At 64.7% G+C, this 57,671-nt stretch carries 47 protein-coding genes and 2 tRNA genes (1 of these 49 running past the window's edge); 35 read left to right on the forward strand and 14 right to left on the reverse strand.

Annotated elements, in window-relative coordinates; translation table 11 throughout:
- Nucleotides 1-199: 199 nt before the first annotated feature.
- A complete protein-coding gene (locus tag IFT60_RS16325; RefSeq protein WP_192053412.1) occupies nt 200-1,669 on the reverse strand; it encodes a DEAD/DEAH box helicase in 1,470 nt (489 codons plus the stop codon).
- Nucleotides 1,670-2,102: 433 nt separating this feature from the next.
- Nucleotides 2,103-3,440: a transglycosylase SLT domain-containing protein gene (locus IFT60_RS16330; RefSeq protein WP_192053414.1), complete on the reverse strand. Its 1,338-nt coding sequence runs from the start codon at nt 3,438-3,440 to the stop codon at nt 2,103-2,105.
- A gap of 494 nt (nt 3,441-3,934) precedes the next feature.
- On the opposite strand from IFT60_RS16330, the gene IFT60_RS16335 reads away from it, so the two are divergent.
- The 3 genes from IFT60_RS16335 (at nt 3,935) to IFT60_RS16345 (ending at nt 8,063) form a co-directional block, all read left to right on the forward strand.
- Nucleotides 3,935-4,504 carry a DUF1415 domain-containing protein gene (locus IFT60_RS16335; protein ID WP_192053416.1) on the forward strand — a complete coding sequence of 190 codons (570 nt, stop codon included), beginning with the start codon at nt 3,935-3,937 and terminating at the stop codon, nt 4,502-4,504.
- A 52-nt stretch (nt 4,505-4,556) separates the two neighbouring features.
- Nucleotides 4,557-4,766, forward strand: coding sequence for a DUF1289 domain-containing protein (locus IFT60_RS16340; RefSeq protein WP_192053418.1), 210 nt, complete (start codon nt 4,557-4,559; stop codon nt 4,764-4,766).
- A 114-nt stretch (nt 4,767-4,880) separates the two neighbouring features.
- Nucleotides 4,881-8,063: an EAL domain-containing protein gene (locus tag IFT60_RS16345; RefSeq protein ID WP_192053420.1), complete on the forward strand. Its 3,183-nt coding sequence runs from the start codon at nt 4,881-4,883 to the stop codon at nt 8,061-8,063.
- 43 nt (nt 8,064-8,106) lie between these two features.
- On the opposite strand, the gene IFT60_RS16350 is transcribed toward IFT60_RS16345, so the two are convergent.
- The gene (locus tag IFT60_RS16350) at nt 8,107-9,249 is read right to left on the reverse strand and encodes a putative sulfate/molybdate transporter (protein ID WP_192053422.1); all 1,143 of its coding nucleotides are present in this window, start codon (nt 9,247-9,249) and stop codon (nt 8,107-8,109) included.
- The gene (locus IFT60_RS16355) at nt 9,246-10,340 is read right to left on the reverse strand and encodes a substrate-binding domain-containing protein (RefSeq protein WP_192053424.1); all 1,095 of its coding nucleotides are present in this window, start codon (nt 10,338-10,340) and stop codon (nt 9,246-9,248) included. Before IFT60_RS16355 ends, IFT60_RS16350 begins: the two co-directional genes overlap by 4 nt.
- Before the next feature lie 152 nt (nt 10,341-10,492).
- Here IFT60_RS16355 and modA point away from each other — a divergent pair, with 152 nt between their 5' ends.
- A complete protein-coding gene (modA, locus tag IFT60_RS16360) occupies nt 10,493-11,245 on the forward strand; it encodes a molybdate ABC transporter substrate-binding protein (RefSeq protein WP_374001060.1) in 753 nt (250 codons plus the stop codon).
- A gap of 15 nt (nt 11,246-11,260) precedes the next feature.
- Nucleotides 11,261-12,076, forward strand: a complete 816-nt coding sequence (locus IFT60_RS16365; protein WP_192053427.1) for an ABC transporter substrate-binding protein — start codon at nt 11,261-11,263, stop codon at nt 12,074-12,076.
- Nucleotides 12,077-12,194: 118 nt separating this feature from the next.
- Here IFT60_RS16365 and IFT60_RS16370 read toward each other — a convergent pair whose 3' ends face one another.
- Nucleotides 12,195-15,509 (reverse strand): PAS domain-containing protein, encoded by a 3,315-nt coding sequence (locus IFT60_RS16370; RefSeq protein ID WP_192053429.1) that lies wholly within the window; start codon nt 15,507-15,509, stop codon nt 12,195-12,197.
- 113 nt (nt 15,510-15,622) lie between these two features.
- Entirely contained in the window at nt 15,623-16,048 is a 426-nt protein-coding gene (locus IFT60_RS16375; RefSeq protein WP_192053431.1) for a thioredoxin family protein, read from the reverse strand.
- A gap of 90 nt (nt 16,049-16,138) precedes the next feature.
- Between IFT60_RS16375 and tsaB the strand changes: the two genes are divergently transcribed.
- The 4 genes from tsaB to IFT60_RS16395 are packed head-to-tail and all read left to right on the forward strand — an operon-like array spanning nt 16,139 to nt 19,176.
- On the forward strand, nt 16,139-16,882 hold the full coding sequence (gene tsaB / locus IFT60_RS16380; protein WP_192053433.1) for a tRNA (adenosine(37)-N6)-threonylcarbamoyltransferase complex dimerization subunit type 1 TsaB: 744 nt from the start codon (nt 16,139-16,141) through the stop codon (nt 16,880-16,882).
- Nucleotides 16,879-17,349 (forward strand): ribosomal protein S18-alanine N-acetyltransferase, encoded by a 471-nt coding sequence (rimI, locus tag IFT60_RS16385; protein WP_229510921.1) that lies wholly within the window; start codon nt 16,879-16,881, stop codon nt 17,347-17,349. The genes tsaB and rimI overlap by 4 nt, the downstream gene beginning before the upstream one ends.
- Complete coding sequence (locus IFT60_RS16390) at nt 17,346-18,227, forward strand: uracil-DNA glycosylase (RefSeq protein ID WP_192053435.1); 882 nt, start codon at nt 17,346-17,348, stop codon at nt 18,225-18,227. Before rimI ends, IFT60_RS16390 begins: the two co-directional genes overlap by 4 nt.
- Nucleotides 18,208-19,176 carry a DUF1853 family protein gene (locus IFT60_RS16395; RefSeq protein ID WP_192053437.1) on the forward strand — a complete coding sequence of 323 codons (969 nt, stop codon included), beginning with the start codon at nt 18,208-18,210 and terminating at the stop codon, nt 19,174-19,176. The genes IFT60_RS16390 and IFT60_RS16395 overlap by 20 nt, the downstream gene beginning before the upstream one ends.
- A 41-nt stretch (nt 19,177-19,217) precedes the next feature.
- Here the strand turns inward: IFT60_RS16395 and lplT are convergent, their stop codons facing one another.
- Entirely contained in the window at nt 19,218-20,480 is a 1,263-nt protein-coding gene (gene lplT / locus IFT60_RS16400) for a lysophospholipid transporter LplT (RefSeq protein WP_192053439.1), read from the reverse strand.
- A 161-nt stretch (nt 20,481-20,641) separates the two neighbouring features.
- Between lplT and alr the strand changes: the two genes are divergently transcribed.
- The 16 genes from alr to IFT60_RS16480 all read left to right on the forward strand — a co-directional run bounded on the left by alr (nt 20,642) and on the right by IFT60_RS16480 (nt 38,263).
- Nucleotides 20,642-21,751 carry an alanine racemase gene (gene alr, locus IFT60_RS16405; protein WP_192053441.1) on the forward strand — a complete coding sequence of 370 codons (1,110 nt, stop codon included), beginning with the start codon at nt 20,642-20,644 and terminating at the stop codon, nt 21,749-21,751.
- Nucleotides 21,744-23,123, forward strand: a complete 1,380-nt coding sequence (gene radA / locus IFT60_RS16410) for a DNA repair protein RadA (RefSeq protein WP_192053443.1) — start codon at nt 21,744-21,746, stop codon at nt 23,121-23,123. The genes alr and radA overlap by 8 nt, the downstream gene beginning before the upstream one ends.
- A 63-nt stretch (nt 23,124-23,186) precedes the next feature.
- Nucleotides 23,187-23,507, forward strand: a complete 321-nt coding sequence (locus IFT60_RS16415) for a PilZ domain-containing protein (RefSeq protein WP_192053445.1) — start codon at nt 23,187-23,189, stop codon at nt 23,505-23,507.
- An 822-nt stretch (nt 23,508-24,329) separates the two neighbouring features.
- Complete coding sequence (gene pstS, locus IFT60_RS16420; protein ID WP_192053447.1) at nt 24,330-25,370, forward strand: phosphate ABC transporter substrate-binding protein PstS; 1,041 nt, start codon at nt 24,330-24,332, stop codon at nt 25,368-25,370.
- Nucleotides 25,371-25,537: 167 nt separating this feature from the next.
- Nucleotides 25,538-26,470, forward strand: coding sequence for a phosphate ABC transporter permease subunit PstC (gene pstC / locus IFT60_RS16425; RefSeq protein ID WP_374001076.1), 933 nt, complete (start codon nt 25,538-25,540; stop codon nt 26,468-26,470).
- Nucleotides 26,467-27,321 (forward strand): phosphate ABC transporter permease PstA, encoded by an 855-nt coding sequence (pstA, locus tag IFT60_RS16430; RefSeq protein ID WP_192053451.1) that lies wholly within the window; start codon nt 26,467-26,469, stop codon nt 27,319-27,321. Before pstC ends, pstA begins: the two co-directional genes overlap by 4 nt.
- Nucleotides 27,322-27,361: 40 nt before the next feature.
- The gene (gene pstB, locus IFT60_RS16435) at nt 27,362-28,150 is read left to right on the forward strand and encodes a phosphate ABC transporter ATP-binding protein PstB (RefSeq protein WP_229510923.1); all 789 of its coding nucleotides are present in this window, start codon (nt 27,362-27,364) and stop codon (nt 28,148-28,150) included.
- 28 nt (nt 28,151-28,178) lie between these two features.
- Nucleotides 28,179-28,874, forward strand: coding sequence for a phosphate signaling complex protein PhoU (gene phoU, locus IFT60_RS16440; RefSeq protein ID WP_192053453.1), 696 nt, complete (start codon nt 28,179-28,181; stop codon nt 28,872-28,874).
- A gap of 3 nt (nt 28,875-28,877) precedes the next feature.
- A complete protein-coding gene (locus IFT60_RS16445; RefSeq protein WP_192053455.1) occupies nt 28,878-29,561 on the forward strand; it encodes a response regulator in 684 nt (227 codons plus the stop codon).
- Between the two features lie 26 nt (nt 29,562-29,587).
- On the forward strand, nt 29,588-30,880 hold the full coding sequence (gene phoR / locus IFT60_RS16450; protein ID WP_192053457.1) for a phosphate regulon sensor histidine kinase PhoR: 1,293 nt from the start codon (nt 29,588-29,590) through the stop codon (nt 30,878-30,880).
- Between the two features lie 211 nt (nt 30,881-31,091).
- A complete protein-coding gene (locus IFT60_RS16455; protein ID WP_192053459.1) occupies nt 31,092-32,003 on the forward strand; it encodes a patatin-like phospholipase family protein in 912 nt (303 codons plus the stop codon).
- Between the two features lie 19 nt (nt 32,004-32,022).
- On the forward strand, nt 32,023-32,430 hold the full coding sequence (locus tag IFT60_RS16460) for a GlcG/HbpS family heme-binding protein (protein WP_192053461.1): 408 nt from the start codon (nt 32,023-32,025) through the stop codon (nt 32,428-32,430).
- A 400-nt stretch (nt 32,431-32,830) separates the two neighbouring features.
- The gene (gene carA, locus IFT60_RS16465; protein WP_192053463.1) at nt 32,831-33,994 is read left to right on the forward strand and encodes a glutamine-hydrolyzing carbamoyl-phosphate synthase small subunit; all 1,164 of its coding nucleotides are present in this window, start codon (nt 32,831-32,833) and stop codon (nt 33,992-33,994) included.
- A complete protein-coding gene (carB, locus tag IFT60_RS16470; protein ID WP_192053465.1) occupies nt 33,995-37,225 on the forward strand; it encodes a carbamoyl-phosphate synthase large subunit in 3,231 nt (1,076 codons plus the stop codon).
- Nucleotides 37,226-37,325: 100 nt separating this feature from the next.
- Nucleotides 37,326-37,805 (forward strand): transcription elongation factor GreA, encoded by a 480-nt coding sequence (gene greA, locus IFT60_RS16475; protein ID WP_192053467.1) that lies wholly within the window; start codon nt 37,326-37,328, stop codon nt 37,803-37,805.
- Nucleotides 37,805-38,263 (forward strand): DUF4149 domain-containing protein, encoded by a 459-nt coding sequence (locus IFT60_RS16480; RefSeq protein WP_192053469.1) that lies wholly within the window; start codon nt 37,805-37,807, stop codon nt 38,261-38,263. Before greA ends, IFT60_RS16480 begins: the two co-directional genes overlap by 1 nt.
- 104 nt (nt 38,264-38,367) lie before the next feature.
- Here IFT60_RS16480 and yhbY read toward each other — a convergent pair whose 3' ends face one another.
- Nucleotides 38,368-38,838, reverse strand: a complete 471-nt coding sequence (yhbY, locus tag IFT60_RS16485; protein ID WP_192053471.1) for a ribosome assembly RNA-binding protein YhbY — start codon at nt 38,836-38,838, stop codon at nt 38,368-38,370.
- Nucleotides 38,839-38,880: 42 nt separating this feature from the next.
- On the opposite strand from yhbY, the gene IFT60_RS16490 reads away from it, so the two are divergent.
- The 6 genes from IFT60_RS16490 (at nt 38,881) to IFT60_RS16515 (ending at nt 44,361) form a co-directional block, all read left to right on the forward strand.
- A complete protein-coding gene (locus IFT60_RS16490) occupies nt 38,881-39,567 on the forward strand; it encodes an RlmE family RNA methyltransferase (protein WP_192053473.1) in 687 nt (228 codons plus the stop codon).
- A 213-nt stretch (nt 39,568-39,780) separates the two neighbouring features.
- Complete coding sequence (ftsH, locus tag IFT60_RS16495) at nt 39,781-41,667, forward strand: ATP-dependent zinc metalloprotease FtsH (protein ID WP_192053475.1); 1,887 nt, start codon at nt 39,781-39,783, stop codon at nt 41,665-41,667.
- Nucleotides 41,668-41,812: 145 nt separating this feature from the next.
- Complete coding sequence (gene folP / locus IFT60_RS16500) at nt 41,813-42,649, forward strand: dihydropteroate synthase (RefSeq protein ID WP_192053477.1); 837 nt, start codon at nt 41,813-41,815, stop codon at nt 42,647-42,649.
- Between the two features lie 69 nt (nt 42,650-42,718).
- Nucleotides 42,719-44,056 carry a phosphoglucosamine mutase gene (gene glmM / locus IFT60_RS16505; RefSeq protein WP_192053479.1) on the forward strand — a complete coding sequence of 446 codons (1,338 nt, stop codon included), beginning with the start codon at nt 42,719-42,721 and terminating at the stop codon, nt 44,054-44,056.
- Nucleotides 44,057-44,135: 79 nt separating this feature from the next.
- Nucleotides 44,136-44,212 (forward strand) — tRNA-Pro (locus tag IFT60_RS16510).
- A gap of 72 nt (nt 44,213-44,284) precedes the next feature.
- Nucleotides 44,285-44,361: transfer RNA gene (locus IFT60_RS16515), tRNA-Arg, on the forward strand.
- A gap of 32 nt (nt 44,362-44,393) precedes the next feature.
- Here the strand turns inward: IFT60_RS16515 and IFT60_RS16520 are convergent.
- Together IFT60_RS16520 and IFT60_RS16525 are read right to left on the reverse strand one after the other, a co-directional pair.
- A complete protein-coding gene (locus IFT60_RS16520; RefSeq protein ID WP_192053481.1) occupies nt 44,394-44,879 on the reverse strand; it encodes an Rv1443c family protein in 486 nt (161 codons plus the stop codon).
- A gap of 129 nt (nt 44,880-45,008) precedes the next feature.
- A complete protein-coding gene (locus tag IFT60_RS16525) occupies nt 45,009-46,094 on the reverse strand; it encodes a M28 family peptidase (RefSeq protein WP_192053483.1) in 1,086 nt (361 codons plus the stop codon).
- 221 nt (nt 46,095-46,315) lie between these two features.
- Between IFT60_RS16525 and IFT60_RS16530 the strand changes: the two genes are divergently transcribed.
- Nucleotides 46,316-47,278 carry an MBL fold metallo-hydrolase gene (locus IFT60_RS16530; protein ID WP_229510925.1) on the forward strand — a complete coding sequence of 321 codons (963 nt, stop codon included), beginning with the start codon at nt 46,316-46,318 and terminating at the stop codon, nt 47,276-47,278.
- Here the strand turns inward: IFT60_RS16530 and IFT60_RS16535 are convergent.
- Nucleotides 47,275-48,555, reverse strand: coding sequence for a family 1 glycosylhydrolase (locus IFT60_RS16535; protein WP_192053485.1), 1,281 nt, complete (start codon nt 48,553-48,555; stop codon nt 47,275-47,277). The two genes, IFT60_RS16530 and IFT60_RS16535, sit on opposite strands and share 4 nt — an antisense overlap.
- 126 nt (nt 48,556-48,681) lie before the next feature.
- Here IFT60_RS16535 and IFT60_RS16540 point away from each other — a divergent pair, with 126 nt between their 5' ends.
- The 3 genes from IFT60_RS16540 to IFT60_RS16550 all read left to right on the forward strand — a co-directional run bounded on the left by IFT60_RS16540 (nt 48,682) and on the right by IFT60_RS16550 (nt 54,228).
- Entirely contained in the window at nt 48,682-50,607 is a 1,926-nt protein-coding gene (locus IFT60_RS16540) for a TonB family protein (RefSeq protein WP_192053487.1), read from the forward strand.
- A 263-nt stretch (nt 50,608-50,870) separates the two neighbouring features.
- A complete protein-coding gene (locus tag IFT60_RS16545; protein ID WP_229510927.1) occupies nt 50,871-51,920 on the forward strand; it encodes a polysaccharide biosynthesis/export family protein in 1,050 nt (349 codons plus the stop codon).
- 25 nt (nt 51,921-51,945) lie between these two features.
- Nucleotides 51,946-54,228, forward strand: coding sequence for a succinoglycan biosynthesis protein ExoP (locus tag IFT60_RS16550; RefSeq protein ID WP_192053489.1), 2,283 nt, complete (start codon nt 51,946-51,948; stop codon nt 54,226-54,228).
- Between the two features lie 1,036 nt (nt 54,229-55,264).
- Here IFT60_RS16550 and IFT60_RS16555 read toward each other — a convergent pair.
- The 3 genes in view from IFT60_RS16555 to IFT60_RS16565 are tightly spaced (at most 40 nt apart) and all read right to left on the reverse strand, a layout consistent with a single transcriptional unit that may run on beyond the window.
- Nucleotides 55,265-56,452 carry an acyltransferase family protein gene (locus IFT60_RS16555; protein WP_192053491.1) on the reverse strand — a complete coding sequence of 396 codons (1,188 nt, stop codon included), beginning with the start codon at nt 56,450-56,452 and terminating at the stop codon, nt 55,265-55,267.
- A gap of 40 nt (nt 56,453-56,492) precedes the next feature.
- Nucleotides 56,493-57,089, reverse strand: a complete 597-nt coding sequence (locus IFT60_RS16560) for a phosphatase PAP2 family protein (RefSeq protein ID WP_192053493.1) — start codon at nt 57,087-57,089, stop codon at nt 56,493-56,495.
- 25 nt (nt 57,090-57,114) lie between these two features.
- Nucleotides 57,115-57,671, reverse strand: the 3' portion of a protein-coding gene (locus tag IFT60_RS16565; protein WP_192053495.1) for a sugar transferase. Its footprint extends 58 nt past the window's final position; only the last 557 of its 615 coding nucleotides appear in the window; the start codon falls outside the window, past its right edge — the gene reads right to left on this strand; its stop codon occupies nt 57,115-57,117.

Below are 57,671 nucleotides of genomic sequence, written 5' to 3' on the forward strand. Positions count from 1 at the left end.
TGCTCGAACCCGAGTGATTCCTCGGGTTAAAGTGAGCAATAAGCTCAGAAAGCATAATACAAGGGTGGGCGACCCGAGCCCACGCGGATCGGGACGCAAATACATCGTTGTCGTTGACCGCGCATCGGGTCGCGGTCCCGTACGGCAGACGAAAAAAAACGGCTGCCGAGGCAGCCGTTCTTTATTCATGCACGGACGATCAGTTGTCGCCGAAGCTGCGGCGGGCGCCGTCGGCCGAGCGCGGGTTACTGCCGCGGTAGCCGCCGCTGCTGCCTTCGCGGCGGGGGGCGCCGCTGCTTGGGCCGCGAGGTGCTGAGTTGTGGCCACCTTCGCGGTTGTAGCCGCCTTCGCGTGGTGCGCCCGGCTTGCTGAAGCTGCGCTGGCCTGGCTTGGCGGCGCTGCGGCCGTCGCCTGGTTTCCAGCCGCCTGGACGGGCGCCGGTACGTGCCGGTGGCGCCGAGCGCTTCGGCTCGAAACCTTCGACCACGGTTGCCGGGATCAGCTGCTTGGTGAAGCGCTCGATCCGCTTGATGTTCATGTTTTCGGCATGGTTCACCAGCGAGATCGCCAGGCCATTGCGACCGGCACGGCCGGTACGGCCGATACGGTGCACGTAGTCCTCGGGGAACTTCGGCAGGTCGTAGTTCACCACGTGGGTGATGGTCGGCACGTCGATGCCGCGCGCGGCGACGTCGGTTGCCACCAGCACGCGCACCTGGCCGCGGCGCAGGCTGTCCAGGGTGCGGTTACGGGCGCCCTGGTGCATGTCGCCGTGCAGCGCGGCGGCGGCAAAGCCGGCGATGTTCAGGCGGTCGGCGATGGTGTCGGCGTCACGCTTGGTGGCGGTGAAGACGACGGCCTGGTCCATCGACTCGTCGCGCAGCAGGTGGTCCAGCAGGCGGTTCTTGTGCGACAGGTCGTCGACGAAGTGCACGCGCTGCGAGATGTTCTCGTGACGGTTCGAGGCGCTGGCGATCTGGATCACCAGCGGGTCCCTGGTGATGCGGCGCGCCATGTTGCCGACGACGCCGTCGAGCGTGGCCGAGAACAGCATGGTCTGGCGGGTGGCAGGGGTCGCTTCGACGATCTTTTCGATGTCGTCGATGAAGCCCATGTCCAGCATGCGGTCGGCTTCGTCCAGCACCAGGATCTGCAGTTCCGAGAAGTCGATCTTGCCCGACTCCATGTGGTCGATCAGGCGGCCCGGGGTGGCGACCAGGATTTCAGGATTCTTCGACAGCAGTTGCATCTGCTTCGGGTAAGGCATGCCGCCCAGGATCGACACGGCGCGGATGCGGCGCATGTAGCTGCCGTATTTTTCGGTCGCGGTCGTGACCTGCAGGGCCAGTTCGCGGGTCGGGGTCAGCACCAGCATCTTTGGCTTGGCTGCGGTGAAACGAACGCGCTCGCCGCGCGAACGGGCCGACTGCGCTTCTTGCGCAGGGGTGCGTGCAGGTGCCGGCGCGACTTCGGCGCTGACCAGCTTGTGCAGGGCCGGCAGCATGAAGGCCGCGGTCTTGCCGGAGCCGGTTTGCGACGACACCAGCAGGTCGCGCCCGCCGATGGCTGCCGGGACGGCTTGCGCCTGGACCGGGGTCGGGACGGTGTAACCTGCTTCGGTCACTGCTTTGACGATCGTGGCGTGGAGGCCTAGTGCTTCAAAACTCATTGTTTGCTTTTCTTTCGGTAGTGATCAGCGCTCATCATGTGTGAGTGCGAGCGCAAAATAGCAACGCGAACCAACAGAACGAAATGACTCAGAAATGAAAGAAATTTCGGCACAAAAGCTTTGCGCCGGGACGGTGTCAAAAGTTCGACACGCAGGGCGGGAGGGCTTTATGGGAGGCTGTCGTGAGTGACAGGCCTGGCTGCGATGCTGCTTGTTTTATTTTCGTACGCGGTACATGCCGTCGACAGGGTGTCGAGGGGTTATTTTGCAGCGCACAAACGACATCATACCCTAGTTTGGGAATGCTTGCACAGGGTGCTTGTTTTGAGGTGGCGCAAAGCTTGGGCGGGGAGCCGGTGATTTAGCGCATGCAGAGGCGGGTCGCGAACGACAGATGCGACCTGCCGCGCGGGCGGCAGGTCGCGGGCAAGGCTTAACGGTGTTTGCGGCGGCTATTGGTGTTGCGCGAAACGCGCGAACTCGACGCGGCAGTGGCCTTGGCCTTGGCCTTGAAACGCTGGGTGCGGGCGCCGCTGCGGTTGTCGCCGCGGTCGGCTTCGAGTGCCATGACGGCGCTTTCGACGATGTTTTCGGCGATGTCCGAGTGCATCGAAGCCGAGGTTTTCGGTACCAGGATGGTCGAGCCGGCTTTCAGGCGGGTTTGCGCCGGAATATTGTTGGCCTGGCGGATGACTTCCGGGGTGGTGCCGAACTTCGATGCCAGCGAGGCGATGCTTTCGCGCGCGCCGGTGATGCGGTGCGTGGTCCAGGTCGAGAGTGCCTGGCCCCACTGCGCCAGGTTCAGGTGGAATTTCTCGGCGTTCTTTTGCGGCAGCAGGATCTTGGTGCGGTCGTCGCCGGTGATGACCGGGCGCTTGAACTGCGGGTTCAGGGCCTTGAACTCGTCGACCGACATTTCGGCCAGCTGGGCGGCAATCGCGAGGTCGATGTCGCTGGTCTTGTCGACCGCGGTGAAATACGGCTGGTTGTCGATTACCGGCAGGATGACGTTGTACTGGCCCGGGTTGCCGACGATGTTCTTCACCGCCTGCAGCTTCGGCACGTAGTTGCGCGTTTCCGCCGGCATCAGGTCGGCCAGGCTTTCGAAGTCGGTCGGCTTGCCGAGCGCCTGGTTTTTCTTGATCGCCTTTTGCACGTTGCCTTCGCCCCAGTTATAGGCGGCCAGGGCCAGCTGCCAGTCGCCGAACATCGTGTACAGGCGCTGCAGGTAAGTCAGGGCAGCATCGGTCGAGGCCAGCACGCCGCGGCGCTCGTCCTTGAACATGTTCTGCTTGAGGTCGTAGTCCTTGCCGGTGCCCGGCACGAACTGCCACAGGCCGGCCGCGCTGGCGGTCGACAGGGCTTGCGGGTTGAAGGCCGATTCGATGATCGGCAGCAGGGCCAGTTCGGTCGGCATGCCGCGCTTTTCCAGTTCCTGCACCACATGGAACATGTACAGCGAAGCGCGCCCGGAAATGCGGGCCATGTATTCCGGCTTGAGGCTGTAGGACTTGACGTGGCGCTCGACCAGGTTGTTGTCGATGTCGGGAATGGCGTAGCCGCTGCGGATACGGCCCCAGACATCGGTTTCCTTGTATTCGTCGATTTTCAACGAAGCGGCGCCGGCCGACGCGGATACCGTGGCAGGGCGCATGACGGCAGCGCCTTGCAGCGCGTTGACCGGGGCAGTGTCGATGGCGTGGGCGAGAGGAGCCGAGAGCAAAAGCGCCAGCGCGGCAGCAATAGAGGTAGTGCGGGTCATGTCGTACATAGCTTTCCAGTATGTTGCGTCCAGGAACTGCGGGACTGACGATAAGGGGGCAGTGTAAGGAGGCCCTGATGAGGCAGTCAAGCAGTAATCCCGAGCGGTTACAAAATATCTTGTCTACTCTTTTTGCTAATTTGAAATGTTTTTGATAACATTTTGCAGGGGTATGCGCCCTCAATCAGCAATTTTCATAGGCAAGCGCTGTCACCGTATGCGCATACTGGCCGGGTGTATGCGAAATCGCCCATTTGCAAATCATTCTTCAAGGAAACAACTCAGCCATTGCGGTTTATTACTGAGTTGGCAATGAAATAGACAATGCGTGCCGGGAGGTCGGCCTTGCCCGGCATGTTTCCAACGTAGGTTCAACGCAGTTTCAACGCAGTTTTAAGTTACCCGCCTCGAATGCTTGACCTATGAGCACACGCAAACTGTGCGTACAATCCGGGATGCACGTCCGCGATGTGCAAGCCCGTTTTTCTATCGAGAACTTTCTTATGAGTATTGCCAACCCCAATGCCGACGACGACGCCATCGTCGGCGCCACCCGCCGCTGGCTGGAAAAGGCCGTCATCGGCCTGAACCTGTGCCCGTTCGCCAAAGCCGTCTACGTCAAGGAGCAGGTGCGCTACGTCGTCTCGCCGGCGCGCACGCCCGAGGCGCTGCTGGAGCAATTGATGGACGAGCTGCAACTGCTGTCCGACACCCCGGCGGAGCAGGTCGACACGACGCTGCTGATCCACCCCTTCGTGCTCGACGATTTCCTCGACTACAACGAGTTCCTCGACGTCGCCGACGCCGCGGTCGAGGACATGCACCTCGACGGCGAACTGCAGGTGGCCAGCTTCCACCCTGAATACCAGTTCGCCGATACCGACAAGAACGACATCGAAAACTTCACCAACCGCGCGCCGTATCCGATCCTGCAATTGCTGCGCGAGGAGAGCATCGAGCGCGCCGTCGACGCCTTTCCCGATGCCGCCGAGATCTTCGAGAAGAATATCGAGACCATGGAACAACTCGGCCACGAAGGCTGGGATAAGCTCGATGTCGGACCAGCACGATAAGGCGATGGCGCTCCCGCAGCGCCCTGACGGGGAACTTAAGCATGGCCCTGTCGTGGCGCTCCCGCAGCGCCCTGTCGGGACGCTCCCGCAGCGTCCCGACACCCCCTGCGTTGCCGTCTGCTCCACCACCTTCGACGACGTCTGCCGCGGCTGCGGGCGCACCGTGGCGGAAGTGGCGCATTGGGTCTCGATGCCGGCCGAACAGAAAGAGCTGGTCTGGCAGCGCATCCTGGCCGAGGGCTACCCGCGCCGTAACACCTGAGCACGGTTGCAAGCGCCACCGCCGTGCACAGGCGCGGCTGTGCGATGATAGGCGGCGTCAATATTTCCTCGACCCAGGCCGGCGACCCCGGCGCCAACCACTGCCGCCACCACCATGCCACGGATCGATTTGCGCCGATTGATGTCGAAAGAGGGCAGGCTGTACTTCAGGTCGGCGTACGGCGCCATGCTGATGGTCGTCGTCGGCGGCCTCGTGATCCCGGCGCTGCTGGCCACTTACTTCCTGCTGGCGGTGCAGGAACGCAGCAGGACCGTTGCCGAACTGGACGATACCTTGCAGCGCAACGCCGGCATCCTCGCGCTGGGCATGCAGGAGCCGCTGCGCGACATGAACGGGATGGCCGCGCGCGCCCTGGTCGATGCGGTCATGCGCGACCCGTCCGTGCTCCGGATCCAGGTCCGCGGCCGGCGCGCTGGCGGCGTCGTCGACGTCATCGACGCGCGTGCGCCCGCGCGCCCACGGGGACGGGTGCTGCGCGCCGAGCGCCAGGTCGTCATGGGGAACCGGCCCATCGGCAGCGTGGCGATCGAGATGGACGACCTGCGCAGCGAACAGGCGCTGCGCCGCAAGCAGCGCGACTACGCGCTGGTGCTGGCGGTGCAGGTCCTGGCCTCGCTGCTGCTGATCCTGACCTTTCTGCGACGGCTCCTGCATGCGCCCCTGCGCACGCTCGCCGGATTTTCCGACCGCCTCTCCGGCGGCGACTTCGATACCCCGCTGCAGCTCGACGTACCGGGCGAACTTGGGCGCCTGGGCACCCAGATGGAACGCATGCGTGTGGCCATCCGCAGCCTGTTCGTCGACATCGCGCGGCGCGAAGAGCAATTCCGGACGATCGTCAGCCAGGTGCCGGGCGCGGTATTCCGGGCCAGGGCCCTGGGCGCGGTCGAATTCGTCAGCGAGGCGATCGAGGGCATTGCGGGCATCCCGGCGGCCACGCTCATGCGCGGCGATACCGCCGCCTGGTCGGACCTGATCTGTCCCCAGGACCGCGAACTGCGGCGCATGGCCGTGCGCGACGCCTTGGCATCCGGGCGCAGCTACGAAGTCGAGTATCGGATTTTCGATGCCGCCGGCCGGGAGCGCTGGGTGCTCGAAAGCGGCCAGCCGCAGCGCCTGCCCGGCGAGGAGGGTTTCTGGGTCGACGGCATCATCCAGGACATCAGCGAACGCAAGCACAACGAAATGCGGATTGGGGCCCTGCTCGCGGAGCAGGGCGCCATCCTGGACAACGTCATGTTCGGCGTGGTGTTTACACGGGAGCGGCGGATCGTCTCGGTCAACCGCCGCGCCGGGCAGCTGTTCGGCTATGCCGAAGGCAGCCTGGCCGGGCGCCCGGCCTCGGTGCTGTTCGTCTCCGATGGTGATCACGCCCGCGCCGAAGACGAATTCTTCCCGCGTCTGGCGCGCGGCGAAGACACCAGCCACGAACGCCAGTTCCGGCGCCGCGACGGCAGCCTGTTGTGGTGCCTGGTGAGCGGCAGCCCGATCGACCCCGGCCACCCCGAGGCCGGCAACGTCTGGGTATTCGCCGACATCTCCGAGCGCAAGCAGAACGAGGAAAAGCTGCGTTTGTCGAGCACCGTCATCGAACACATCGCCGACGGCGTGATGGTGGTCGACATGTACGGCATGATCGTCACCGTCAACCCCGCGTTTACCCATATCACCGGCTACGAGGCCGCCGACGTCATCGGCAAGCCGTGGAGCGTGACGCGCGCGGAGCGCCACGACCAGGAGCTGTTCTGGAGCATGTGGCGCCAGCTCGGCGAGACCGGCTTCTGGCGCGGCGAGCTGTGGAGCACGCGCAAGGACGGCGCGAGCTTCCTCGAATGGCTGACCGTGTCCACGGTGCGCAACGACGAAGGCCGCGTGACCCACTACGTCGGCGTCTTCAGCGACATCACGCGCCTGAAGCAATCGCAGGACGAGCTGGATTACCTGGCGCATCACGATCCGCTCACCAGCCTGCCGAACCGCCTGCTGTTCCAGGACCGGCTGCTGCATGCGATCGGCCGCGCGACGCGCGAACACCAGCAGCTGGCCGTCATGTTCATCGACCTCGACCGCTTCAAGAACGTCAACGACACGCTCGGGCACCACGTCGGCGACGAGTTGCTCAAGCAGGTGGCGGGCGCGCTGCACGCGCGCCTGCGCGAAGGCGACACGCTGGCGCGCCTGGGCGGCGACGAATTCATCGTGCTGCTCGAGAACGTCGACGGCAGCTACGGCGCCGGCCAGGTGGCGGCCAAGATGATGGCCCTGTTCGAGCAGCCCTTCACCGTCGCCGGCCACGAACTGTTCAGCACCGGCTCGATCGGCATTAGCGTGTTCCCCGGCGATGGCCAGGATCCCAACGTACTGGTGCGAAACGCCGACGTGGCCATGTACCAGGCCAAGTCGGGCGGCAGGAATGGCTACCGGTTCTATGCGCCCGAGATGGATGGCGAGGGCGTCGAACGCCTGCGCATGGAAGCGCTGCTGCGGCGCGCGCTCGAGCGCCGCGAGATGGTTGTCCATTACCAGCCGCAGGTGGACATCGCCAGCAGGCGCCTGATCGGGGTGGAGGCGCTGGTACGCTGGCATCATCCCGAGCTGGGCCCGGTGAGTCCGGTGCGCTTCATCCCGATGGCGGAGGACACCGGCTTCATCCACCAGCTGGGCGAATGGGTGCTGTTCGAGGCTTGCCGCCAGATGGCGCGCTGGGACGAGGCTGGCCTGGTGGTGCCGAAGGTGGCGGTCAACCTGTCGGTACGCCAGGTCGAGCGCGGGGCGATGACGCCGCGGGTTGCGCGGGCGCTGGCCGAGACCGGCCTCGCGCCGCGCCGGCTGCAACTGGAAGTCACCGAGTCGCTGATCATGAATACGGGCGACGCAGCCGCCTTCGTGCACGAACTGCACGCACTCGGCGTGGGGCTGGCGATCGACGATTTCGGTACCGGCTATTCGTCGCTGGCCTACCTGAAAAAGTTGCCGGTCGACGTGCTCAAGATCGACCGCAGCTTCATCAAGGACATCGCGCTCGACGCGAACGACGAAGCGATTGCCATCGCCATCATCCAGCTGGGTAAGAGCATGCACCTCTCGGTGATCGCCGAGGGCGTCGAAAACGAAGAACAGGCAGCCTTCCTGCTGCGCCACGGCTGCACGCGCGCGCAGGGTTACCTGTATGGCCGGCCGGTGGCGCCGGGCGAGCTGCTGCAAGCGTGGGGACCCGGGAAGGGAGAGGCACTCGCGTACGACGACCGGCATGGCGAAGACGGCACCGGCGCTTGAGGATGAGGGCCATGTGCTACTGCCGCTGCTGCGGCTGGCGTGATCAGACCCGGCGCAGCGCCCAGTGCAGCGCCATGCCCACCACGAAGCCGAAGCCGACGTTCCACAGCGCGGCCAGCGCCGTCAGCACGACCGTCAGCAGCGTGCGCCAGCCTGCGCCGCGCGGCAAGTTACCCATCACGAGCCGTCCGCCCGCCAGCAGCAGGATCGTGCCCAGCACCGCGGCCGGTACCGCTTGCAGCAGGAAGCCGATCGAATCGGAAAAGCACAGCGCAAGGACCGTCAGCGTGATGCCGAAGATAATTGGCGCGCCGCCGCTGCGCGCGCCAAAGGCGGTATACGCCGCCATGCCGCCGGCGCCGTGGCACATCGGGATGCCGCCGGCCAGGCCGCCGGCCAGGTTGATGGCGCCGGTGGACAAGGCCAGCTGCCTGACGCTGGTGGGCCGATCCGGGAACAGGCGGTTGTTTTCTTCGCTCGTGGCGATCACCGCGTTGCCCATGGTGAGTGGCAGCTGGGGCAGGGCCAGCAGCAGCGTGCCGGTGACGAAATCGTGCCAACGCAGGTCGCCCACGGCCAGGCTGGGCAAGCGCGGCGCGAAGCCGAAGCTGGCCGCTTCCCACATGGCCGGCGCCCTGAGCACGCCATAGGCGAAGCCCGCGCCGAGCAGGACCAGCATGGCCGGGAAACGCCGGCTGCGCCGCAGGGACACGGCGATCGCAAAGGCGACAGCGGCTGCCAGCCAGTCGCCTGCCATCATGCGTCCGCCCTGCAGCATGAACGACAGGCCGAGTCCAGCCACGATGCCGCACACGACTTCCTTCGGGATCAGGCGCGCCAGGCGCGCGGCCGCGCCGCTGGCGCCCAGCAGCAGCCAGAACAGCCCGGTGACCAGGCTCGCCGCCGCCACGGTCGCCGCGGTGATGCCGCCCCCGAGCACGCCGGCCTGCGCCACCGCCAGCGCGCCGATCGCCTTCATCGGCTGCACCGGCACCGGCGTGCGGTACAGCAGGCCGCAGCCGACCAGCGCCACGCCAAAGGCGAGCAGGATGCCGACCGGGTCCATCTTCAACACGGTGACGTAGGCGACGACGAAGGGAATGAAGCTGCCCAGGTCGGCAAACGCGGCCGCCCATTCGGCGCGGTCGAAGCGCAGGCCGCCCGCATCCTCCACGCCGGCGTTCATTTTGGCTTTCTGAACGAATACCAGGGCAGCGCCTGGCTCAGGCGGAGCACGTCGCCGGCGCCCTCGATGTCATAGCCGGGCAGGTCCGCCGTCAGGCCCTGCCACTCGCTGCGGCGCAGCAGTTCGCGCAGCTTGGCGATCGGCGCCTGGTCGATCGCTTCCTTGAGGCAGACAAAATAATACTGCTCGCGCAGCAGCGGAAGAAAATCGAGTCCGAACGCGGCGGCCGCCGCCTGGATGCCGAAGCCGACGTCGGCCTGCGCCGAGGCGACGGCAGCGGCCACGGCCAGGTGGGTCGGTTCGGCGCGCTCGAAGCCATTCACGCTCGACGCCGCAATGCCGGCGCCGGCCAGCAGTTGCTCGATCTCGAGCCGGGTGCCGGAACCCGGCTGGCGGTTGACGAAGCGCACCTCGGCGCGCTTGAGGTCCTGCACGCCCGCGATCCGCTTCGGGTTGCCGGGGGCGAGCATCAAGCCTTGCTGGCGGCCGACGAAATTGATCAGCTTGTGGCGGCCGGGTTTCAACAATGCCTTGAAGGCTTTTTGCGCCATGCTGCCCTGGCCGCGGTCTTCGCTGACGTGGAAGCCGGCCAGCAGGCAGTCGCCGCGCGAGAGCGCCTCGATGCATTCGAGGCTGCCGCGAAACTGCAGGTCGAGGTGCAGCCCGGCGTCGCGCGCCAGGAATTCCTTCAGGCGCGAGAGGGCGATGTCGTGGCTGGCGAACATGGGAATCACGTGCACTTCCGGATCGAAGGCGAGGGCGAACTCGCGCTCCATCTCGGCCACCAGGTTCTCGACTTGCGGATGGACGCGCATCTTGGCGCGCTGCTCGGCGAACAGCAGCTTTTCCCCGAACGGCGACAGGCGCGCACGCTTGCCGCGCTCCCAGACGATCAGCCCGGCGTCGAGGGTGGCTTCCCATTTCTTGAGCTCGCCCCAGACGTGGCGGTAGGACAGCTGCAGCCGCGTTGCTGCCTGGCCAACCGAACCGGCCGCGTGGATCGCCGAGAGGATGTCGAACAGGGGATTTTCGAGCTGCATGCGCATGCCGCCATTGCGGGCGAAGGTATAGGCTAGCTTAACGTGCAACATCTTCAGGAGACAACATATGCAAACATGTTCATATTGAAAGTTTTCGAGGGCGGCTTACCATAGCACACTGATAACGATCATAGAAAGCGGCGATGGGGAAGCGTGGAATGCGGCGGGTGCTTGGTGGAACGGTTCTCGCTGCGCTCGTGCCCGTGAGCGCGCTCGCGCAGGCGCCAGGCGTGGACGGCAGCGGTGCGCCCGTGCTGCTGGCTGCAGGCAGCCTGCGCGCGCCGATGACCGAGATCCTGGCCGCATGGCGCGCGGCCGGCGGGGCTGAATTCAAAGCCGAATATGGACCTTCCGGCAAGCTGCGCCAGGAGATCGAAGCCGGGCGTACGTTTGACGTCTTCGCCTCCGCCTCGAGCGACCACACCGATGCCCTCGCACGCCAGGGCTTGCTGGAAACGCCGCAGATATTCGCCCACAACGACCTGTGCGTCGTCAGCACACCCGCCGTGGGACTGCGCGTCGACAACTTGCTCGACGTGCTTGCGCGTCCGGCGCTGCGCCTGGCCACCTCGACCCCGGTCAGCGATCCGATGGGCGACTACACCTGGCAATTCTTCCGCAATGCCGACAAGCGCCAGCCCGGCCTGTACGCGCTGTTCGACGCCAAGGCGCTGAAACTGTCCGGCGCGGCTACGCCGGCCCTGGGCGCCACGACCCCTTATATCGCCGCCTTCGAACAGAAAAAGGCCGACGCCTACGTCATGTACTGCACGAATGCGGTACAGACCAAAGCCGCGTTGCCCGAGCTGAACGTCCTGCGCATCCCGGACGAGCTGAACGTGCGCAGCGCCTACGCCATCGGCGCGCGCGCGGGCTCGGCCGCGGGCGCCGCCCTGGTGCGCTTCGTGCTGGGCGAGCAGGGCCGCACCATCTTGCTTCACCATGGATTTCACTAAAAAAGGAAACACGTCATGTCCAACTTGAAGAAACACCTCGCCCTGCTAGGCCTCCTGCTGGCTACCTCGATGCCGGCGCTGGCCCAGCAGGCGATCCGCCTGTCGACCACCACCAGCACCGAGAATTCGGGCCTGCTGCAATACCTGCTGCCGAAATTCGAAGCCAGGGCGAATGCCAAGGTCAAGGTGATTTCGGTCGGCACCGGCAAGGCGCTGGAACTGGCGAAGAATGGCGACGTCGACGTCACCCTGGTGCACGCGCGCGCTTCCGAAGACAAGTTCGTGGCCGAAGGCCATGGCGTCAACCGGCGCGACGTGATGTACAACGACTTCATCATCGCCGGTCCGGAAAGCGACCCGGCCGGCATCAAGGGCGGCAAGGACGTGCTGGCCGCGATGAAGAAGATCACCGCCAGCGGCGCCAAATTCATCTCGCGCGGCGACAATTCCGGCACCGACCAGATGGAAAAGGCCTACTGGAAGCAGGCCGGCAGCCAGCCGCAGGGCAGCGCCTACGTGTCGGCCGGCCTGGGCATGGGCGAAGTGCTGAACATGGCCGCCGAACTGCGCGCCTACACGCTGACCGACCGCGCAACCTACCTCGCTTATCAAGCCAAGACCGGCCTGCAGATCGTGGTCGAAGGCGACCCGAAGATGTTCAACCCCTACGGCATCATCGCCGTCAACCCGGCGAAATCGAAAGACCTGAACTACAAGGGCGCGATGCAGCTGGTCGAGTGGATCACCTCGCCTGAAGGCCAGCAGCTGATCGCGGCGTTCAAGGTCGATGGGCGCCAGGTGTTCTTCCCGTCGGCGACGGCCGGTAAATAATCGAGTCCGGTTCTCGTAGGGTGGGCGGCTAAACTGGCCTGTCGGCGCCTACGCGGCGCAGGTGCCGCGTGAATGCGGATGAACGGGTGTAGCCGCCCACCCTACAAACCACGCACGCTTACAACTGCGCCACCGGCGCACGCTTCGCAAAAATCGCCAGCAGTTTATCCAGCGGCGCCGGCTTGACGAAGTGGTGGTCGAAGCCGGCCCGCAGTGCCGCCTCGCGGTCTTGCGGACTGCCGTAGCCGGTGATGGCGACCAGCAGCGCGTGCTCGGCCTGCGGCAGGCGGCGCAGGCGCTGCGCCAGTTCGATGCCGTCCATGCCGGGCAGGCCGATATCGAGCAAAAACACGTCGAAATCCTCCTGCGCCGCCACCGTCAGCGCGCGCGCCGGGTCGTGTTCGGCCGCGACCCGGTAACCGGCGCCCTCCAAAAACATCGCCAGCAGTTGGGCGGCGTCGACATTGTCGTCCACCACCAGGATGCGCAGCGGCGCCGCGGCCGCCTGGCCGGCCGGCTGCACCGACTGGCCGGGCTCGAGCGCCGCCGGCCGGCGCAGGCGCGGCAGCACCACCGAGAACTTGCTGCCGCGCCCCAGCCCCTCGCTGTGGACGGCGACCCGTCCGCCATGCAGTTCGACCAGGCTGCGCACCAGCGCCAGGCCGATGCCGAGGCCGCCCTGCGAGCGGTCCGGGGTGCGCTCGGCCTGGGTGAACAGGTCGAACACGCCGGCCTGCACCTCGGGCGTCATGCCGATGCCGTCGTCGATCACGCACAGCACGACCTCGTCGTCGTTCATTTCCATCTGCATCACGATGCGCCCGTGCGGCGGCGTGTACTTGGCGGCGTTGTTGAGCAGGTTCGACAGCACCTGCACCAGGCGCTTGCGGTCGCCCTGCACGATCGTGTGCTCGGCCGCCAGGTGTACTTCCAGCCGGTGGCCGCGCGCCTCGACCAGCGGGCGCACCTGCTCGACCGCGTCGGCCACCGCATCCTTGACGTCGACCGGCGCATTCTCCAGGCGCACCAGGCCGCCGGAGACGCGCGACACGTCCAGCAAGTCGTTGATCAGGCTGGTGATGTGGGCGACCTGGCGCGTGATGATGGCGCTGGTCTTTTTCACCTTGGCGGCGTCCGGCTCGCCCAGCGAGAGGATCTGGGCGGCCGCGCCGATCGGCGCCAGCGGATTACGCAGTTCGTGGGCCAGCATGGCGAGGAACTCGTCCTTGCGCCGTCCCTCGATGCGCAGCTTTTCCTCGGCCGCCTTGCGTTCGCTGATGTCGTAGACGATGCCGGCGATGCGCCCCGGACCGTCGGCGCCGGCGTGCATGGCGCCGAAGATCGCGATCCAGTGCAGGCTGCCGTCGGGCCAGATGATGCGGCATTCGGCCTGCCACACTTCGTTGCGGGCGATCGCGCGATGGAAATCGGCCGCGACCGCCGCGCGGTCGTCCGGATGCACGTGCTGGAGAAAAATCTCGACGCTCCACTCGGCCACCGGCGCGCCATAGCCGAAGCACTGGTCGTGCAGCAGCGAACGGCGCGAGACGCCGGTCGCCAGGTCCATTTCCCAGGCGCCCAGCTCAGCCGATTCGAGGATGAAGTGCAGGCGCTCGGCGGTGTCGCGCAGGCGCTGCTGGGCATCGCGGCGCAGCGTGACGTCGCGCAGGAAGAGGGCGACGCCGTCCTCCAGCGCCGGAAAAGCGCGTACTTCCAGCCAGCGCACGCCGCCATCGGCCAGCGGGTACGGATACTCGGCGATGTCGGCCACGCGGCTCGCTTTCACGTGGCGGCACAGGCTGTCGATGCTGGTGCCGCGCATGTTGGCGAAGGCGTCGCGGAAATCGAGGCCCAGCACTTCGCCGCCGCGCCCGAGCAGCTTGAGGCCGGCGGCGTTCATTTTGACCAGGCGCCAGTCGCGGTCGAGCAGGCCGAAGCCTTCGATCATGCTGTCGAAGATGGTTTGCGACTCGTCGCGCTCGGCGCGCAGGGTGCGCTGGGCATTCGCCGCTTCGACCGCGGCCCAGGTGCGCTCGGCCATGTCCTGCGCCATGCGCAGTTCCTCGCCGCTCCAGTGGTGCGCCAGCGGGCGGTGCAGGCTCAGCACCGCCCGCAGCGTGCCGGCTTCGATCACCGGCACGGTCAGGTGCGAGCGCGCGCCGAAACTGGCGTCGACGGTGCACCAGGGGCCGGCGGCGGCGAGATCGGCGGCATCGTCCACCATCAGCGGGCGCCCGGCGAGCAGGTCGCCATCGATGCGAAAGCCTAACTGGCCCACCTGCAGGTCCTGCCCGGTCAGGCTGTCCATCTCGGGGTGGCTCCAGTCGCCGCGCACCCCCAGCAGCCTGGTTACCGGGTCGAGGTGGGCGAACAGCACGCGCGCCACCCCCAGGCGCCGGCCGAGCACCGCCGTGGCGGTGGCGGCGATGTCGGCGCTCGACGACAGCGGGCGCAGGCTGTCGGCCAGTTCCAGCTGGAAGGCCAGCTGGCGCTCGGCGCTCTCCAGGCGGCGCACTTTTTCCTCGACCTCGGCCAGCGCCTGCACCTGCTCGGTGACGTCCGTGCCTTCCAGGAACACGCCCTGGACCTGGCCGTCCGGCCCGACAATCGGCTGGTAGATGAAATCGAGGTAGCGCAGTTCCAGCTGGCCCGGTTGGCCACCCTGGCGCCGCCGCAGGCGCGCCGGCATGGCGCGCCCGACAAAGGCTTCGCCGCTGTCGTGGACGCCGTCGAGCAGCTCGAAGAAACCCTGGCCGGCCAGTTCCGGCACCGCCGCGCGCACGGTCTTGCCGAGATAGTCGCGTTCGCCCATCAGTTCGAGCAGCGCATCGTTGACCAGTTCGAACACGTGTTCGGGACCGCGCAGCACCGCCATGAAACTCGGCGCCTGCTGGAACAGGGCGTTGAGGCGCTCGACGTCGGCCTGCAGTGTCAGGTTTTGCTGGTAGACGTGCTGGGCGCGGCTGAGCAAACCGCTGCGCGCCGCCAGGAGTTCAGTTTCGTCGCCTTCGTCGCTGGCACGGGCCGCGCTGCGCATGCGCTCGATCTCGGTCACGTCGATCGGGTGCTGCATCACGAATTCGACCGTGCCGGCGTCGTCGAACACGGGCGTGTGGGTGATGGTCCAGAAGCGCGTCTCGAAGCCGCCGCCCTCAGCCTCGGCACGCGGGATGTCGTAGCGCAGCAGCGCCATGGTGTCGCTGCGCCCGGTGCGGATCGCGCGCTCGAGCGAGGCGGTCATTTGCGCCATGGTGTCCGGATCGCTGGGAAACGCATCGCGGAACGAGCGCCCGGCCATGTCGGCCAGGGCGCGGCCGGTGGAGGCGAGATACGCGCGATTGGCGGTGACGATGTCGAGCTTGAGGTCGAGGACCAGGTAGGGGTTGGGCGACGCGTCGAACAGCGCGTGGAAGGATTGTTTGGTGAGCGGCATGGGCTGGTGCGGCGAATGAAAGGCAAAAACGATCCGTGCTGAAGCGTTCTTGCCTTTATTCTGGCATATCTGGCAAGCTTGGCTTTTTCGATTCGATCCGCCGCCTCACGCGCTCAGCCAGCCTGCTCCAGCAGGACCTGCAGGTTGCAGTCGCGCTGCCAGCCGCGCCGTTCCTCGGTCGACCGGGCCAGGCGCGCCAACTCCTCCGGGGCCAGCTCGGCCTGGGCCAGCACCAGGCGCTCGGCTAATTGGGCGTCGGGCAGCATGGGGCCGAAAAAGGCCACCGTGTCGCCCTGCTGCAGCAGCAGGGTTGGGAAATTGTCGACGTCGAGGTCGCCGACGACGTCGGCCTGGTCTTCGATGTCGATCCAGACGAAGGTCATGTCCGGATGGCGCGCGGCCAGGGCATCGAAGGCGGCGCGGTAGCCGCCGCAGGTGCCGCACCAGGCGGCGCACAGGCAGGCGACGATCCACTGGCCGCCGTCGAAGGCGCCGGCCAGCTGGTCGCGGTTGCTGGAATCGAGTGTCAGGCTATGCATGAGCGGATTCTACCTTGCGGCGGGCGCTTGTGGGTCATATGCGCCGCGCCGGCGATGGCGGCGGCTTCGCGCGTCGGGTTAAAATAGCGCATGCCTATCATCCTTGCCATCGAAACTTCGTCCGAACTCGCCTCGTGCGCGCTGCTGGCCAACGACACCGTGATCGCGCGCGAATCCGGCGGCGTGCGCACCCATTCGCAATCCGTGCTGCCGATGGTGCAGGAACTGCTGGCCGAAGCCTGCGTCAAGCTGGCCGAGGTCGACGCGATCGCCTTTGGCGCCGGACCGGGATCGTTCACCGGCGTGCGCACCGCCTGCGGCGTGGCCCAGGGGCTCGCCTTTGGCGCCGACCTGCCGGTGCTGCCGCTGAACACGCTCGAGGCGATGGCCGAGGCTTGCCGCGCGCGCAGCGGTGCGGCCGAGGTGCTGGCCGTGCTCGACGCACGCATGAACGAAGTCTATTGGGCGCAATACCGCTTCGGCGACGGCGCCTGGCACACCGTCATCGAACCAGCCCTGTCCAGCCCCGAGCTGGTGGCGCCGCAGCCGGTTGCGGGCCTGGCCGCCTGCGGCAACGGCTTTGCCGTCTATCCGGATGCGTTCGCCGGCAAGGACTTCGCCGCCGATGCCGACAGCGGTATCGTGCCGCACGCGCGCGACCTGGCGCGCATCGGCGCGGCCGCGCTGGCGGCCGGGCAGGGCGTGCCGGCGGCGCAGGCGCAGCCGCTCTACCTGCGCAACAAGGTCGCCTATACCAGCGCCGAGCGCCAGGCCCTCAATGCTGCCAATGCTGCCGCCAAGGCCGAAGGTGCAGTCGAGGGTAAACGCGCATGATGGAAGCAAGCGCAGCGGCCGGCCTGGCGCTGGTTCCGATGACCCTGGACGACGTCGACGAGGTGCACGCGCTCGAATGCAGCGTGTTTCCCCACCCGTGGAGCCGGGCCAACTTCAGCGACTCGGTCAAGGCCGGCTACGACGCCTGGCTGCTGCGCGACGCCGAAGGGCAATTGGCCGGCTATTTCCTGCTGATGTATGCGCTCGACGAGGCGCACCTGCTCGACGTCGCCGTGGCCGGCACGCGCCACGGCACCGGCCTCGGGCGCTATCTGCTCGACACCCTGTGTGCGCGGGCCAGGGAAATGGGCGCCGAATCGGTGCTGCTGGAAGTGCGGCCGTCGAACGCGCGCGCGCTGGCCGTGTATAAACGCTTCGGCTTTGCCGAAATCGGCCGCCGCAAGGGCTATTATCCCGCCCATGATGGCAAGCGCGAAGACGCGATCGTGATGAGGCATGCGGTATGAACGTGAACGAACGCGACGAAGTATTCCTGGCCGAGATGGGCATCACGCCGCTGTGGCGCCTGCGCCGTCAGCCGGCGGCTGAAGAGCAGGTGGAGGAACAGGTAGCTGCGCCGGCGGCTGTCGAGGCCGGGCCGGTGGCCGAGGCGCCGAGCATCCATGCGCCCGGCGTCATTCCACCGCCGCCGCGCGATCCGGCCTGGGGCGAGATTCCGCGCACCTCGGCGCCCGCGCCGGCGCCATGGACGCCGCCGGCAGCGCCAGCCGTCGAGGAAGAACAGGGCGACAGCCTCGACGCCATCGCCGCCATGGGCTGGGACGAATTGCGCGACGCGATCGCGCGCTGCACGCGCTGCGGCGACTGCGCCGGCCGCAAACCGGTCTACGGCGCCGGCCCCCGACAGGCGCGCTGGTTCGTCGCGGCCGGCGCCAGCAGCGTCGCCGACGAGGCTGCCGGCGCGCCGCTGGCCGGCGAAGCGGGCAAACTGCTCGACAACATGCTGGCCGCCGTCGACCTGGCGCGCGAGCGCGACGTCTACGTGACCAACCTGGTCAAATGCCGTCCAACTTCCACCAACGGTGGCGACCGCGCGCCCACTGCCGAGGAGGCGGCGGCTTGCCGTCCCTTCGTCGAGCGCGAGCTGGTCTTGACCGGCGCCGGCGTGGTGCTGACCCTGGGCCAGATCGCCGCCAACGGCCTGCTCGGCAAGCCCTTGCAGGAACCGCTGGCCGGCACCCGCGGCAAGACCCATGCGCTGGGCGCGGTGCCGCTGGTGGCGACCCTGCATCCGGGCGAACTGCTGCGCCGCGGCGGCGACAAGGCGCTGGCCTGGGCCGACCTGTGCCGGGCGAGAGCTGTGGATGCAGGACGCTCCCGCTAGTTACCAGCACGACTTCCACCGCCGCTGGGGCCACCTGCGGCGTGCGCGCGTGCGCGCGCTGGCCTGGCTGCTCGATTCGCCCGACCTGCTCGACGCCGCCGCGCCGCACTGGCAGGGCCGCATCGCCTCGACCGGGTCGGTGACGCCGGAAGTGGCGCGCTGGCTGGCCGGCCTCGACCACGACCCGGCGCCGCTCGACGCGGCACTCGGCGCGCGCGTCTACACGCGCCTTGGCCTGTACGCCGAAAAGCTGATGGCCTTTTATTTCCAGCAGCAGGGACGGCTGGTGGCGCACGGCCTGCAGATCCGCGCCAACCGCAACGACACGGTCGGCGAGTTCGACTTCCTGTTGGACGCCGGTCCCGACGCCCTCGAACACATCGAGTTCGCCACCAAGTTCTACCTGCTGCAGGGCGAGGCGGGGCAGGAATTCGATGCCCTGGTCGGCCCCAACCTGGCCGACAGCCTGGGCGCCAAGATGCGCAAGATTTTCGGCCGCCAGCTCGAACTGGGCGCGCATCCGGCCGCCCAGCCGCTGCTGCCGCGCCCGGTGACGGCGGCGCGCGCGCTGGTCAAAGGCTGGCTGTTCTATCCGAGCGGCAGCTGGCCGGCGATGAGCGGCATCACCGCCGGCCACTGCCGAGGTTTCTGGTGCGCGCTGGGCGAACTCGGCACCCTTGGCGCCGACGCCTTCATGGTGCTGCCCAAGCTGCAATGGCTGGCGCCGTTCCGGTCAGTACAGGACGTCGCCGTCATGAACGCCGCCCAGCTGCATGCCGCGCTGGAAGCGCAGTTCGAGACCAACGCCGCGCCGGTGCTGGTGGCGGTGGTGCGCGCGGCGCCGGGCCTGGTGGAAGAAGTCGAGCGCGGTTTCATCGTCCCGAACGACTGGCGCGCTCGTGCCGAGGCGAGAAGCGCCAAGGAAAACATGCGAAATATTGTTTGGTAATATTGCAATTTATGCAAATATAATTTGCATTCCAAACAAGCTCAATGCTTGTGCTCGCCAATCAAGGCCAGCGAATCATGCTGCGCCTGGTTGTACTGGTGCCGCCGCATGATCAGGAAGGTAATCCCCGCGATCGACAGGCCGAACAGGACGATGATGATGGTCAGGTCCACGTTCAGTGTGATCATGATCGCGTACAGCGCCAGCATGGTCAGGATCGACAGGTTTTCGTTGAAGTTCTGGACCGCGATCGAGTGGCCGGCGCTCATCAGCACGTGGCCGCGGTGCTGCAGCAGCGCGTTCATCGGCACCAGGAAGAAGCCCGACAGGAAGCCGATCAGCGCCAGCAGCGGGTAGGCGATGATCACCTCGTGGACGAACACCATGATCGTCACCACCAGGCCCATCACGATGCCCACCGGGATCACGGTCAGCGATTTGCGCAGCGGGACCACGTGCGCGGCCATGGCCGCGCCGACCGCGACGCCGATCGCGACCACGCCGATCAGGCTGGTGGCTTTGTCGAGCGGCATGTGCAGCGAACGCTCGGCCCACTTCAGCACGATGAATTGCAAGGTCGCGCCGGCGCCCCAGAACAGGGTGGTAACGGCCAGCGAAATCTGTCCCAGCTTGTCCTTCCAGAGCGTGGCCGAGCAGTTGGCGAAGTCGGCGATCAGTTTCATCGGATTGTGCTGCTGGTGCTCGTAGCGCGCGCCGGTATCGGGAATGCGCAGGTTGAACAGGGCCGCCAGCAGGTAGATCACCACGACGACGGCCATCGCCGCTTCGCTGACCGTGTCGATGCCGGTGTCGATGAAGGGAAGGTCCAGGCCGAGGATCAGGGCGGAGCCCTTGTCGCTGACCAGCGCGCCGCCGAGGACGGTGCCGAAGATGATCGACATCACGGTAAGACCTTCGATCCAGCCGTTGGCGGGGACGAGTTTTTCCGGCGGCAGCAGTTCGGTCAGAATGCCGTATTTGGCGGGCGAATACACGGCCGCGCCGAAGCCGACGACGGCGTAGGCCAGCAGCGGGTGCACGGTCATGAACATCAGGGCGCAGCCGAACACCTTGATCAGGTTGGCGATGAACATGACGCGCCCTTTCGGGAGCGAATCGGCAAAGGCGCCGACAAAGGCGGCCAGCAGCACGTAGAACAGGACGAATGAAAGCTTGAGCAGCGGCGTCAGCGACGCCGGCGCGTTCATCGTCACCAGCACGTCAATGGCTACAAACAGCAGCGCATTGTCTGCCAGCGACGAGAAAAACTGCGCCGCCATGATGGTATAGAAACCACGATTCATTCGAGTGAGTCTGAAAACTAGTGTGGGTTGCTTTATACCATGAATGAACGGCATGCCAAAGAAATGGACGGGCAAGGGGGTGGCACGAGGGGCGGCAAAAGAGGGCTGGCTCCGGTAAAATAGCGCCCTTCAATTGAACGCTTTTTTAGCCTGCCGATCCCATGCCACGCCCGCTTTGCGCCACCATCCATCTCGATTCGATGCAGCATAACCTTGCCCGTGCGCGCGCCTGCGCACCCGAGGCCCGCGTCTGGGCCGTCGTCAAGGCGAACGCCTATGGCCACGGGCTCGAACGCGGCATGAAGGGCTTCGCCCTGGCCGACGGACTGGCGCTGATCGAAACCGAGAACGCGCTGCGCCTGCGCGAACTCGGCTGGATCAAGCCGATCCTGCTGTTAGAGGGGATCTTCGACGTGTCCGACGTGTCGCTGCTGGCCGAGCACAACATCAACAGCACGGTGCACTGCATCGAGCAGATCAAGATGCTCGAATACACCCAGCTGTACCGCCCGATCGACGTCCACCTGAAAATGAACACCGGCATGAACCGGCTCGGCTTCAAGCCCGACGACTATGCGGCCGCCTATAAACGCCTGCGCGCGATCAAGGGCATCCGCAACATTACCCTGATGACGCATTTCGCGAATGCGGACGAGCTCGAACATCCGCGCCTGGGCGTTGCCGAACAGGTCGAGCGCTTCGTCGGCGGCGCCCAGGGCCTCGAGGGTGAGCGCAGCCTGTCCAATTCCGGCGGCGTGCTGCACCAGGCGGTGCTGCAGGCCGAGCTGCACAACGACTGGGTCCGCCCCGGCATCATGCTGTATGGCGGCACCCCCGGCGGCGGGCGCACCGCGCACGACTTCGGCCTGCGCCCGACCATGACGCTGACCTCGGAAATCATCGGCATCCAGGACCTGGTGGCGGGCGACACGGTCGGCTACGGCAGCCGCTTCGAAGCCACCGGCCCGATGCAGGTCGGCGTGGTCGCCTGCGGTTACGCCGACGGCTACCCGCGCCACGCGCCGCACGGCACCCCGGTGATCGTCGACGGCGTGCGCACCAGCGTGGTGGGCCGGGTGTCGATGGACATGATGACGGTCGACCTGACCCCGATCCCGAACGCGCGCGTGGGCAGCAAGGTCACCTTGTGGGGCGACGGCTTGCCAATCGACGAAGTCGCCACCATGTCCGGTACCATCGGGTACGAATTGATGTGCGCACTCGCGCCGCGCGTACGCGTTACGGAAGGAAGGTTGGGAACCCATGGCTAAGGCTAAAACCCAGTTCGTCTGCAGCGAATGCGGCAGCGTCACCACGCGCTGGACCGGCCAGTGCGCCGACTGCAAGGCCTGGAACACGATGGTTGAGCAGACGGTGGAAACGGCGGGCGTGAACCGCATGTCGCAAACGGTCAACCACAAGGCGCTGGCGCAGACGGCGCCGGTGCTGTCACTCTCCGACATCGAAGCGACCGACGTGCCGCGCTTCGGCACCGGCATCGAGGAATTCGACCGCGTGCTCGGCGGCGGCCTGGTCGCGGGCGGCGTGGTGCTGATCGGCGGCGACCCCGGCATCGGCAAGTCAACGCTGCTGCTGCAGGCGCTGGCCAATCTCGCCACCACGCGCAGTACCTTATATGTCAGTGGCGAGGAATCCGGCGCTCAGATCGCGCTGCGCGCACGCCGCCTGCAGGTCGAAGCGAAAGACTTGAAGCTCCAGGCCGAGATCCAGCTCGAGAAGATTTTGGGCACGCTGGCCGACCTGAAACCCGAAGTGGCGGTGATCGACTCGATCCAGACCCTGTATTCGGACGCATTGACCGCGGCGCCGGGCTCGGTGTCGCAGGTGCGCGAATGCGCGGCGCAACTCACGCGCGTGGCCAAGCAGACCGGCGTGACCATCATCCTGGTCGGCCACGTGACGAAAGAGGGCGCGCTGGCCGGACCGCGCGTGCTCGAACACATCGTCGACACCGTGCTGTATTTCGAGGGCGACACCCAGTCCAGCTTCCGCCTGGTACGGGCCATCAAGAACCGTTTCGGCGCGGTGAACGAGCTGGGCGTGTTCGCGATGACGGAAAAGGGCCTCAAGGGGGTGTCGAACCCGTCGGCGCTGTTCCTGTCGCAGCACGACAACCAGGTGCCGGGTTCCTGCGTGATGGTGACGCAGGAAGGCACGCGGCCGCTGCTGGTGGAAATCCAGGCGCTGGTCGACGCCAGCCACTTGCCCAACGCGCGCCGCCTGTCTGTTGGGTTGGAGCAAAATCGCCTGGCCATGCTGCTGGCGGTGCTGCACCGCCACGCCGGCATTGCCGCGTTCGACCAGGACGTGTTCATCAACGCAGTCGGCGGCGTCAAGATCGCCGAGCCGGCGGCCGACCTTGCAGTGCTATTGGCGATCAACTCGTCGATGCGCAACAAGGCGCTGCCGCGCGGACTCGTCGTCTTCGGCGAAGTCGGCCTGGCCGGCGAAATCCGCCCGGCGCCGCGTGGCCAGGAACGCCTGAAGGAGGCGGCCAAGCTCGGCTTCTCGGTCGCGCTGATCCCGAAGGGGAACATGCCGAAGCAGAAGATCGAGGGGATGAATATCATCGGGGTGGAACGCATCGACCAGGCGTTCACCAAGCTGCGCGAACTGGACTGAGGGCTGCCGGGTTCAGTCATCTTGCATATAATTGCGCCCTGAATTTACAAACCATGGCATACCGTGCAAGCAGACCAAAGGCAGTCCCCCCGCAAGATCCTGAAAACGCGCGTCATGCTGGCGCTCGAGGGCAGCGCTCCGCAGCTCGGCCGCACCACCGACCTCAGCGCCAATGGCGTGAGCATCAGCCTGCCGCAGCCGGTCGCGGCCGGGCAGGAGGCGCAACTGCGCTTCGACCTGCTGGTCGAGGGCACGGTGGTGCCGGTCCAGGGCAGGGCGCGCACCCTGTACTGCATCCTCAGCAATGGCGAATTCAAGGTCGGCCTGCAGTTCCTGCACCTCGATATGGGCGCGATGACGGCCGTGTCGCGTTACCTGCGCTAACTGCGTACCGTGGTCGGCTCCACCCCGACGCCGGCGCCACGTTAACGTGTGCGCCGCCCACGCGTGACGCTTGCTGACACGCAGCAGCACATCCGCAACGCGTGGACGGGTAGGGTGGTCGGCTCCACCATGGTGCAGGCGCCACGTTAACGCATGCGCCGCCCACGCGTGACGCTTGCAGACACATAGCCGCATTTAAGCAACGCGTGGACGGCAGAGCCGTCCACCCTACATCGCCCTGTGCCTTATGCGCGCACAAAAAGCAAAACGGCGAGCGCCTGACAGGCCTCGCCGCTTTTCACTGGTCCCGCAAGCGGGTTGGGCACTATTCGTGATAGTGGTCATGCAGGGCTTCCGAGCTGCCACCGATCTCCTGGAAAATCTCATAGGCGATCAGGCCAACCATGCCCGACAAAATAGCAAACGCAAACATATTAAACATAGCTCCAAACGCTCTTCAGCATCCCTCCATGCAGTGACGACACTTTGAGCATAGCAGCCGCCAGTGTATTTACAAGAGCGGCAAGCGGCTATATTTGCGGTCCGGTTCGCCCGGCATGGTCGGACAAGGTCAATCGCGTGACGGCTATTCGCGCATCTTGGCACTATGGCGCCACACTGTCGCCTGAACCCTGCAACGGCGGCCGCGTCATATGGCGGACATGGTCCTGTCACAATCGTATGACATGCTTTTGCAGCCGTGTCATCGATTCGATGACACGGATAATCAGGATGTCATGAACTTGTCATATTCGACCGCTAGACTGCGCAGCATTACCAGGGCGCAACCTGCGCCCGCATTCTTCCTCAAAGGAAACTGACATGCGTATGAAGCCTTTGCTCCTCTCGATCGCCCTGGCCGCCACCACCCTGGCAGCCACCGCCGCCCAGGCCGTGAACATCACCGGCGCCGGCGCGACCTTCCCCTATCCGATCTACGCCAAGTGGGCCGAGATGTACAAGGCCGCCAGCGGCAATGGCCTGAACTACCAGTCGGTCGGTTCGGGCGCCGGCATCAAGCAGATCAAGGCGAAAACGGTCGACTTCGGCGCATCGGACATGCCGCTGCCTGCCAATGAATTGACCGCGGCCGGCCTGTTCCAGTTCCCGGCGGTGATGGGCGGCGTGGTCCCGGTCATCAACCTGCCGGGCGTGACGCCTGGCCAGGTGAAGCTGACCGGCGCCGTGCTGGCCGATATCTTCCTGGGCAAGATCACCAAGTGGAATGCACAGCCGATCGCCGCGCTGAACCCTGGCGTGAAGCTGCCGGCGGAAGACATCACCGTGGTGCACCGCGCCGACAGCTCGGGCACGACCTTCCTGTTCACCGATTACCTGGCCAAGACCAACCCGGACTGGAAACTGAAGGTCGGCGCCGGTACGGCAGTGAAATGGGCGACCGGCGTGGGCGGCAAGGGCAACGAAGGCGTCGCTGCCAACGTGCAGCGCATCAAGGGCGGCATCGGCTACGTCGAGTGGGCCTACGCCAAGAAGAACCGCATGGCGCACACCCAGCTGCAAAACCGCGACGGCGCCTGGCTGCAGCCGGACGACGAACACTTCAAGGCCGCCGCCGCCAGCGCCGACTGGGCCAAGGCGCCGGGCTTCGCCGTGGTGCTGACCGACCAGCCGGGCAAGGCCAGCTGGCCGATCACGGGCGCCAGCTACATCCTGCTGCACAAGTCGCAGGCCGACGGTGTGAAGGGCAAGGAAGTGCTGAAGTTCTTCGATTGGGCCTATAAAAACGGCGACGCTGCCGCAGCCGAACTCGATTACGTGCCGATGCCCGACGCCGTCACCAAGCTGGTACAGGATGCCTGGCGCGCCAACGTCAAGGACGCCGGCGGCAAGGCAATCTGGTAAGGACCTCTGGACACCGCCACGCTTCGCAGCGTGGCGGTTTTCCAGCTCTCCCTGCAGCAAACACATAAGAACACCACATGAGCGCACATCCTTCCGTCGCCATCGACAAGCCGGCCTCCCACGACGCCGCCATAATCGACCTGCAATACGCCGCCCTCGGCAAGACGATGCGCAACCAGCGCATCCAGGACTTCCTCTTCCACAAAGTCACCCTGCTGTTCGCGGCCACGGTGCTGCTGGCCCTGGTCGGCATCATCGTCTCGCTGGCGATCGGCGCGGCGCCGGCCTTCCGGGAATTCGGCGCAAGCTTCATTACCACCGTCGAATGGGATCCGGTCGACGACAAGTTCGGCGCCCTGATCGCGATCTGGGGCACGCTGGCCACCTCGCTGATCGCGCTGCTGGTCGCTTTCCCGATCAGCTTCGGCATCGCCCTGTTCCTGACCGAAATCTGCCCGGCCTGGCTGAAGCGCCCGATGGGCACCGCGGTCGAGCTGCTCGCCGGCGTGCCCTCGATCATTTACGGCATGTGGGGTCTTTTCGTGTTCGCGCCGCTGTTCGCCGACCACGTCCAGCCCTTCCTCAAGGAGACCGTCGGTCAGCTGCCGGTGATCGGCCAGCTGTTCCAGGGCCCGACGATGGGCATCGGCATCCTGACCGCCGGTTTGATCCTGGCCGTGATGATCATCCCCTTCATCTCTTCGGTGATGCGCGACGTGTTCGAGATCGTGCCGGCGGTGCTGAAGGAATCGGCGTATGGCCTCGGTTGCACCAAGTGGGAAGTGGTGCGCAAGGTGGTGCTGCCTTATACCCGCACCGGCGTGGTCGGCGGCGTGATGCTGGGCCTGGGTCGCGCGCTCGGCGAAACCATGGCGGTGACCTTCGTCATCGGTAACGCCCACAAGCTGTCGCCTTCGCTGTTCATGCCCGGTAACTCGATTTCCTCGACCCTGGCCAACGAATTCGCGGAAGCGGCGACGCCGCTGCACGTGTCCTCGCTGTTCGCGCTGGCACTGATCCTGTTCGGTATTACCTTCGTCGTGCTGTCGGCGGCGAAACTGATGTTGGCGGGGATGTCCCGCAAGGAAGGTACGAAATGAACACGGCAAATCCTGTCTACCGCCGCCGCCTGCTGTCGCACCGCATCGGTATCGCCCTCTCGGTCATCGCGATGGGCATCGGCCTGGCTTTCCTGGCCTGGATCCTGTGGACCCTGCTGGTCAACGGCTTCAGCGCGCTGGCGCCGTCGCTGTTCACCGGCGACACGCCGGCGCCGGGCGGCGAGGGCGGCGGCCTGCGCAACGCCATCGTCGGCAGCTTGATGATGGTCGGTTTGTCGACCCTGGTCAGCACCCCGATCGGCATCCTGGCCGGTATCTACCTGGCCGAATACGGCGACCGCAACCGCTTCGGCCAGATCACCCGCTTCGTCACCGACATCATGCTGTCGGCGCCGTCGATCGTGATCGGCCTGTTCGTCTACGCGCTGTACGTGGCCAAGGTCCAGCACTTCTCGGGTTATGCCGGCACGATCGCGCTGACCCTGATCGCGGTGCCGGTGGTGGTGCGCACCACCGACAACATGCTGCGCCTCGTTCCGAACAGCCTGCTGGAAGCGGCATTCGCCCTCGGCGCGCCGCGCTGGAAGGTGGCGATGCTGGTGCGCCTGCGCGCCGTGAAAGCCGGCGTGATCACCGGCGTGCTGCTGGCGCTGGCCCGCATCTCGGGCGAAACCGCGCCGCTGCTGTTCACCGCGCTGAACAACCAGTTCTTCAGCGCCGACATGAACGCGCCGCTGGCCAACCTGCCGGTCGTGATCTACACCTATGCGATGAGCCCCTACGACGACTGGCGCTCGCTGGCCTGGGGTGGCGCGCTGCTGGTGACCTTCACCGTGCTGTTCCTGAACATCCTGTCGCGTACCGTCTTCACCCAGAAGACGCCGCGCTAATCCATCCATGACAAACATGAACCACGCAATGGCTACCCCAATGGCAAACCCGAGCTCCGCGGCGACCGCACCGAAGAACAAGACCATCGAGATCTCCGGCCTCGATTTCTTCTACGGCAAAACGCAAAGTCTCAAAAATGTCTCGCTCGACATCCACGAGAAGCAGGTGACGGCCTTTATCGGTCCGTCCGGCTGCGGCAAGTCGACGCTGCTGCGTACCCTGAACCGCATGTACGATTTGTACCCGGGCCAGCGCGCCGAAGGGTCGATCATGTACCGCGGCCGCAATATCCTGGAACCGGGCGTCGACGTGAACATGCTGCGCGCGAAAATCGGCATGGTGTTCCAGAAGCCGACCCCGTTCCCGATGTCGATCTACGACAATATCGCCTTTGGCGTGCGCCTCTACGAAAACCTGTCGAAGGGCGAGATGGACGAGCGCGTCGAGTGGGCCTTGAAAAAGGCGGCGCTGTGGGAAGAGGCCAAGGACAAGTTGAACAAGAGCGGCCTGTCGCTGTCGGGCGGCCAGCAGCAGCGCCTGTGCATCGCGCGCGGCGTAGCGGTGAAGCCGGACGTGCTGCTGCTGGACGAGCCGACGTCGGCGCTCGACCCGATCTCGACGGCCAAGATCGAGGAACTGATCAGCGAACTGAAACAGGACTACACGATCACCATCGTGACCCACAACATGCAGCAGGCCGCGCGCTGCTCAGATTACACTGCCTACATGTACCTGGGCGAGCTGGTGGAATTCGGCGAGACGGACCAGTTGTTTATGAATCCGTCACGTAAAGAGACCCAGGATTACATCACCGGCCGTTTCGGTTAACAGATAAAACAAGATTAGGGAGAGCAGTATGATCGGCGAACACTCATCGAAACAGTACGATCAGGAACTCGAGGGCATTCGCTCCAAGGTCCTGCTGATGGGCGGCATGGTGGAAACCCAGTTCGAAGAAGCGCTGAACTGCTTCCGCGTCGGCGATTCGGCCAAGGCCGACAAGGTGATGGCGGACGACCACGCGGTGAACCAGCTCGAAGTGTCGCTCGACGACGCCTGCAGCCACCTGATCGTCAAGCGCCAGCCGGCGGCCAACGACTTGCGCACGGTGATGGCGACGATCAAGGTGATCACCGACCTCGAGCGCATCGGCGACGAAGCGAGCAAGATCGCGCGCACGGCGAAAAGCCTGCACGAGCGCGGCGTGACCGGCTTCGGCCATTACGACATCATCCGCACCATCGGCAAGGGCACGGCCGACCTGCTGCACGATGCGCTCGACGCCTTTGCCCGCCTCGACGGCAAGCAGGCGCTGGCCATCATCGCGGCCGACGAAGTCATCGACCACGAATTCCGCACCATCCTGCGCAACCTGATCACCTTCATGATGGAAGACCCGCGCACGATTTCGTCGGCCATCGACACGCTGTGGGTGGCGAAAGCCATCGAGCGCATCGGCGACCATGCCAAGAACATCGCCGAATACGTGATCTACGTGGTCGAGGGACGCGACATCCGCCACACCGCCAAACCCGTGGCGCAGGAGCTCTGAGGCATGCACAACACGAGCGTACTGGTGGTCGAAGACGAACCGGCCATCGTCGAACTGGTGAGCTACTCGCTGCGCGAAGCCGGCTGGGCGATCGAAGCGGTCGGCACCACCAGCGCGGCCTGGGACAGCATCCGCCACGGCAAGCCCGACCTGGTGCTGCTCGACTGGATGCTGCCCGACCAGAGCGGCCTGCGCCTGCTGGCGCGGCTGCGCGCGGACCGCGATTTCCAGGACATCCCGGTGATCATGCTGACCGCGAAAAGCATGGAAGAAGACAAGCTCGCCGGCCTGAATACGGGCGCCGACGATTACGTCACCAAGCCGTTCTCGCCGCGCGAACTGCTGGCGCGTTCGCGCGCGCTGCTGCGCCGCAAGAGCCCGCACCTGGCAGAAGCGCCGTTGCGCGCCGGCGCCGTCGTGCTCGATCCGGCCAGCTGCACGGTGACGATCGAAGGGCAGGGCATCGATATCGGCAATGCCGAATACAAGCTGCTCAAATTCCTGCTGGCGCACCGCGAGCGCGTGTTTTCGCGCGCCCAGCTGCTCGATAAAGTCTGGGGCGACCACGCCGTCATCGAAGAACGCACGGTCGACGTCCACGTGCTGCGCCTGAGGAAAGCCCTGAAGGGCGCCGAAGGCCTGATCCGCACGGTGCGCAGCGTCGGCTACATGCTGTCCGAAAAATAAACGCAGTGTTAAACACCTGAGTCCAGATGAATCCCAAACTGCTGTTCTGGGTGCCGGCGCTGCTGCGCCTGGCCTCCGTATTCATTGCCGGCGGCGTCGTGTGGTGGATGGCCGGCCCGGTTGCCGGCCTGGCGCTGGCCCTGACCGGCGCCATCATTGCGCTGTTCGTCCAGCTGTCCTACCTGCACCAGCTGGGCGAGTGGCTGAACGACCCGCAAAGCGGACGCCTGCCCGACGGCTGGGGCGCCTGGACCGACGTCTTCGCGCGCCTGTACCGCATGCGGCGCGAGGACGAGCGCAACCAGCAGGAACTGGCCGAGTGGCTGGCGCGCTTTCGCCAGGCGATGCACCTGCTGCCCGAAGGCGTGGCGATCATGGACGACGTGCTGTTCCTCGAGTGGTGCAACCCGGCCGCCGAACGCCACCTGGGCCTGACCATGGAGCGCGACAAGGGCTTGCGCGTGACGAACCTGGTGCGCCATCCCGAATTCATCGACTACATCATCCTGGGCCGCTACGAGCAGCCACTGACGCTGGCTTTCCGCGGCCGCAAGATCGAGTGCCGCATCATCCCCTTCGAGAACCGGCGCCAGATCCTGGTCACGCACGACGCCACCGATACCGAGCGGGTGGAAGCGATGCGGCGCGACTTCATCGCCAACGCTTCGCACGAGTTGCGCACGCCGCTGACGGTGATCGTCGGCTTCCTCGAAATCGCCATGTCCGATCCCCGCATGGATACGGCAACGCGCACCGCGCACCTGAAACTGATGACCGAGCAGGGCGAGCGCATGCAGCGCCTGATCGGCGACATGCTGACGCTGTCGCGCCTGGAGTCGGACGAATTCCCGCTGCGGCGCGAACGCGTCGACCTGACGGCGCTGGTCGAATCGGTGGCGGAAGAAGCGCGTGCGCTGTCCGGCGGGCGGCACGAGATCGCGGTCGAGATCGACGGCCCGGACGTGATGGGCAGCGTGGAAGAATTGCGCAGCGCCTTTGCCAACCTGGCCTCCAACGCGGTGCGCTATTCGCCGCAGGGCGGCACCATCAGGCTGTCGTGGAAGCGCGGCGCCGACGACCTGCAGTTTGCGGTGACCGACTGCGGCATCGGCATCGACCCCCAGCACATCTCGCGCCTGACCGAACGCTTCTACCGCGTCGACAAGAGCCGCTCGCGTGAGACGCAGGGCACGGGCCTGGGTCTGGCGATCGTCAAGCACGTGCTGCTGCGCCATGGCGGGCGCCTGAAGATCTGTTCGACGCCGGGGGAGGGCAGTACGTTCACCGCTTCCTTGCCGAATACCTCGCTGCCGGGGTAACCGTTGCGGCCCGGCCGTTGCATGCGTGCCGACGTCGTCCTGGCGCCGCACACGTCGCGCGTCCGAATGATGGGCGTGGCAAATCGCGCGTTGTAGGCGGGCATGCCCGCCCTACGTTGCGCGGCCGCCGCGTGTGCCCTCATAAGCCCCGCCTCATCCACACCCTGACATTGCGCGGTACAATCGAATATTGTCCTTTTCGACCCCGCCCATGCTCGCTCGACGTACCTCCCTCATCGCCCTCGGCGCCTTGCTGTTGACCGCCTGCGGCAGCACCCCGCCACCGCCGCCGGCCCCGGTCGTGGTCCAGGCCCCGCCGGCACCACCGAAAAAAATCAAGATTGGCCTCGCCCTCGGCGGCGGCGCCGCGCGCGGCTTCGCCCACATCGGCGTGATCAAGGCGCTCGAAGCGCAAGGCATCCATGCCGACATCGTGGTCGGCACCAGCGCCGGCTCGGTGGTCGGCGCCCTGTATGCCTCGGGCTATACCGGCTTCGCGCTGCAAAAAATCGCGATGGACATGGACGAAGCCACGATCTCGGACTGGGCCATGCCCTTGTTCAGTAGCGCGCCCGGCCTGCTGAAAGGCGAGGCGCTGCAGAACTACGTCAATAAGGCGGTCGGCAACCGGCCGATGGAAAAGCTGCCGAAGCGCTTCGGCGCGGTGGTTACCGACCTGAAGACCGGCGAAGCGGTCATGTTCGACAAGGGCAATACCGGCATGGCAGTGCGCGCCTCGTCGGCAGTGCCGTCGGTTTTCCAGCCGGTCAAGATCGGCAACAAGACCTATGTCGACGGTGGCCTCGTCGCCCCGGTGCCGGTAAAGTTCACGCGCGACAAGATGGGCGCCGACTTCGTCATCGCGGTCAACATCTCGACCCAGGCCGACACCCAGGCCACGGTCAGCTCACTCGACGTGCTGATGCAGACCTTCAGCATCATGGGCCAGCGCCTGAACCATTTCGAGCTGAAGGAAGCGGACGTCGTCATCACACCGGCGCTGGGCAAGATGGGCAGCGCCGATTTCGCGGGCCGCAACCTGGCGATCCTCGCCGGCGAGCAGGCCGCCGCGGCCGTGATGCCGCAGATTAAAGCCAAACTCGCCGCCAGGCAGCGGCCATAACCATCCAACGGGAGAACCCATGAAAACCAAACCGATGCTGACCCTGGAAGACGTCAAGAAGATCGCCGCCGGCGCCGAAGCCGAAGCGCTGGCCAACAACTGGGCCGTGACCTTCGCCATCGTCGACGACGGCGGCCACCTGCTGTGGCTGCAGCGCCTGGACGGTGCGCCGCCGGTGTCGAGCCATATCGCCCCGGCCAAGGCGCATACCGCCGCCATCGGCCGGCGCGAATCGAAATCGTATGAGGACGTGATCAATGGCGGCCGTGTTTCCTTCCTGTCGGCGCCCGAGTTGAAAGGCATGCTCGAGGGCGGCGTGCCGGTCATCGTCGACGGCCATGTGATCGGCGCGGTCGGCGTGTCGGGCGTGAAGTCGAACGAGGATGCGCAGATTGCCAAGGCGGGGATTGCGGCACTGGGCGTGTAAAGTAGGGTGGACGGCTCTGCCGTCCACGCGTTCAACAAGCGCATGATGCATCGCGCCATCTCAACCGTGCGTTGGACGCGTGGGCGGCGTCCCTGCTGCGTGATTTCGTGTTGCCGGGTATAGCCGACCACCCTACCGTATCAATTGAAGCGCAGAAATTTCGCTGCTCATCTGTCAGTAAAATTCACCCTTCAGCCCCGCAACCCGCGAATGGTGCATTGCCGCGAAGTCGAACCCGCGCTATAATTTGGGGGTTTAGCCATTCACTTACTTGCCGTAGCGCCTACCCTCCATTCCTCATTCAAAAACGACTTCCACCCTTCGGCACGCCTGACGCGTCCGCAGGTTTTGGATGCCGGTCTGACGTGGCGCAGCTACGGTAACTTTATTGGGAGTTACCTTGCCGCCATTTTTTTCTGGCCCTGCCGTTCCGGCCATCCTGGCCCTCGCAGACGGGACTATTTTTCGGGGTTATTCGATTGGTGCCGCCGGCCACACGACCGGTGAAGTGGTGTTCAATACCGCCATTACCGGCTACCAGGAAATCCTTACCGACCCCAGCTACTCGCGTCAGATCGTCACGCTGACGTATCCGCACATCGGCAACTACGGCGTCAACGGCGCCGACGTCGAAGCGGCCAATGTCCATGCGGCCGGCCTGATCATCCGCGACCTGCCGCTACTGGCATCGAACTTCCGCGCCACCCAGTCGCTGGGCGACTACCTGAAGGCCGAGAACGTCGTCGCGATCGCCGGCATCGATACCCGTAAACTCACCCGCCTGCTGCGCGAGAAGGGTGCGCAAAGCGGCGCCATCCTTACCGGCACCCAGGGCAACCAGCCATCGGAAGCGCAAGCGCTGGAACTGGCGCGTTCGTTCCCGGGCCTGGCCGGCATGGACCTGGCAAAGGTCGTGTCGGTAAAAGAGCCGTACGAATTCACCGAGACCGAATGGAAGCTGGGCCAGGGCTTCGGCAAACAGGAAAATCCCAAATACCACGTGGTCGCCTTCGACTACGGCGTCAAGCGCAACATCCTGCGCATGCTGGCCGAACGCGGCTGCAAGGTCACCGTACTGCCGGCCGAGTCCACCGCCGCCGACGCGCTGGCGCTGCAACCGGACGGCATCTTCCTGGCCAACGGTCCGGGCGACCCGGAGCCATGCGACTACGCGATCAAGGCCACCGCCGAACTGATCGAGCAGGGCATCCCGACCTTCGGTATCTGCCTCGGTCACCAGATCATGGCGCTCGCTTCGGGCGCGAAGACGATGAAGATGAAGTTCGGCCACCACGGCGCGAATCACCCGGTGCAGGACCTCGATTCGAAGAAGGTCTTGATCACGTCGCAGAACCATGGCTTCGCGGTCGACCCGGGCACGCTGCCGGAAAACTGCCGCGTCACCCACGTGTCGCTGTTCGACGGTTCGCTGCAGGGCTTTGCCCGTACCGACAAACCGGCCTTCTGCTTCCAGGGCCACCCGGAAGCCTCGCCTGGCCCAACCGACGTCGCCTACCTGTTTGACCGCTTCATCGGCCTGATGCAAGCCCAGGAGAAAAAATAAATGCCTAAGCGTAGTGATATCAAAAGCATCCTGATCATCGGCGCAGGCCCGATCATCATCGGCCAGGCGGCCGAATTCGATTACTCGGGTGCGCAAGCCTGTAAAGCCCTGCGCGACGAAGGCTACAAGGTCATCCTCGTCAACAGCAACCCGGCGACGATCATGACCGACCCCGAGATGGCCGACGTCACCTACATCGAGCCGATCACCTGGAAGGTCGTGGAAAGCATCATCGCCAAGGAGCGTCCCGACGCGATCCTGCCGACCATGGGCGGCCAGACCGCGCTGAACTGCGCGCTCGACCTGCACCACCACGGCATCCTGGAAAAGTACAAGGTCGAACTGATCGGCGCTTCGCCGGAAGCGATCGACAAGGCCGAAGACCGCTCCAAGTTCAAGGAAGCGATGACCAGGATCGGTCTCGGTTCGGCGCGTTCGGGCGTGGCCCACACGCTCGACGAAGCCCGCACCGTGCAGCGCGAACTCGGTTTCCCGACCATCATCCGTCCGTCGTTCACGATGGGCGGTTCGGGTGGCGGCATCGCCTATAACGAGGAAGAATTCGAGACCATCTGCAAGCGCGGCCTGGAAGCCTCGCCGACCTCGGAACTGCTGATCGAAGAGTCGCTGCTGGGCTGGAAAGAGTACGAGATGGAAGTCGTGCGCGACAAGGCCGACAACTGCATCATCATCTGCTCGATCGAAAACCTCGACCCGATGGGCGTGCATACCGGCGACTCGATCACGGTCGCGCCGGCGCAGACGTTGACCGACAAGGAATACCAGATCATGCGCAACGCGTCGATCGCGGTGCTGCGCGAAATCGGCGTCGACACCGGCGGCTCGAACGTGCAGTTCGCGATCAACCCGCAAGATGGCCGCATGATCGTCATCGAGATGAACCCGCGCGTGTCGCGTTCGTCGGCGCTGGCGTCGAAAGCGACCGGCTTCCCGATCGCCAAGGTCGCAGCGAAGCTGGCTGTTGGTTTTACCCTTGACGAGCTGCGCAACGAAATCACCGGCGGCGCGACCCCGGCCTCGTTCGAGCCGTCGATCGACTACGTCGTCACCAAGATCCCGCGCTTCGCCTTCGAGAAATTCCCGGCGGCCGACAAGCACCTGACCACGCAGATGAAGTCGGTCGGCGAAGTCATGGCCATGGGCCGCACCTTCCAGGAATCGTTCCAGAAAGCGCTGCGCGGCCTGGAAGTGGGCGTGGATGGCTTGAACGAGATGACGCGCGACCGCGAAGTCATCGAGGAAGAACTGGGCGAGCCGGGTCCGGAACGCATCTGGTACGTGGGCGACGCATTCGCCCAGGGCTTCACGCTGGAAGAAGTCCATCAGCTGACCAAGATCGATCCGTGGTTCCTCATCCAGATCAAGGAAATCGTCGACATCGAACTCTGGCTGGATCACCAGAAGCTGGAATCGCTCGACAAGCCGACGCTGTACAAACTCAAGCAAAAAGGCTTCTCGGACCGCCGACTCGCCTTCCTGATGCACACCACGCAAGCGACGGTGCGCGAGCGCCGTCATGCGCTGGGTATCCGCCCGGTGTACAAGCGCGTCGATACCTGCGCCGCCGAATTCTCGACCGACACCGCCTACATGTACTCGACCTATGACGAGGAATGCGAGGCGGCGCCGACCGACAAGAAGAAGATCATGGTACTTGGCGGCGGTCCGAACCGCATCGGCCAGGGCATCGAGTTCGACTACTGCTGCGTCCATGCGGCCCTCGCCATGCGCGAAGACGGCTACGAGACCATCATGGTCAACTGCAATCCCGAGACCGTGTCGACCGACTACGATACCTCGGACCGCCTGTACTTCGAATCGCTGACGCTCGAAGACGTGCTCGAAATCGTCGACCTCGAAAAGCCGGTCGGCGTGATCGTGCAGTACGGCGGCCAGACCCCGCTGAAGCTCGCCCTCGACCTGGAAGCGAACGGCGTGCCGATCGTCGGCACTTCGCCCGACATGATCGACGCCGCCGAAGACCGCGAGCGCTTCCAGAAGCTGCTGCAGGACCTGGGCCTGCGCCAGCCACCGAACCGCACAGCGCGCGCCGAGGCCGAAGCGCTCGAACTGGCCAAGGAAATCGGTTATCCGCTGGTCGTGCGTCCTTCGTACGTGCTCGGTGGCCGCGCGATGGAGATCGTGCACGAACAGCGCGACCTCGAACGCTACATGCGCGAAGCGGTGAAGGTGTCGAACGATTCGCCGGTGCTGCTCGACCGCTTCCTGAACGATGCCATCGAAGTCGACGTCGACTGCATCTCCGACGGCGAGACCACCTTCATCGGCGGCGTGATGGAACACATCGAACAGGCCGGCGTGCACTCGGGCGACTCGGCCTGCTCGCTGCCGCCTTACTCGCTGTCGACAGAGACGATCGACGAGCTCAAGCGCCAGACCGCGCTGATGGCCAAGGGCCTGAACGTGGTTGGCCTGATGAACGTGCAGTTCGCGATCCAGCAGTCGGAAGTCGACGGCAAAACGGTGGACACGGTATTCGTGCTGGAAGTGAACCCGCGTGCCTCGCGCACGGTGCCGTTCGTCTCGAAAGCGACCGGCATCCAGCTGGCGAAAGTCGCGGCGCGCTGCATGGTCGGCCAGACCCTGGCCAGCCAGGGCATCACCAAAGAGGTGACGCCGCCGTTCTACAGCGTCAAGGAAGCCGTGTTCCCGTTCGTGAAATTCCCGGGCGTCGATACCATCCTTGGACCCGAAATGAAATCGACCGGCGAAGTGATGGGCGTGGGCGAGACCTTCGGCGAAGCCTTCATCAAGTCGCAGATCGGCGCCGGCATCAAGCTGCCGACGTCGGGCCGCGTGTTCCTGTCGGTGAAGGCCTCGGACAAGCCGCGTGCGGTGCAGGTGGCGCGCGACCTGGTCGCGATGGGTTTCACGCTGGCGGCTACCAAAGGCACGGCGGCGGTGATCGCCGCCGCCGGCTTGCCGGTGCTGGCGGTGAACAAGGTGATCGAGGGCCGTCCGCACGTGGTCGACATGATCAAGAACCACGAGATCGAGATGGTCATCAACACGGTCGAGGAAAAGCGCAGCGCGATCACCGACTCGCGCACGATCCGTACTTCGGCCTTGCTGGCGCGCGTGGTGACCTACACGACGATCGCCGGCGCCGAAGCGGCGATCCAGGGCATGCGCCATCTGGACGCGATTCGGGTCTACGATTTACAAGGGCTGCATAACACCTTAAACTAAGCGTCGAGTATTACCGTCAAACCACAGAGTTCGCGCGGCTTGTGTCGCGCGCCTCTGTGGTTTTCGCTTGTACGTCCACGAATTCGATAAGCAGAGATTTATGAACAATACGATCCCATTGACCAAGTACGGTGCCGAACTCCTGAAGCAGGAGCTGCACCAGCTGAAAACCAAGGAACGCCGCATCGTCATCGACGCGATCGCCGAAGCGCGCTCGCACGGCGACCTGTCGGAGAACGCCGAGTACGACGCCGCCAAGGAACGCCAGGCCTTTGTCGAAGGCCGCATCGCCGAACTCGAAGGCAAACTGAGCGCCGCCCAGATCATCGATCCGGCCACGCTCGACGCCGAAGGCCGCGTCGTCTTCGCCTCGACCGTCGACCTCGAAGACCTGGAGTCGGGCCAGAAGGTCAGCTACCAGATCGTCGGCCTCGACGAAGCCGACATCAAAGTCAACAAGGTCTCGGTCACCTCGCCAATCGCGCGCGCCCTGATCGGCAAGTACGCCGGCGACGTGGTCGAAGTGCAGGCGCCGTCCGGCCCGCGCGAATACGAAATCCTCGAAGTACGCTACGTCTGATGACGCCATTGACCGCGCGGCTGCCGGCGGCACGGGTGCTGGTGGCGGCGCTGTGGGCGGGCGCCCTGTGGGTGCTCGGCTATATCGCCGCGCCGGCGGTGTTCGGCATCGTCAGCGGTCCGCTGGCGGGCGACATCGTGGGAAGCTTCTTGCGCCGCCTGGCCTGGATCAGCATTGCCTGTGCGCTGGTGATGCTGGTGCTGGTGCGCGTCTCGCCTGATCTCGCAGCAGGGCGGCGGCGCTTCCTGAACCTGCTGGTGCTGGCGATGCTGGCCTGCGCGCTGGTGATGTTCGTCGGCCTGCAGCCGGCGATGGCGGCGCTGCGCGAAGCGGCCGGGCCGGCCGGCGTGCGCGCCTCGCCCATGTGGACGCAATTCGCGGTCATGCACGGCGTCTCGCAGCTGTTCCACTTGATCGAAGGCGTGCTGGCGGCCGTGCTGGTGGTGAAGTCCCGGTAGGGTGCGCACTCGTGCGCGCGCGGTCTGATCGTGCGCGTCGTTCCACCGTCGCGGACCGCCACATGCGAAAAAAAAACCGGAGACATCGCTCCGGTTTTTGTTGATTACTTGTTCAGTGCATTCTTCTTGGTGCTGGCCTGGCGCGGTTTGGCGCGCTTGATGTTGCCGCCGGCGGTGACGCGTTCGTTCCCCTTGATCATGACCTTGGTGACGCTCGGCTTCTTGGTGCCGCTGGCGCTGGCCTTGACGATGGTGACTTCGCGCATGCCCTTGCCGGACTTGCTGCTGCGTTCCTTGACCGCTTCGACTTTCGGGCGGTACAGGACCAGCAGCTTGCCGATGTGCTGGACCGGCGCTGCGTCGAGTTCGCCGCAGATTTGTTCGTACATGGCGACGCGCGCTTCGCGGTCGTCGCCGAAGACGCGGACCTTGATCAGGCCGTGCGCATCGAGGCTGCCGGCGATTTCCTTCATGACGGATTCGGTCAGGCCCGATTCGCCAATCATGACCACAGGCTTCAGGCCATGGGCTTCCGCACGCAAGGCGCTACGTTCGCCGGGTGTAAGTGTAAGCATAATAATTTTTTGATGTACCTATAAAAGCAGTATTCTACGCGAATGGCCAAGAACAAATCCAACCAAAACTGGTTACACGACCATATTAACGACCCCTACGTGAAGCAGGCGCAGAAAGACGGGTTCCGCGCCCGTGCCGCCTACAAGCTGAAAGAAATCGACGAAGCGGAAAAACTCATCAAGCCGGGCCAGGTCATTGTCGACCTCGGCTGCACGCCAGGCAGCTGGGCGCAGTACACGCGCCGCAAGCTCGCCGGAAAAGAGGGCGGGGGCATCAACGGCACCATCATCGGCCTCGACATCCTGCCGATGGAACCGGTGGCCGACGTGCATTACATCCAGGGCGATTTCCGCGAAGATGTTGTATTGGACCAACTAGCCGCCGTGCTCGAAGGCCGCAAGACCGACCTTGTATTGTCGGACATGGCGCCCAATCTGTCGGGTATTCCGACGGCCGACGCCGCGCGCATGGAACATTTGATCGATCTCGCGGTTGAGTTTTCGCAAATGCACCTCAAGCCGAGCGGCGCATTGTTGGTCAAGTGCTTCAAGGATATGGGCTTCACGCAGATCGTCGAGAAGTTCCGTACCGAGTTCAAAACCGTCAAACAGATCAAGCCAAAGGCAAGCCGCGACAAATCCTCGGAAATTTTCCTGCTTGGACGCGGTCTTAAGAATCCGGTGGCGTATAAATCCGCGCTCGATACCGATCCGGCCCTTGATATTTGAGCCGATAGCCGCACATGGACGGCGTGGTGCCTCGCCTGCGTGGCGCGACACACCCGTTTGCGCGCTTGTCGAGGTCCAAACGGTGGCGATATGGCATCATGTCGGCTTGTGCCTGGCACGCCCCGCTTGCTGCTAGTAAAATCGCGAGTAGAATCGCAAGTAAATCGGCAATCTCAAATTGGTATTGGTGCGATCCGCATCGGAGGAGTTTTCGTGAATAATATGTTTTCCAAATCTGCCATCTGGGTGGTGGTCGCACTGCTGTTGTTCATGCTGTTCAAGCAGTTCGACAACCATAGCCCTACCGGTGGCAGCAAGACCATCGCTTATTCCGAGCTGCTCGACGATGTGAAAGCGCGCCGCGTCAAGGATGTCGTGATCGAAGGCGCCAACATTACCGCCACCCGCACCGACGACACCAAGGTACGCGCCACCGCCACCATGCTCGACCGCGGCCTGATTGGCGACCTGCGCGAAAACGGCGTGCGCTTCGACGTCAAGCCGCCCGAAGAGCCTTCGTTCCTGCAGCAAGTGTTCATCTCCTGGTTCCCGATGCTGCTCCTGATCGGCGTCTGGGTGTTCTTCATGCGCCAGATGCAGGGCGGCGGCAAGGGCGGCGCTTTCTCCTTCGGCAAGTCGAAGGCGCGCATGCTCGATGAAACCAATAACAGCGTCACCTTCGCCGACGTCGCCGGTTGCGACGAAGCGAAAGAAGAAGTCAGCGAAATCGTCGACTTCCTGAAAGACCCGACCAAGTTCCAGAAGCTGGGCGGCCGCATTCCGCGTGGCGTGCTGATGGTCGGTCCTCCGGGTACCGGTAAAACCCTGCTGGCGCGTGCCATTGCCGGCGAAGCGAAAGTGCCGTTCTTCTCGATCTCCGGTTCCGACTTCGTCGAGATGTTCGTCGGCGTGGGTGCATCCCGCGTGCGCGACATGTTCGAGAACGCGAAAAAGCATTCGCCTTGCATCATCTTCATCGACGAGATCGACGCCGTCGGCCGCCACCGCGGCGCCGGCATGGGGGGCGGCAACGACGAACGCGAACAGACGCTGAACCAGCTGCTGGTCGAGATGGACGGTTTCGAAGCCACCTCCGGCGTGATCGTGATCGCCGCCACCAACCGCGCCGACGTGCTCGATAAAGCGCTGCTGCGTCCGGGCCGTTTCGACCGCCAGGTGATGGTGGGCCTGCCGGACATCCGCGGCCGCGAACAGATCCTGAACGTGCACATGCGCAAAGTGCCGATCGGTGCCGACGTCAAGGCCGACATCCTGGCCCGCGGTACGCCTGGCTTCTCGGGTGCGGATCTCGCCAACCTGGTCAACGAAGCAGCCCTGTTCGCCGCACGCCGCAACAAGCGCCTGGTCGAGATGGGCGACTTCGAGGATGCCAAGGACAAGATCTACATGGGTCCGGAACGCAAGTCGATGGTCATGCGCGAAGAAGAGCGCCGCAACACGGCTTACCACGAGTCGGGCCACGCGGTGATCGCCAAGCTGCTGCCAAAGGCGGATCCGGTGCACAAGGTCACGATCATGCCGCGCGGCTTTGCCCTCGGCCTGACCTGGCAGCTGCCGGAGCACGACGCACTGTCTGGCTACAAGGACAAGATGCTGGAAGAAATCTCGATCCTGTTCGGTGGCCGTATCGCCGAAGAGATTTTTGTTGGCCAGATGTCGACCGGTGCCTCGAACGACTTCTCGCGTGCGACCAAGCTAGCGCGTTCGATGGTCACCCGTTTCGGCATGTCGGAAAGCATGGGCGTGATGGTCTACGAGGATAGCGAGAACGAAGGCTTCTTCGGCGGCGCCACCAAGACCATCTCGGAAGCGACCCAGCAAAAGGTCGACGCGGAAATCCGCGCCATCCTCGACACCCAGTACGCACTGGCGCGTCGCCTGCTAGAAGAGAACCGCGAAAAGGTCGAAATGATGACCAAGGCCCTGCTCGAGTGGGAAACCATCGATGCCGAGCAGATCAACGACATCATGGCCGGCAAGGAGCCACGCGCACCGAAGGCGGGCCTGCTGACCAAGCGCACGCCGCCTGGCGACAGCGGTTCGGGTGGCGTTGCCACCAACGCCCCGGCACCGGCCTGATGGTCATAGCGCCTTGATCGCGTAGCAACTCTGGAGCAAAAGGCATCCTTGTGGATGTCTTTTGCGCGTTAACGAGCTGTTAAAGCGATCTGCTGTCGAATCAGGCAGACATCGGGCGTCCTTCACTTCTTCTCACTTCATTTTTATGCGTCAACTGCTGCAATGCGGCCGCTTCAGCTTCCGGCTGGAACAGCGCCCGCTCGTCATGGGCATCCTCAACGTCACGCCCGATTCCTTTTCCGATGGCGGCCGTTACGGCACGCTCGAGTTCGCCATCGCCAGGGCCGAGGCCATGGCGACCGATGGCGTCGACCTGATCGACATCGGCGGCGAGTCGACCCGGCCGGGTTCACCCAGTGTTCCTGTCGAGGAAGAGCTGCGCCGCGTGATGCCGGCCGTGTACGCATTGCAGGGACTGGGGCGCGCGCTGTCGGTCGATACCTGCAAGCCCCAAGTGATGCGCGAAGTGATTATTGCCGGTGCAGACATGATCAACGACATCAACGGTTTCCGCGCGCCCGGTGCGATCGAGGCCGTAAAAGACAGCGACTGCGGCCTGTGCATCATGCACATGCAGGGAACGCCCCAGGATATGCAGGCCCAGCCGGTCTACACCGACGTGGTGCGCGAGGTGATCGATTTCCTGCGCGAACGTGTCGAGGCACTGCTGGCGGCCGGGATCGAGCGCGAGCGCATCTGCCTCGATCCGGGGCTCGGCTTCGGCAAGACGGTCGAACACAATTACGCCTTGCTGCGCGCAACCGCCCGTATCGAGCAGGAACTCGGTCTGCCGGTGCTGATCGGCTTGTCGCGCAAGTCGATGATCGGAGCCATCACCGGACGCCCGGTCGAAGAAAGATTGCCTGGAAGCATTGCTGGCGCCTTGGCTGCGGTCGCGCATGGCGCTAAAATCCTGCGGGTTCATGATGTTGCGGAGACGGTCGATGCGCTGAAGGTCTGGCGCGCGGCGACCGTTGCTTAGTCGCATCTTCTCAGCAGTACGAAGTCAGAGATGACAAATTAATCGTTTCATTTATAAAAGAGAACAAGCATGGCACGCAAATATTTCGGTACGGATGGCGTTCGTGGCCAGGTCGGTGTTGCACCGATCACGCCTGACTTCGTGATGCGCCTCGGCTACGCTGCCGGCATGGTACTGGCCAAGGATTACGCCAGTGGCAGCCGCCCGACCGTGTTGATCGGCAAGGACACCCGCATTTCCGGTTACATGCTCGAAGCGGCGCTCGAAGCGGGCTTTTCCGCCGCCGGCGTCGACGTGATGCTGGCCGGCCCGATGCCGACGCCTGCGATCGCCTACCTGACGCGCGCACTGCGCCTGCAGGCCGGCGTCGTGATCTCGGCTTCGCACAATCCGTTCCAGGACAACGGCATCAAGTTCTTTTCCGCACATGGCACCAAGTTGCCCGACAGCGTCGAACTGTCCATCGAAGAAGCGATCGACCAGCCGATGTCCTGCGTGCCCTCCGACAAGCTTGGACGCGCCACGCGCCTGCGCGACGCCCAGGGCCGCTACATTGAATTTTGCAAGAGTACCTTCCCGAATGAACTCGACTTGCGCGGTTTAAAAATCGTCGTCGACAGCGCACATGGCGCCGCCTACAACATCGCACCGCACGTGTTCCACGAGCTGGGCGCGGAAGTGATCTCGATCGGCGCCTCGCCCGATGGCTTCAACATCAATGCCGGCTTCGGCGCCACCGCACCGAAAGCGCTGTCCGCCGCCGTGGTCGAACACAAGGCCGACCTCGGCATCGCCCTCGACGGCGACGCCGACCGCCTGATCATGGTCGACGCCACCGGCCGCGTCTACAACGGTGACGAATTGCTGTACCTGATGGTGCGCGACCGCATGTCGACCGGCCCGGTGGCAGGGGCGGTCGGCACCCTGATGACTAACATGGCGCTGGAAGTGGCGTTCAAGGAACTCGGCATCGGTTTTGCCCGCGCCAAGGTCGGCGACCGCTACGTGCTCGAAGTCATGCAGGAACGCGGCTGGATCCTGGGTGGGGAGGGCTCCGGCCACCTGCTGGCGCTGGACAAGCACACCACCGGCGATGGCATCGTGTCCTCGCTGCAGGTGCTGTCGGCCCTGAAGCGCAGCGGCAAATCGCTGGAAGCCTGCTGCGCCGAGCTGCAGCTCTATCCACAAACCTTGATCAACAAGCGCGTCAGCCCGGGTTTCGACTGGACCAAGGATGCCGCCATGGTGGCGGAGAAGGAAGCGGTCGAACGCGAACTGGGCGACAGCGGCCGCGTGCTGATCCGCGCCTCGGGCACCGAGCCGCTGATCCGCGTGATGGTCGAAGCGAAAAACGCGGAAATCGCCGACAGCATGGCGCGCCGTATTGCCGACAAGCTCGCCGCCTGAGCTCCGGAGCGCTTTAATTGCACGGCCTGGTGCTGCCCGCATTGACGCAGCACCGGCGCGATAGTAAAATGGGTGTATTCGGAGTGTAGCGCAGCCCGGTAGCGCACCTGGTTTGGGACCAGGGGGTCCAAGGTTCGAATCCTTGTACTCCGACCAAGGTATTACGAACGGGCCGTCTTCGACGGCCCGTTTTCATTTCTGCATCGATTTTCGTCGACGCATCTCTCTCTGCCCATAGCTCAGTTGGATAGAGCATCAGCCTTCTAAGCTGAGGGTCGCTGGTTCGAACCCAGCTGGGCAGGCCAGTGAATACGACAACTCCATACTGCCCTCGCTGTCAGACCGCCGCTTTCGGCGCCGGCTTTGCCGCCCCCTTGGCAAACGACTTCGCCAGCACCGCATGCCGATGCTGGAAAAACAGTTTTACGAACCAGCCCACGATTGGCCCCGCCACGCGCGGCTTGAAGGTGAGGTTGTCGGTCACCAATGTCCCGCCCGCCGTCGGCGTGATGATCCGTTCGTGGCGCCAGGAACGCATCGACAGTAGCGGTGATTGCTCGACGAAGCGGCGTCCCGGCTCGATCTCGGAAAATGTCAGCTTCGACATATCGATCGGAAACAGTCCGAGCAGCAGGAACTGGCAGCGGCACAGCGGCTTGTCGAGGGTGGTGTCCTCGCCGATGTGGGTCATGCCCTTCGGAAAAGTGATCTTCAGGACGGGCCACATTTCGGCCTTGATGCCTTTGATCGACGTCGACCAGGCCCAGACTTCCTCGGCGGAAGCGGGTACTGTCGTGTTGAATGTGTGTCGTACTGTTGCCATCGGGCCTCCGCTGTGATGGAGGTATTGTCGGCGCGCGTGTCGCCTCAGTCCGTTAGCCAGCTCGCAGTTCCTGCAAAATTCACCGGTGTCGTGGGCAGAAAAAAGGGCGCCTGTCGCGCCCTTTGCCCCTTACTTCGCGTTGCGTCCCTGCCAGATGCCGAGATACTTGCTTGCCTTCGGATTCTTGGCATTCCACTGCGGCGCCGTGCTGCCGTTCGCAATCGTCCAGATCGCCAGCGCGACGGTACGGTCGACCGCGGCCATGTTGTCGTAGTCGATCTTGTCCCAGTGATCGCCGGCGCCGTGGTAGTCGGGGAAGGCGTAGGCGACGCTGACCGTGTGCGACGGTATGCCCTGGTCGGCCAGGGCCTGGTTGTCGCTGTGGGCAAAATACTTGTCGCTGTTGACCGGGTGTTTCCAGACGCGGATGCCGGTATCGTCGCCCGCTGCCTTCAGGATGTTGCCAACGTCCGAGAAGTCGAAGCCGGTCACGCCAAACGCGCGCACCTGGGCGCCCTCGTTGTCGTCGGTGCGTCCGACCTGTTCCAAATTGATGCCGGCAATGGTCTTTTCGATCGGCACCAGCGGGTTGGCGCCGTAATAGCGCGAGCCGACCAGGCCGTGTTCTTCGCCGAATACCGTCATGAAGACGATGCTGCGCTTGGGCCGCACCTTGTTGGTGCTGAACGCCTTGGCCAGCTCGATCACCGAGACCGTCCCGCTGCCGTCGTCGTTGGCGCCGTTGAAGATGCCGTCGCCCTGGCCCGGTTTCAGGCCGACGTGGTCGTAGTGTGCGGTCACCAGGACATAGGTATCCTTCAACGCGGGATCGGAACCACGCAGGATGCCGACCACGTTGCGCACTTTTACTGGAGCAGCCGGGGTGGCGGGCGGGTTCTTGGCGCGCTTCGGATCGATCAGGTTCCAGTCCGCTGTCTGGAAATAGCCATCGTCGCCCAGCGGCTCGAGGCCGGCGGCGCGGAACTGCGAGGCGATGAATTCGGCGGCGATGTCGAGTCCGCGCGAGGGTGTGCCGCGGCCTTCGAGCGCATCCGAAGCCAGGAAGGAGAGGTTGCCGCGCATCGCCGCGGCCGAGATGCGCTCGAGCACGGGCGCGGCATCGGGCGGCACGGGAGCGGCGCCGGCGGCGAACGGCAGGGCCAGGCCGAAGAGGCCGGAGAGGATGCGGGGAAGCAGGCGTTTGGACAGGAGCATGGACGGGGCGCGTGAGCGTTCAGATAGTTGATGAAGTAGCAAAGCTGTTGGAGTATATCGCTCTGCGTTGCGCTCGGGAACCCAAGTTTTGACGTCGAATTTCCGTGTGTGTCGGTATTTGTTGTCTGTTTGGAAACGAGCGACGCTGGGATGGTCTTTATGTTAACGTCTCCCATACTGTTGGCCTGCGTCTGGCGGGCTCGTCCAATTATGGAGTGCGTATGCGTGTTCATCGTCTGCTGGGATGTGCTGCCTTGCTGGCCGCGTTTGGCATGGCGTTTGCGGGTCCGGCCCAGGCCCAGGGCCAAGTGCAGAACCAGGCGCCGGGCGACACCTTCACCCTCAAACTCCCCGCTGGCGAGTCGGCAGCGGCGAGCGCGCAGACGGGCACCGTCCAGTTCATCGGCACCGCGACCGTGCTCATCCGCTACCGCGGACTGACCATCATGACCGATCCGAATTTCCTGCACAAGGGCGACCACGTCCACCTTGGCTACGGACTCACCTCGCAGCGCCAGACCAATCCGGCCATCGATTTCGACAAGCTGCCGCCGATCGACCTGGTGATCCTGTCGCACATGCACGACGACCACTTCGACAAGCTGGTGCAGGAGCGGCTGAACCGCAACACACCGATCGTCTCCACCCGCGAAGCGACCGAAAAGCTCAAGCGCCTCGGCTTCCAGCAACGCTTCGCACTGTCGGAATGGGACCGGCTCGAAGTCACGAAGGGCGACACGCGCCTGCGTGTGACCTCGGTGCCGGGACGGCATGGCGCCGCCGGCGTTGCGGTGCTGTTGCCGAAGGTGATGGGCAGCGTGCTCGATTTCGGCCCGACGCCCGATACGCCCGATTACCGCATGTACATCAGCGGCGACACCCTGGTCTACGACGACATCCACAACATTCCGCAGCGCTTCCCGGGCATCGACCTGGCCCTGCTGCACCTCGGCGGCACCCGCATCCTGGGTGTGTTCAAGGTGACGATGGACGGCAAGGATGGCGTCCAGATGATGCAGATCGTCAAGCCAAAGAAGACGATCCCGATCCATTACAACGACTATGACGTCTTCAAGTCCCCGCTCGCCGACTTCGCGCGCGAGGTCAAGGCCGCCGGGCTGGAGGAAAGCGTGGTCTACCTGGCGCACGGCGACACCTATACATTCACGCCGCGCCAGCGCTAACCCCCGATCGCCCCGCTGGCCGGCGACTCGGGATCGAGCGAGGTGATCTCGCCGCCGAATTCGTGCGGCATCACGACCGGCACCTGCAGGCAGATGCTCTTGGTCGGCAATACCGCTTCCCACGCCTTGACCAGCTCCCGGTAAGCAACCCCGACCGGGCGGATCTTGCGGTCGAGGTCGAACAGGCCGAGTGCGTTGACGTTGCCGTTGTTGACGCGCAGCGCGCTGTCCCAATCGACCTGGTCGGTGAGCGAATACCAGGTGAAGCCGATCAGCGGCACCCCGTTGTTGCGCACCCGTAGCACGTTCGCCCATTCCTTCTTCAGCCAATACACCGCTTCGTCGCCGCTCGGCCCCTGGCACAGGTTGGTTTCCGTGTGCATCACGGGCAGGCGGTAGCGGTTGTAATACTGGTGAGTAATGACCGCGTAGCCAAAGATTTCGCCTGCAGCGCGCGTCATGCCATCCGCCGAGACATAATGTTCGTTGGTCTGGTAGTAATCGTTGCCCATGATGCAGTGATGCTTGAGATTGTGCTGCAGGAAAAAATGGTATTCCTCGCGCGTCATCCCATTGTCCAGCAGGTATTCGTACATGTCGGAATCGACGCGCCGGCCGTAGTTCAGGTCGAGCGCGAGAAAGCGGCGTGCATTGTTCATTTCGGCGGGACCGATGGCGTCGGGCGACTCGGCGTGGAAATATTCGGTCGATTCGCTCTGGATGAAGAGGGCGTCCGGCCGGACTTTGATGATCGCATGCATGGCCAGGATGTTCGCCTTGACCAGGTGCTTGATCGCGTTCACGAACGCGGCATCGGTGCGCAATTGCTCGTTCCACCAGCCGTACAGGGTCGAAAACACCGCGCAGATCCACATTTCGTTGATCGGCGTGTACAGCTGTACCCAAGGATAACGCCGTGCAAAGGCGGCGGCGTAATCCGCAAACAGCGCGGGGAAATCCGGATTCTGGAAGTTGCCGATCCAGTCGGGTACGCCGAAGTGGCAAAGATCGACGATGGGCGCGATGTTGCGGCGGCGCAGGTCGGCAAAGGCAAGGTCGGCAAATTCCCAGTCGTAACGGTTGGGACCGAGCAGGGTGCGGTGCAGGGGCGGGCCGTAGCGCAGCACCTGCAGGCCGAGTTCCTGCACCAGGTCGAAATCAAGCTTCCAGTGCTTGTAGTGGCCGCACTTCTCGAGCTCGTCCATGCGGACACGGCCGCCATTGATGGTGGGATTGCTGTTCTCGATCCCTGTTGCAAAAATGAAACCTGCGTGCATACGGCTGCCTCCATGGGTGTCAGGGCTTCGACCAGTATCGTCCACTGCGGCGCCAATTGCTAGCGTGCGCACGTGCTCGTTCAGAACCGGCTATGCTGTCAGCTCATCCATATCAGGCACGCCCGCATGACGACCGCTCAGCCAGCCGTGCCCGACCTCGCCACGCGCCGGATGGTGGTCGGCTTGCTGCTGTCCGCGCTCGTGCACGTGCTCATCCTGTCGATCCAGTTCGGATTGCCGGGCAAGCTGGCAGGAAGTGGCCGTCCGATCGCCGTCAGCCTGGCGCCCTCGCCGGCGTCATCTTTTCCTGACGTACCTGCGGTATTGCCTTCGCCCCCTGCGCCATCCGTTGCCGAAACATCGCCTCCTGCACCGCTGCCGCCAGCCGACGCGCCAGGCTCCGGTTTCCGCGTGGTCGACCCGGTACCGATGGCGCCGCCACCGCCGCCGGTCCAGGCTGCAGCGAAACCTGCCAAGCGGCGCCGGCCGGTAAAGCGGCCAGTACCGCCGCCGGCCTCGTCGCCGGTGATCGTGCAGCAAGACAATCCGGACGCCGCCTTCAAGGTGCCGCTCGCCGAACCTGAGTCGGCGCCGGAGGTAGCATTGGCCGAGCCGGAACCCGTGCCGGACGAGCAGCCAGCGGATGATGAGGCGGTCAAGGCAGGCGACGAGGAGCAACGCATGGCCGAGGAATCGGCACGGACGCTGGCGCTGTTGCAGGAACAAGACGCCGAGCGGCAACGTGTAGCTGCCGAGCTGGAGCGACGCCGGCTGGCCGATGCGGAACAGGCACGGGCAGCTGAGCATGCGCGCCGGCTGGCGGCCGAACGGGTCGCCGCCGAGCGCGCGCAGGAAGAACGCCGCATGCGGGAACAGGCAGCCGCGCAGCAACGCCAGGCCCAGGCCGAGCAGGAAGTCGAGCAGCTGCGACGCCAGCGTGAGGAAACCGCGGCGCATGCGCGCCTGCTGGCCAGCCAGCGCGAGATGGAGGCGCGTCGTATTAGCGAAGAACAATTGCGCCTGGCTCGTGAACAGGAAGCGCAGCGCCGCCTGGCCGAGGAACAGGCGAGCGCGCGAGCAGCGCAGGCGCTGGACGAAGAACGTGCGCGCGCCACGGCGCGTGAAACCGAACGGCTGGCGGCGCAGGAAAGCGCGCAGCGCCTTGCGGCCGAGCGCGAAAACGCGGCGCGCCGCCTTGCGGAGACAGCGGCGCAGCAACGCGCAGTCGAGGCCGCCCGGCAGCGGGCCGAACAGGTGCAACAACAGGCGCAGGAGCGGGAGCGGCTGGCACGGCAGCGCGCCGAGGACGAGCGCGCACGCCTCCAGCAGGCGGAACAATTGGCCGAGCAATTGGCCCAACGGGCCGTCCAGGAAGAACTGGCGCGCCAGCAAGCCATCCAGCAGGCGCGCCAGCGTGCGCACGACGCCGCAGATGCGGAACGTGCGCGCCAGCTTGCGGGGTCAGCCGCGCCGGCGGATGGCGGTGCCGCCAGTTTATCGGGAACTGCGCCGGGAACTGGGACAGGGAGTGGGCCGGGGACTATGCCGGGAAGCGGGGCAGGCGATGACGGCGCTGCGGGCGGCAACCTCGGCAGCGGTGCGCTGGCAAGCCGGGCGCGCGAACTGATGCGCGGCATCGACATTCCCGGCGCGCCGCCGGCCGCGCTGCGCCCGGCCCAGCAGATGGCCGAAGGACGCCGGCGCGTGCTCGATACGCTCGAGCGCGACGTCCCGCTGCGCCTGTACGTGGACAGTTTCCGCCAGAAGATCGAGCGCAATGCCGCCCGCATCGGGATGCAGGTCGCTGGCGGACCGGGACGCGCCGACCCCGTGGTCAGCGTAGCCCTGCGCAGCGACGGCAGCGTCGACGAGGTGACGATCGTGCGTTCGAGCGGCCGCGCCGATCTCGATGAGGCGGTGCGCCGCATCGTACGCCTGAATGCGCGCTACGCCGCCTTTCCGCCGAACGTGGCGGCGCGCTTCGACGTGGTCGAAATCCGCCGTATCTGGACCTTTGCCGAGACCCTGAAACTGCTGGAAGAAGTGCGCTGACGCCTTGCGATTTTACGACCGGCAATGAAGCGATCGACCACCCAACATGCATCTGTCTGGGTCGGCCTTGCCTGAGCCTGGCGTTTGATATGCAGCAAAGTCGCCTGTGACGGACGCCGTACGCTGAGTTAGTCAGCAAGAGAACGGCAGTCTATTTCATAGGCAAGGTCATGAATTTTCCAACAGAAATTTTGCGCTGGCGCTCGGTCGCCATGGCAAGTGCATGTGCGGGTATGCTGCTAATCGCCGGCTGTGCCACTGGCTTGCAGTTTCGTTCGGAGGACACCAAGGGAAGCGCCGAACCGCCGCCGCCGACCGAAATGATTACCGAACAATTGATCGCTGCCGAAAAGGCGGCGAACGCACAGCGCGGCGACCAGGACCTGTCGCGCCTGCTGGTACCGAATCCCCCGCCGTACACCATCGGTCGCGGCGACGTGCTCTCGATCGTCGTCTGGGATCACCCGGAGCTGGCCGGCGGCGGCATGACGGCCGCCACCGCCGCAACCGACGCCAGCGGCACGAATGCCAGCGCCAGCGCGAACACCCCGCAGCCCGGTTTCGTGGTCGATCACCAGGGGCGCATCCAGTTTCCGTTCGCCGGCCTGTTGCCGGTCGAAGGACTCACCGAGGAAGCGGCGCGGGCGCTGCTCACGCAAAAGCTGGCGCGCTACATCGCCAACCCGAACATCACGCTGCGGGTCCAGTCCTACCGCAGCAAGCGCGTCTACATCGACGGCGAGGTCAAGCAGCCGGGCCTGCAGCCGATCAACGACATTCCAATGACGCTAGTCGAAGCACTGAACCGCGCGGGCGGCCTGCTGCCCTCCGCCGACCAGAGCCGCATCGCGCTCGAACGCGGCGACGCGCGCTACCGCATCAACCTGCGCGACCTGGTACAGAAGGGCATCAATCCCGGCAACGTCATGCTGGCGCCGGGCGACGTCGTGCGCGTGCACTCGCGCGAAGAAAGCAAGGTCTTCGTTTCTGGCGAAGTCGTCACACCCAAGGCGCTGACGATGCACAACGGCCGCCTCACGCTCAACGAGGCGCTGGGCGAGACCGGCGGCATCAGTCCACTGAGCGGCGATGCGCGCCAAATCTATGTCGTGCGCAAGACGCCCGAGCGGACGCGCGTATTCCAGCTCGACGCGCGCCTGGCTGGCTCGATCGCCATGGCCGAGTCGTTCGAGCTGCGGCCGAAGGATGTGGTCTACGTCGCCGCCTCGCCGCTGGCGAACTGGAACCGCCATCTCAGCCTGCTGTTCCCTGGTGCGCTCACCTCCGCGGTGGGTGTGACCAATCGCCCCTAAGCGCCCGTGAGCACGGAGACCACCCATGACCAAACCCGCCGACCACTTGCCGCTGACCCATGTCGCACACAGCCCGCCAATCCTGAGCGTCCCCTTCGATCCGCGTCCGCCGCTCACGGCTGCCGACGAGCCGACGGTCGATCTGAAAGGGCATTTCAACACCCTGTACGACAATCGCTGGCTGATCGGCGGCATCACGGCATTGATCACGCTGATCGCCGTGCTGTATGCGCTCGTGGCCAAACCCGTCTATGAAGCCAACCTGATGATTCACGTCGAGGAAGAAAGCCCGAATGCCTCGAAAAACATCCTGAGCGAGGCATCCTCGCTGTTCGAAACGAAAAAGGCGGCGATTGCCGAGATGGAGCTGCTGCGCTCGCGCATGGTGGTCTCGCAAGCGGTCGACAACCTGCAGCTGTACATCGAGGTCCAGCCCAAGTATTTTCCGGTGGTCGGCTTCTGGTTCGCGAACCAGAACAACGGCGCGCTGTCGACCCCCGGCCTGTTCGGCTATGGCGGCTACATCTGGGGCGGCGAAAAGGCTGAAGTCACGGTTTTCGACGTGCCCGAAAGCTGGCTCAACCGCGAGTTCGTCATCACTGCGCGCGGCATCAACCGCTACCACTTCTCGGGCGGCGGCCAGCGCCTCGCTTTCGACGGCACGGTCGGCCAGCGCTACCGTGTACCGACGCCCGAGGGCACGATGGAAATCAAGGTCGATCGCCTGTATGCCAATCCTGGCGCGCGCTTTCGCCTGAAGCGCAAGTCGCGCCTTGGCACCATCCAGGATATCCAGACGGCGATGGTGATCACCGAACAGGGCAAGCAGTCGGGCGTGATCGAGGTCAAGCTGCAGGGCGAGAACGCCAAGCGCATCAATGCCTTGCTGAGCGAAATCGGCCGCGAATACATGCGTCAGAACCTGGCGCGCAAGACCGAAGAGGCGGAAAAATCGCTGGCCTTCCTGAACAAGCAGTTGCCCATCCTGAAGCGCCAGCTCGAGCAGTCCGAAGACCGCTACAACCAGTTCCGCAATTCGCACGGCACCGTCGACCTGCGCGAAGAAGCGCGCGTCAGCCTGGCGCAAGCCACGGCGGCGCGCTCGCGCCGCATCGAGCTGGCGCAAAAGAAAACCGAGCTGCTGGCCCGGTTTACCGAAGACCATCCGATCGTCGCCGCGATCAACCGCCAGCGCAAGGAAGTCGACGCCGAGATCGAGGAAATCGCCGCGCGCATCAAGAGCCTGCCCGTGCTGGAACAGGACGAAGCGCGCCTGACCCGCGACATCAAGGTCAATACCGACCTCTACACGGCGCTGTCGAACACGGCGCAGCAGCTGCGCCTGATTTCCGTCGGCCGCGTCAGCAACGTGCGCCTGGTCGATGCGCCGATCGCCCCGGAAAAGGCGCTCAAGCCGAATCGCCCGCTGATCGTCGCACTGGCCGTGATTACCGGGCTATTCCTGGGGACGCTGCTCGCGTTCGCACGCAAGGCTTTGCAGGGCGGTATCGACGACCCGCAAAAGATCGAGCGCCTGCTCAATGCACGCGTCGTCTACGCATCCATTCCGCACAGCAGCAACCAGGACAAGCTGCTGCGCAAGGCGCGCGGCGAAACGGCGCTACTGCCCTTGCTGGCCCAGATCATGCCGGAGGATCCGGCTGTCGAAAGCCTGCGCAGTTTCCGCGCCGCGCTGCAGTTCTCGATGCCGCATTTCAAGAACAACATCGTCATGTTCGCCGGTCCCACGCGCGCCCTCGGCAAATCCTTTGTCGCCGCCAATTTTGCCGCGGTAATGGCATCGAGCGGCAAGCGTGTGTTGCTGATCGATGCCGACCTGCGCAACGGCCATCTGCATCGCTATTTCGGTATCGGGCGCGAGCGTGGTTTGTCGCGTTCGATCATCGGCTCGATGCCGGTGGAAGACATCATCCACCACGACGTCATGGACAACCTCGACTTCATTCCCACTGGCGAGCTGCCGCCGAACCGCTCCGAATTCCTGCTGCATCTGAACTTCGGCGCACTGCTCGAGTCGGTCAGCAGCCGCTACGACCTGGTCCTGCTCGACCCGCCTCCGGTGCTGTCGGTTGCCGACGCACTCATTATCGGCGCCCATGCCGGCGCCGTGTTCATCGTCGCGCGTGCCGGCGTGACAACCGAGGGCCAGATCAACGAATCGGTCAAGCGCCTCAACCACGCCGGCATTTCGCCGCAGGGCGTACTTTTCAACGACATGGCGTTGCGGCTCGGCTCGAGCGCTGCGCAATACGGTGCGACTGCCGCGCAAATCGGTTACGTCGCTTGATGGTCGGCCCGACCGGTGTGCTTCGCCGGTCGAGGTGTCACGCCTTTGGGGCAAGCGTGTTGCTCATGTCATGCCGCCTTATTATCCAGGTCAATCCGGCCGTGATCGACCTGGCGGTCACGGCGAATCCGCAATTGCCTTAATGCCGTCAGTTGAGCGTATTGCAGGGCATTTTGATTAATGTTGAACCGTGTCGCGCAGCGTGAATTCCGCCGTCCGGTCTCCCTACGAACCGGGGGACTTCAAGTTCGCAATACAGCTTGGTGCACGGAGGCAGGCCGCCGGCTTGGCTGACTGGCATTAGCGCTTACCTTCAAATGCGCGCCCGCATCGACGCCAGTTCCTTCTTTCCTCACAGTCTTTGAGCGCTGAGTCTTGCCGTCGGCACGGTTGACTGCCCGGCACCGTGCATCCTTGCGTGGTGCCGGCGCCGGCGCCGGCGCAGGAGCGGCCGGTTGCCAGGGCCGGCGTGGCCGTGGTGGCTTGTCTCTGCATCCGCAAGGATACGGCGCGCTCGCTTCGTCGATGTCGGACTTCCCGGCTCCTGCCAGAGACTGCCGTCACGCCACGGCAGGCCACGCCATGCCATGCCACGCCGCGGCACGCCGACGCCAACATTTCGCATGCGTGTGTGCGTCTGCAACCAGTGTCCCATGGCCGGGCTGGCCACCCGTGCTGATGAGAGTGCTAAGGCCTAGTACCGGGTAGCGCTGATTGCGTTTGACGCCTGCGGGAGCGGCGGCCGCAGCCGAAACATCGGGTGTGGCGCCCTGGAGAGAGAGCGGCAGGTAAGTGCAGCCCTGGCCCGTCCCTGCGCTGGACAGTGAAGAGATCGACTTGCACCGCGAGCAGAAATATACCCGTGCGGCCAGCATCCCGGATGCGTGGACGTGCGCCCGTTCGTTAGGCGAACCGACGTAACCAGTCGCGCGGAATTGAAAAAAGGGCCGGTAGCGCAAGCGCGCACGCAGCCCTTGGCGGCGAGTCACCCGGCATGCGCACGATGGCGCACGCATGCCGGGGAGCGGTGCCTGGATCAGTCGGCGGAGAAGATGATCGGCCTGGCCGGCTTTGGCGCGGAAGGCAGGAGCAGCCGCTTGGCGAAGCGGCGTACGCGGTAGGTGTTGCGCTCGAACAGGAGATAGGAAAGGTAGCTCGTTCCCATCAGGATTGCCAGCATGGCGAAATAGACGGCAAAGTCGCTTGCCTTGGCCGGATCGAGCTGAGTGCGGCCAAATTGGGTGGCGCCGATATGCTGCAACAGGAAAATGACCGGTATATGGAGCACGTACAGCGTGAACGAAAACTCGGACAGCCATTTGCCGAAGGTGCCGACACGCTGCAGGAACACTGAAGGTCCGATTGGTTGGTGCATCGCGGCCAGCAAGACCACGACCGGCAGTGTACAGATCAGGTCCTGGCCGAACGATTCCGGAAGGATGTCGTCGTTCACACCATTGATCCGGTAGTAGACCGAGACACCTACGGCGATCAAGAGCAGGAGCATGCGGGTGGCAAAGGTGCTTTCGACGCGGATGCGGGAAAAGGCGGCGCCCAGCAGCCAGATGCCGAAGTACAGGTTCATCACGTAAGGAAGCCATGCAAACGTGAGCGCCAGCAAGGCTGCACAGGCCGCCTGCTGCAGCAGGCCGCGGCCGGTAAAGATCAGCAGCAGCAGCGGAAACTGGATGTAATACCAGGTCTCGTTGGCCAGGCTCCAGAGGGGGTAGTTGCCGCCGAAACGGTCGACCACGATCGTCTGCAGGCCCAGCAGGTTGCCGACAAAGGTACCGGCCGAGAACTCGCCTGGCGCGCCGAAACCGGCCGGCTCGGTCGTCGCGGCGCCCGTGATGAGTCCGATGCCGATCATCATGACCAGGGTCGGCACGAGCACGGTCCACAGCCGGGTTGCGCGGTCGATCGCATACGAGCGCAGGGCGCGTGGCTGGCCGATCTTGTTGAGCAGGCTGCCCCCGACCAGCCAGCCGCTGATGAGGAAAAACACCATCACCGCCTGGTGTGCGAAGCCGGTGAAGAAGGCCAGCGCCATGTACGCGATACCGGGTTCATCGAGGTTGCGCAGGCCAGGATAGATCTCGGCGCGCAGGTGCGCGGCCGCCACTTGCAAGGAGGCGACGCCCCGAAGCAAGTTCATCAGCAGCGATTGCATCGAATCCTCGCTGAGCTGGCTCTGTCGCTGCCAATGGAAGGAAAGGGCACGCATGTTCGTTCTCCTGTCGAATGTGAAAAATCTCAAGTCGTGGTCAGCCGCAGCTGTCCCAGCTAAACGGGGTCCGGTTGCCGGACAAGGCCAGGGCCACCTTGACCATCCAGTAGCCGACCTGTGCCTGCTGCATGACCCAGCCGACCGCGATAAAGGCGGCCAGGGCGGCTGCCGTGCCCGCCAGCAGCGAGGGTTGGCGGGCCGTGCGTACAATCCTGATCATGGTGCCGCTGGCCAAGGCGCCGACAATCCAGCCGGCGCAGGCCTCGGCCGCCGTGTGCTCGCCGGTGGCGACAAGCACGATCGCCAATGCCGCGCCCAGCGCGAATCCGCCACCGGCGCCGACCAGCGCTGCCGGTGGCGGCCAGCGTTGCAGCAGCAGGTAGAGCAGCACCGGGAAAACGGTGGTCGCGCTGGCGGCATGGCCGCTGAAGGCCTGGAAGCGCAGCGCCGGAATTTCGGTTCCCCAGCCGAGAAAGGCGACCTTGCTGGTGCCGACGATCGCCAGCGCGCCCGCGAACAGCAATAGCCAGTACCCGGCCGCGCGCCAGTCACGCGCCGCCAGCAGCCAGGCGGCGATGGCGCTCGCAAGTGGCAGCGTCAACACCAGGTTGCCGAGTTGGAAAAAGGCGGTCATGGCGCAATGGTCTTGGCGAAATTCGTCACCGCGCGAGCGCGCGCAGCGTGCCCAGGATGATGCGCATGTCGCCCCAGAACGACCGTTCGCGCACGTAGCGCAGGTAATACTCGAGCTTGGTAGGCAGGATGGTGTCGATGTAGGCCTGTTCGGGATCGAGCGCCTTCCCCAGGATGGCGTTCTCGTCCTTGAACAGGATCGAAGCCCAATCGGTCACCCCCGGCCGGACTGACAACACCAGCTCGCGTTCGTGCGCCGGATAGCAGGCGACATAGCGCGGCACTTCCGGGCGCGGACCCACCAGGCTCATCGTGCCGTGGATGACGTTGAACAGCTGTGGCAGTTCGTCGAGCTTGTACTTGCGCAGGAAGTGGCCGGCACGTGTGATGCGCGGATCGCGTCCGACCGTCAGCAGGCGTTGCTGGTTTGGCTGCGGACCAGGCTGCACCTGCGGCTGGGCCGACATCGTGCGGAATTTCAGGATGGCGAAGGGCACGCCGTGCCGTCCGACGCGTACCTGGCGAAACAATACCGGTCCGAGCGAATCGAGGCGGATCCAGAGCGCGATCACAGCCAGCAGGG

It is taken from the genome of Massilia sp. CFBP 13721, from assembly GCF_014842025.1.
In the GTDB taxonomy this organism is placed as follows: domain Bacteria; phylum Pseudomonadota; class Gammaproteobacteria; order Burkholderiales; family Burkholderiaceae_D; genus Telluria.

Excerpts from the sequence above, each read along its gene's own strand:
- IFT60_RS16325 (WP_192053412.1), bottom strand. The coding sequence starts at position 1,669 with ATGAGTTTTGAAGCACTAGGCCTCCACGCCACGATCGTCAAAGCAGTG.
- IFT60_RS16330 (WP_192053414.1), bottom strand. The coding sequence starts at position 3,440 with ATGTACGACATGACCCGCACTACCTCTATTGCTGCCGCGCTGGCGCTT.
- IFT60_RS16335 (WP_192053416.1), top strand. The coding sequence starts at position 3,935 with ATGAGTATTGCCAACCCCAATGCCGACGACGACGCCATCGTCGGCGCC.
- IFT60_RS16345 (WP_192053420.1), top strand. The coding sequence starts at position 4,881 with ATGCCACGGATCGATTTGCGCCGATTGATGTCGAAAGAGGGCAGGCTG.
- IFT60_RS16350 (WP_192053422.1), bottom strand. The coding sequence starts at position 9,249 with ATGAACGCCGGCGTGGAGGATGCGGGCGGCCTGCGCTTCGACCGCGCC.
- IFT60_RS16355 (WP_192053424.1), bottom strand. The coding sequence starts at position 10,340 with ATGTTGCACGTTAAGCTAGCCTATACCTTCGCCCGCAATGGCGGCATG.
- IFT60_RS16365 (WP_192053427.1), top strand. The coding sequence starts at position 11,261 with ATGTCCAACTTGAAGAAACACCTCGCCCTGCTAGGCCTCCTGCTGGCT.
- IFT60_RS16370 (WP_192053429.1), bottom strand. The coding sequence starts at position 15,509 with ATGCCGCTCACCAAACAATCCTTCCACGCGCTGTTCGACGCGTCGCCC.
- IFT60_RS16375 (WP_192053431.1), bottom strand. The coding sequence starts at position 16,048 with ATGCATAGCCTGACACTCGATTCCAGCAACCGCGACCAGCTGGCCGGC.
- tsaB (WP_192053433.1), top strand. The coding sequence starts at position 16,139 with ATGCCTATCATCCTTGCCATCGAAACTTCGTCCGAACTCGCCTCGTGC.
- rimI (WP_229510921.1), top strand. The coding sequence starts at position 16,879 with ATGATGGAAGCAAGCGCAGCGGCCGGCCTGGCGCTGGTTCCGATGACC.
- IFT60_RS16390 (WP_192053435.1), top strand. The coding sequence starts at position 17,346 with ATGAACGTGAACGAACGCGACGAAGTATTCCTGGCCGAGATGGGCATC.
- IFT60_RS16395 (WP_192053437.1), top strand. The coding sequence starts at position 18,208 with ATGCAGGACGCTCCCGCTAGTTACCAGCACGACTTCCACCGCCGCTGG.
- lplT (WP_192053439.1), bottom strand. The coding sequence starts at position 20,480 with ATGAATCGTGGTTTCTATACCATCATGGCGGCGCAGTTTTTCTCGTCG.
- alr (WP_192053441.1), top strand. The coding sequence starts at position 20,642 with ATGCCACGCCCGCTTTGCGCCACCATCCATCTCGATTCGATGCAGCAT.
- radA (WP_192053443.1), top strand. The coding sequence starts at position 21,744 with ATGGCTAAGGCTAAAACCCAGTTCGTCTGCAGCGAATGCGGCAGCGTC.
- pstS (WP_192053447.1), top strand. The coding sequence starts at position 24,330 with ATGCGTATGAAGCCTTTGCTCCTCTCGATCGCCCTGGCCGCCACCACC.
- pstC (WP_374001076.1), top strand. The coding sequence starts at position 25,538 with ATGCGCAACCAGCGCATCCAGGACTTCCTCTTCCACAAAGTCACCCTG.
- pstA (WP_192053451.1), top strand. The coding sequence starts at position 26,467 with ATGAACACGGCAAATCCTGTCTACCGCCGCCGCCTGCTGTCGCACCGC.
- pstB (WP_229510923.1), top strand. The coding sequence starts at position 27,362 with ATGGCAAACCCGAGCTCCGCGGCGACCGCACCGAAGAACAAGACCATC.
- phoU (WP_192053453.1), top strand. The coding sequence starts at position 28,179 with ATGATCGGCGAACACTCATCGAAACAGTACGATCAGGAACTCGAGGGC.
- IFT60_RS16445 (WP_192053455.1), top strand. The coding sequence starts at position 28,878 with ATGCACAACACGAGCGTACTGGTGGTCGAAGACGAACCGGCCATCGTC.
- phoR (WP_192053457.1), top strand. The coding sequence starts at position 29,588 with ATGAATCCCAAACTGCTGTTCTGGGTGCCGGCGCTGCTGCGCCTGGCC.
- IFT60_RS16455 (WP_192053459.1), top strand. The coding sequence starts at position 31,092 with ATGCTCGCTCGACGTACCTCCCTCATCGCCCTCGGCGCCTTGCTGTTG.
- IFT60_RS16460 (WP_192053461.1), top strand. The coding sequence starts at position 32,023 with ATGAAAACCAAACCGATGCTGACCCTGGAAGACGTCAAGAAGATCGCC.
- carB (WP_192053465.1), top strand. The coding sequence starts at position 33,995 with ATGCCTAAGCGTAGTGATATCAAAAGCATCCTGATCATCGGCGCAGGC.
- greA (WP_192053467.1), top strand. The coding sequence starts at position 37,326 with ATGAACAATACGATCCCATTGACCAAGTACGGTGCCGAACTCCTGAAG.
- IFT60_RS16480 (WP_192053469.1), top strand. The coding sequence starts at position 37,805 with ATGACGCCATTGACCGCGCGGCTGCCGGCGGCACGGGTGCTGGTGGCG.
- yhbY (WP_192053471.1), bottom strand. The coding sequence starts at position 38,838 with ATGCTTACACTTACACCCGGCGAACGTAGCGCCTTGCGTGCGGAAGCC.
- IFT60_RS16490 (WP_192053473.1), top strand. The coding sequence starts at position 38,881 with ATGGCCAAGAACAAATCCAACCAAAACTGGTTACACGACCATATTAAC.
- folP (WP_192053477.1), top strand. The coding sequence starts at position 41,813 with ATGCGTCAACTGCTGCAATGCGGCCGCTTCAGCTTCCGGCTGGAACAG.
- glmM (WP_192053479.1), top strand. The coding sequence starts at position 42,719 with ATGGCACGCAAATATTTCGGTACGGATGGCGTTCGTGGCCAGGTCGGT.
- IFT60_RS16520 (WP_192053481.1), bottom strand. The coding sequence starts at position 44,879 with ATGGCAACAGTACGACACACATTCAACACGACAGTACCCGCTTCCGCC.
- IFT60_RS16525 (WP_192053483.1), bottom strand. The coding sequence starts at position 46,094 with ATGCTCCTGTCCAAACGCCTGCTTCCCCGCATCCTCTCCGGCCTCTTC.
- IFT60_RS16530 (WP_229510925.1), top strand. The coding sequence starts at position 46,316 with ATGCGTGTTCATCGTCTGCTGGGATGTGCTGCCTTGCTGGCCGCGTTT.
- IFT60_RS16535 (WP_192053485.1), bottom strand. The coding sequence starts at position 48,555 with ATGCACGCAGGTTTCATTTTTGCAACAGGGATCGAGAACAGCAATCCC.
- IFT60_RS16540 (WP_192053487.1), top strand. The coding sequence starts at position 48,682 with ATGACGACCGCTCAGCCAGCCGTGCCCGACCTCGCCACGCGCCGGATG.
- IFT60_RS16550 (WP_192053489.1), top strand. The coding sequence starts at position 51,946 with ATGACCAAACCCGCCGACCACTTGCCGCTGACCCATGTCGCACACAGC.
- IFT60_RS16555 (WP_192053491.1), bottom strand. The coding sequence starts at position 56,452 with ATGCGTGCCCTTTCCTTCCATTGGCAGCGACAGAGCCAGCTCAGCGAG.
- IFT60_RS16560 (WP_192053493.1), bottom strand. The coding sequence starts at position 57,089 with ATGACCGCCTTTTTCCAACTCGGCAACCTGGTGTTGACGCTGCCACTT.